The sequence below is a fragment of the Mucilaginibacter aquatilis genome, assembly GCF_009755275.1.
GTDB lineage: Bacteria > Bacteroidota > Bacteroidia > Sphingobacteriales > Sphingobacteriaceae > Mucilaginibacter > Mucilaginibacter aquatilis.
In genome coordinates this window covers 57,672-115,342 of sequence record NZ_WQLA01000005.1, presented here as the reverse complement: position 1 = coordinate 115,342, position 57,671 = coordinate 57,672, and the positions used below count along the sequence as shown (strand labels likewise).

Sequence of the window (57,671 nt, the reverse complement as noted above, 5' to 3'; positions counted from 1 at the left end):
TGCGCGCCAGTCTTAAAAAGGTGGTATAATGAGTTGCTTCGCTTATCATCAATTCATGATAAAAAACAGCGAGCTCTTCATCATTGATGTTTTCAGATAGTACTTTAAAGCGCTCGCAGCTTCTTGCTTCAATCATGGCAGCAAATAACAGCCTGTCTATTAATTGTTCTTCGCGCGTGCCGCCTTTCTTCATGAATTTAAGTAATTCATTCACGTAATCATCTTTACGCTCGCGCCCTAAAATATAGCCGCGGGCCAAAATAATATCGTGTACGCGTTTAAAATGATCCATTTCCTCCTGCACCAATAACGCCATCTCCTGCACCAAATCACTTAAGTTTGGATTTTGTACAATAAGGGTAATAGCATTGCTGGCTGCTTTTTGCTCACAAAAAGCGTGATCAGTTAAAATTTCTTCAATGTTGCTTTCAACCACGTTGGTAACCCAGCGCGGATCAGTAGGCAATTGCAGTTTTAAAATGGTTTTTTCGCTCACCTTGCAAAGATAGTGGGTTTAATGCCAAGAGGCAATAGCATCAGCCTGTGGACCGTCTACTAACGCTTGGTTAGTGCAATTTTAATACCCATAAGTACAAATAACCCACCCGAAACCTTGTTTACCCATTTGATTACTAATGGGTTTGATTGAATTTTATAAGAAAATGTACCCGCAAACAGTGCAAGTATAGTATACCAAAATAAACCAACCACAGCATAAACGCTGCCTAAAACAATAAATGGGAGTGCACTGTGTAAATGTGCTGCCTCAATAAACTGCGGAAAAAAGGCCAGGAAAAATATTGCCACCTTTGGATTAAGAGTATTGGTTAAAACGGCTGAAAAGTAAGTTTTCCCGCTGGAGGCTTCTTTTAATGACAATTCATTTGCGGCAATCAAATCATCGTTACTAAAAACCTTTACCAAGCCAAGGTATATCAGGTACGCAGCGCCTAAGTACTTTACAATGTTAAAAGCCATGGCCGATTGTGCCAATAGTAACGATAAACCCAGCGCGGCAAATGTGGTATGCACCAATACGCCGGTTGTAATACCTAATGTAGACAGTAAGCCTGCCTTGCGGCCCTGGGTAACACTTTTATTTAAAATAAAAATGGTATCAAGTCCGGGCGACATGATGAAAAGCAACGAAGTAACTAGAAATGCCGCAAAATTGATGATACCCATATTCAAATATAAGTGAGGCAGGCAAAAGATGCATCATAAATAAGTAAAGCTTAAAAGTATGGCATCAGCTACGGCCTATGACCTGAGCATCAGTTATAGATAGGAACTACTTAACGATATAAATTTTTGCTTTCGATAAACTTCAATACTTCTTCGGGTAAAAAGAACTGAACGTTTTTTTTCTCGGCAATAGCCTGGCGAATAAACGTAGCAGAAAGTTCCATTTGTGGCGTCATGGTTATCGTAACCGATGGGTGCGAGGCCAATTCTGCATTTTCATACCCTGGCCTCGGGTAAACAAATACCTTATAATCACGCAAAATGAGTTTATAATTTTTCCATTTATGCAAACTGGCTAAATTATCAGATCCCATAATAATGGCAAACTCATGTTGAGGATATTGTTCCTTTAAATGCGTTAAAGTATCAATGGTGTACGAGGGTTGTGGTAGTTTGAGCTCAACGTCGCTAACCTCCAATTTATCGGCATAATCGGTAGCTAAACGAGCCATTTCCAAACGGTCGTAAGTATTTATTAGCCCTCCGTACTTTTTAAAAGGATTTTGAGGCGTTACAACTAACCAAACCTTATCCAGATCAGTGTAGTGAGCCATGTAGTTGGCAATAATTAAATGCCCGATATGAATGGGGTTAAATGACCCAAACAGTAATCCTATTTTCATATCAGTTTAGCTTTAAATTTATGTCAAATTAGTAATAATTTGCATGAATTTGCTTAGATAACATAAAAATTACGCCTTGTCGTTCAAAAAATCACTAACTAGCTGCTCAGCCTCATTACATGCAGTAGCTAAATCGAAATTTTTAAGAATAATATCAAATTTCGGTGCGTAGTTCAACTCTTTTTCAGCTTTTGCAAAGCGTTCTTTGAGTTTTTCTTCACTATCTGTACCTCGGCCGGTTAAACGTTGCTTCAAAACCTCTAGAGATGGGGGTTGAACGAAGATAGCAAGAGCTTGTTCTTGATATTTTCGTTTTAAGTGTAAGCCGCCTTCTACGTCAATATCAAAAATTACGGTTTTGCCGGTTTCCCATATACGCTCTATTTCCTGCCTAAGCGTGCCGTAAAATGTTCCCGAGTACACCTCCTCAAATTCAACAAATTGCTTTTTTGCAATACGGTGCAAAAACTCTTCTTTGCTTATAAAATAATAATCCTGCGCATCAACCTCATCGCCACGGCGCTCACGCGTGGTAGCTGAAATTGAGAACTCGAGTTCGGGAAATTTTGTTAGCAGGTGGTGTACAATTGTAGTTTTACCGGCTCCGGACGGTGCTGAGAAAATAAGCAGTTTACCCATGGCTTAGCAAGTGTTGGAAAGGCGGGTTATAAATTATGCTTGTTGGTTTTTTTAACCAATGTCATTATTTACAATTTGCCATTCAACTATAATACGTTCAATAATTGTTCTTTAATTTTTTCAAGTTCTTCCTTCATGCCTACTACAAGTTTTTGCATGTTGGCATCATTGGCTTTTGAGCCAAGGGTATTTATTTCGCGGCCTATTTCCTGTGATATAAAGCCAAGCTTTTTACCATTTGCATCAGGGCTTTCAAGTGTTTCTAAAAAATACTGGCAGTGAGTTTTAAGGCGTACTTTTTCTTCGGTAACGTCAAGCTTATCAATATAATAAATCAGCTCTTGTTCAAAACGGTTATGGTCAACGTTTTCACCGCCTACAGCTTCGGCCAAAAACTGGTTCAAGCGTTCGCGTATAGCAGGTATGCGTTTAGGGTCTTCTAATTCAACCTGCTCAAGGTTGTTTAATATGACGCCAATACGGTTGGTAACCTCCTGTTGTAAAACGTTGCCTTCATCAAGCCTGAATTGTTGAAAATTAGCAAGAGCCTGCTTAAAGGCACCTTCAACCATTTTCCATTCTTCATCGGTTATGGTGTCTTCAGTGTACTTTACAACTTCGGGCAGTCCTAAAGCCAACTGCATCAGGTTGCCGCTATCTTCACCTAACTCTGCACTAACGGCTTTAAGTTGCTGGTAATAGTGTTTCAGTAAATTAGCGTCAATGCCGGCAGCCTTAACTGTCGAGCCGCTTTGTTCAACGTTAATGCTAAGGTTAACTTTGCCACGCTCAATTTGCTTATTGCACTCTGTGCGAAGCTGAAACTCTTTTTCAGAAAAAGCTTTTGGTATACGCAGCGAAAGCTCGAGAAACTTGCTGTTAAGGGATTTGATCTCAACGGTGTACTTGGTGCTCCCAGAGTCGTGAGAGGCAATTCCGTACCCTGTCATTGATTTTATCATGTGCAAAGATAGGGTTTTTATGTGAATTGCTAAGGGATGATTGGCGGTAGATGCGTGAATGTGCTATTAGTCAGGTGCTTTTGGTAAACCCTTGTGAACTTCATAAGCTTAAGGCCTGCCGGTATCAGACATTAAATTGGTGTGAAATATACTCGCTGATAATACAAAACGGTATTGTATTTCACCGCGTTATTTTGCAAATTTGTACCGCTTATAGAGAAAGATGGAGGGACTGGACCCTGCGAAGTCTTAGCAACCTGTGCTTACAAGGTGCTACATTCTACTTAAAACCGCTAGCCATAAGGTTTTAAGACGGATAAGCGAAAGTCTAAATCCAATACACCGACTTTTCGATATAAGCTGTTTTAGTTAGTACTTAGTAGTAAGTACAAAGTATCAAGACTTTTAACTGTTTTTACTTGACTTGTGCAATTAGCATTGCTTACTACTTTTTACCTACTACTTTTTACTAAGCAATGGACATTAGAGAACAACTACAAAAACGCATATTGATTATTGACGGCGCCATGGGTACCATGATTCAGCGCTATCAGTTAACGGAAGAGGATTTTCGCGGCGAGCGTTTTAAAAATCACCCGAGTGATTTGAAAGGCAATAATGACCTTTTAAATCTTACCCGCCCTGATGTGATTAAAGCTATACATGCCGAATACCTTGACGCCGGTGCCGACATCATTGAAACTAATACTTTCAGCACCCAGCGTATATCACTGGCCGATTACCATATGGAAGAGCTTGGTTATGAACTAAGCTTTGAGGGTGCGCGTTTAGCCCGTGAAGTTGCTGATGTTTATACCAAAAATAACCCCGATAAACCCCGTTACGTAGCCGGTGCTGTTGGTCCAACTAATCGTACGGCTTCACTATCGCCTGATGTAAATGACCCGGGTTACCGAGCCGTTACTTTTGACGACCTGGCCGATGCTTATTATGAGCAAATACGCGGTTTGGTTGACGGCGGCTCGCACTTGTTGCTCATCGAAACCATATTTGATACGCTTAACGCCAAAGCCGCCCTGTTTGCTGCACAACGTTACGCCGAAGAAAGCGGCAAAAATCTGCCTATCATGATTTCGGGTACCATTACCGATGCATCGGGCCGTACCCTTTCCGGGCAAACGGTTGAGGCATTCTGGAATTCGGTACGCCATGCCAACCTGTTATCGGTAGGTTTAAACTGCGCCTTGGGAGCCCGCGAAATGCGCCCTTATTTAGAAGAGCTTTCTGAAAAGGCTAACGTGTTTATATCGGCTTACCCCAATGCCGGTTTGCCCAATGAGTTTGGTGCTTATGATGAAACTCCGCATGAAACGGCACACCAGGTTGATGATTTTATGCAGGCCGGGCTGGTGAACATTGTTGGTGGCTGCTGCGGTACCACACCCGATCATATTAAATGCATTGCCGAACGTGCAGCCAAATATCAGCCACGCAAAAAAGCCGAGGTTGAAACCTACATGCGCCTTAGCGGCCTGGAAGCTGTTACCGTTACACCGCTTACCAACTTTGTAAACGTAGGCGAGCGTACCAACATCACCGGATCGCCCAAGTTTTCGAAACTGATACTGGCCGAAAACTATGAAGAAGCACTTACCGTTGCCCGCCAGCAAGTTGAAGGCGGCGCCCAGGTTATTGATATTAACATGGACGAGGGCATGATTGACTCGGAAGCGGTAATGGTGAAGTTTTTGAACCTTGTAGCTTCCGAACCTGATATTGCCAAGCTACCCATCATGATCGACTCTTCTAAATGGTCGGTTATTGAGGCCGGTTTAAAATGCTTGCAGGGTAAAGGCATTGTCAATTCAATATCACTTAAAGAGGGTGAAGAAAAGTTTAAAGAGCAGGCGCGTAAAATATTAAGTTATGGTGCAGCCACTGTAGTAATGGCTTTTGATGAGCAAGGCCAGGCTGATAATTATGAACGCCGGGTAGAAATCTGCTCACGCTCATACAACATACTGGTTAACGAAATTGGCTTTCCGCCTGAAGACATTATTTTTGATCCTAACATCCTTACCGTGGCAACCGGTTTGGAAGAACATAACAATTACGCGGTAGACTTTATTGAGGCTACCCGTTGGATAAAACAAAACCTGCCTCATGCTAAAGTGAGCGGAGGCGTGAGTAACATATCCTTTTCTTTCCGCGGCAATAACGTGGTGCGCGAGGCTATGCACTCGGCATTTTTGTACCACGCCATTAAAGCTGGTATGGATATGGGCATTGTAAATGCAGGCATGCTGGAGGTTTACGAGGAAATACCTAAAGAACTGCTGGAACTGGTAGAAGATGTGCTGCTTAACCGCCGGCCGGATGCTACCGAGCGTTTGGTTGAATATGCCGATACTGTAAAAAGTAAAGGCAAAGCATTGGTAAAAGATGAAGCCTGGCGTAATGAGCCGGTACAAAAGCGCTTATCGCACGCATTGGTAAAAGGTATTGTAGAATATATTGACGCCGATGTGGAAGAGGCAAGGCAACAGTACGCCCGCCCGTTGGAAGTAATTGAAGGCCCGCTAATGGATGGGATGAACATTGTGGGTGATTTGTTTGGTGCCGGAAAAATGTTTTTGCCGCAGGTAGTAAAATCGGCGCGGGTAATGAAAAAGGCTGTAGCTTATTTATTGCCTTACATTGAGGCCGAAAAAGCCAAAAACGCCAATGGTAATGAACGTTCGAGCGCCGGCAAAATTTTAATGGCCACTGTAAAAGGCGATGTGCACGACATTGGTAAAAATATAGTTGGTGTAGTACTGGCCTGTAACAACTTCGAGATTATAGATCTCGGGGTAATGGTTCCGGCGCAAAAGATAATTGAGGAAGCTAAAAAACAAGACGTTGATATAATTGGCTTGAGCGGACTAATTACTCCATCATTAGATGAGATGGTACATTTTGCAAAGGAAATGGAGCGCGAGGGTTTCACTATTCCGTTAATTGTGGGTGGTGCCACTACCTCTCGTATACATGCGGCAGTAAAAATTGCGCCTAACTATTCAGGGCCTGCCATACATGTGCTTGATGCATCGCGCAGTGTAACGGTTTGCAGCACCCTAATGAATAAGGATAACCGCAATGATTACATCAACGGTATTAAAGCAGAATACGAAAAAGCACGCGAAGCACACTTAAACAAACGTTCAGATAAGCGTTTCCTGTCTTTACAAGATGCCCGCGCTAATAAATTTCAGCTAAATTTAAATGGAGCCGTAGCCTGTAAACCAGCATTTACCGGTACCAAGGTTTTCGAGGCATTCCCATTAGAAGAGCTGGTGCCTTATATTGACTGGACACCGTTTTTTCATACCTGGGAACTGCGCGGTAGCTATCCAAAAATATTAACTGATAAAAACGTTGGTGTAGAAGCTACCAAATTATTTGATGATGCGCAGGCCATGCTAAACAAGGTTATTAGCGAAAACCTTTTGCAAGCTAACGGCGTAATTGGCTTTTGGCCTGCTAATAGCGTGGGCGACGATATTGAGCTGTATGCTGATGAAAGCCGTACACAACTGCTTACCCGTATACATACACTTCGTCAGCAAGCCGAAAAAGCCAAAGGTGAGCCTTACTATGCCCTGTCTGACTTTATTGCCCCTAAAGAAAGCGGCGTCCCCGACTACTTTGGCGGCTTTGCCGTAACTACCGGTATTGGCTGCGATGAACTGGTTGCTCAATACGAAGCCGACCATGACGATTATAACAGCATCATGATTAAGGCTATTGCCGACCGCCTTGCCGAGGCTTTTGCCGAAAAAATGCACGAGCTGGTGCGCCGTGAATATTGGGGATACGCTAAAGATGAACAATTGAGCAATGAAGATTTGATTAAGGAACAATATCAGGGTATCCGCCCGGCACCCGGTTATCCGGCTTGTCCTGAGCATACAGAGAAAGTTACCTTATTTGATTTACTTAAAGCTGAAGACAACACGCATATACATTTAACCGAGAGTATGGCCATGCTACCAACGGCATCTGTAAGCGGCTTTTATTTTTCGCACCCCGACAGCCGTTATTTTGGCTTAGGTAAAATAAGCAAAGACCAGATAGAAGATTATGCACAGCGCAAAAGTATGTCGGTTGAAACAGCTGAAAGATGGTTAGGGCCTAATTTGAATTATTGATTTTAGTAGCGAGTATTTAGTATCAGGTATCAAGATAAGAGATGCACAACTTTAAAGAATTAAAAGTTTGGAAAGCGGGAATGGAAGTTTGTAAATTAATATTTGCAACTACCCGCAGCTTCCCAGCATCAGAAAGGTATGGATTGACCTCTCAGATTACTCGTGCTGCTGTATCAATACCGTCAAACATTGCCGAAGGCTGCGGTAGAAGATCTAGTAAAGAACTTTATCAGTTTTTAAGTATCGCATTAGGCTCTTCATTTGAATAGAAACACTAGTTATTATAGCCAAAGAATTCGATTATATTTCAGAAGAAAAATTTCAAATACTAAGTACTCAAATAACAGAGTTACAAAGAATGGTAAGCGGATTAAGGAATAGTCTTACTACTTTTTACTAAAACAATGAAAATTACAGACCACATAGCCAACGCAAACGGCAAAACGCTTTTCTCCTTTGAACTACTGCCTCCCATTAAAGGGCAGAGCATGGATGGTATTTACAAAGCCATCGACCCTTTGATGGAGTTTAAGCCGCCATTTATTGACGTGACGTCATCGCGTGAGGATTTGTTTTATAAAGAAACTGCCGACGGTAGTATACAAAAGGCCACTTACCGCAAACGCCCGGGTACGGTTGCGGTTTGTGCGGCAATACAGCATAAGTACAAGGTTGATACCGTTCCGCATTTAATTTGTGGTGGGTTTACCAAAGAGGAGACTGAATACGCACTGATTGATTTACAGTTTTTGGGTATTGATAACGTACTGGTGCTGCGCGGCGATGCCCGTAAAACCGATTCGGGCTTTATACCAACCCCCGGCGGACACTGCTATGCAACCGAATTGCTTGAACAGGTAACTAATATGAATAATGGTGTTTACCTGCACGAGTATCAGGATACATCATACAAAACTGATTTTTGTATAGGTGTAGCTGCCTACCCCGAGAAGCACTTTGAAGCTCCAAACCTTAAAACAGACTTTAAATATTTAAGGCAAAAGGTTGATGGTGGTGCAAATTTCATTGTTACCCAAATGTTTTTTGATAACAGTAAGTTTAAGGCGTTTGTTAATCAGTGCCGTGAAAATGGGATTAATGTGCCTATCATTCCCGGATTGAAGCCAATTACCACCGCGAAGCAACTTATTAACCTTCCAAAAATATTTCATATTGATATACCGGAAGATTTATGTGATGCCATACATGATTGTAAAAATGACAAGGAAGTAAAAGAAGTTGGCATTGAGTGGATGATTAACCAGTGTAAAGAACTTGTTGATTTTGGGGTGCCGGTATTACATTTTTACACTATGGGTAACCCTGAGCCAACCAAACGCATAGCACAGGCTATTTTTTAGATATTGCCTTACAAGTTTGCAAAAAGGTTATCTTTGATATTTTAAAGATAACCTTTTCCTTTTATCATGAAATTCTTACGCCTGCTGCTTATTGCGGCTCTTTGTCCTTTGAGCTTACTTGCTCAATCTAATTTTAAGCCTGCTTATATTGTTAAACTTAGTGGCGATACGCTTAAAGGCTACATCAACTACCGCGAATGGGAAATTTTGCCTGAGGTAATTGAGTTCAAAAATAATGTTGCCGAAAAACAGGCAACTAAATATGAACCTGCTCAAATAAGTTCCTTTGGTATAACAAACATGGATAAGTATGTAAGTTATACGGGAAACATCAGTGCTGACGATAACGTGTTTCCAAACCTGCCAAACCAACTAGATACTACTACGGTTAGAGATACTATTTTCCTTCAATTGCTTTATCAGGGAAGTCCGTTGAGCCTGTATTCGCACCGGGATAGTAGAAAAATAAGATACTTCATACAAGAGAACGCACAGCAGCCTGTGGAGCTTAAGTATCATCAATATTATGCTCAAACGCAACAGATATCAACCTTTGCGCCTTATGGCCAACAGCTCTTTAATTTAGCAGGTAAGTACAACCCCGAGTTCAAAAATGCGCAAATACAAATTGAACGTTCAAAATTCAACGAATCGGATATATTACGGGTTATTAAAAGTATTAATAACGACAAGAGCAAAGAGCAAACCGGTACCATCGGGTCTGACTTTTATGTTGGCTTGATGCTAAACCGAACTGTTACAAGTTTTGAAGGCCAAAATGTGTTTGATGGTAAACAATCTGTAAGCTATGTGCCACGTATTGCTGCAGGGTTTGACTTTTACACTAATAAGTACACGCAAAAGCTTATTTTACGTATGGAGCTTACGCTGTCATACCTTAACGCTTCATTTAGTAGTGCAAACAGGTACAATGACTTCTATACTTATAAGTTTAACCAGTATGCAGTCAACATAGGTCCGCAAGTACTTTACAATATCTACAACTCAGATAAATTTAAATTTTACTTGGGCGTAGGGGCGAGTGTTAACCTTGCTGCTTACGCAAATGATGAGCTAAGAACATCTGCAACCAACATTCAGCTTGCTGAAGAAAGTTACTATTCGCTGATGAATTATTATGTAACCACGCCATTAAAAGCGGGTGTTATTCTTAACAAAAAGTTGGATATAAGCGCAACATACATCAGACGTGCTCCCTTTACCAATTACATTGCGTTTGACCTGGGAAGTACCCTTTATGGCTTGAGTGTTAATTACCGTTTGGGCAAGTAACTTAAAGTATATTCCGCATCCTCAGCTCTTGTTCTAATTCTGTAGCTGTTGTAAAATGTATGCTGTCAATGCCCATGTTTTTGGCGGCAATAATATTACGCATATTATCATCAATAAAAAGTGCCTGCCCGGGTTCAACATTGTATCGGTTTAATAACAACTGGTAAAATGCTGGCTCGGGCTTGCGCATTTTTTCAATACCCGAAACTACCATGCCGTCAAACCAGTCAAGAAACTCAAACTGACTGAAAGCAATCTCCATGGTTTCAGCCGACCAGTTACTTAGCGCATATATTTTGTAGTTCCCGCTGTCTTTTAAAGCTTTGAAAATTTCTACTGTGCCTGTAATTGGTCCGTTAAGCATTTCGGCCCAACGGCCATAGTAAGCGCGTATGTTAACCTCATGCTCAGGGTGTTGTTTTACCAGTAATTCAGTACCCTCGGCCAGGGTGCGGCCGCCATCTTGTTCCTCGTTCCAGTCGTTAGTGCAAATATTTTCTAAAAACCAATCGCGCTGCGCGCTATCAGTAAAAATTTTATTGTAAAGGTGGTGTGGGTGCCAATCAATTAATACTGCTCCCAAATCAAATATAATTGTATTTATAGCCATAGGTAAAAAAATGCCGCGCCACTTAATGTTGTGGCGCGGCCAATATTAGTAATTATTAACTTGCTACAAGTAAATAGTAGCAAATTTTATTGGTATGTGTATTTAAAGTTGCTAACAGTTGAGTTAGCCTTGCCCGCAGCAGTAATTTTTCTTTGGGCAGTAACCGGATATGCATTGCTGTTATAGGTGTAAGTGTAGGTAGTGGTAAAGCTTAGTTCGTTGTTTTCGTCATACTCAGTTTCTTTAACCGGGTTGTGTTGTGATACTGCCTTAAATGATATGGTATAAGCATCGCCCAGTGCAAGTAAAGGGTTAACCTTATCATCGTATTCATAAACAGTTGATGCGCTTAATTTGAATTGACCATTTAAAGGATTCCAAACGTAATCAACCTGCTTTTTAACATCACCGTTTGCGTAATATTCATATAGCGATTTTACAATTGGCGTTGGTTCCTGAGCACCTTCCAGCAGGTGAGAAATTACCATATTATCTATTCGTTCGTTCAGGTAGTTAAGTTTAATGTGCCCTACCAGTTGTGTTTGAGCGTCGTCTGCAAATAGTTTGGTAGCATCAAGTTTGTTGTTTACGTAAGTGAACTTCATTGAACCTTCGCCTGACTTAATCAGGCTTGGTTTGTTGTTTTCATATGATACATTAAAGGTTTGGGCAATTGTGCCCTCATTTGAAGTCATTTTAACCACCTGGTTTTTTGAGTTGTAATCAAATGTAGTGTAGCTCGTGGCCGACTCTTCCAGCTTTATAAGCCTCATCTCTTTGATGCGCTTATCATCTTTATCCTTTTTACATGAGGTTGTAAACAGGGCGGTAGTTAGTAGTGCTAGGCTTAATAAGCGGTTAAAAATTGTGATTGGTTTCATTGTTTAATTTTTGAGTGTTGATGAAATGTAAGTACTAACGGATATTTGCTTTTCAAGCCAAGCTGTTCCCGGGTTATGCATCAGCATAGCCTTATCAAGTAAAATATGTTAGTAAAAATGTTTGATTAGTGAAGAGTAGCTATAGCTTGCTCATTAGTGTTGTTAGGGCGCCGGTACAAGCCGGCGCTGTAACTGTTGATATAGGTGTTAGATTTAATAACATTGTGAACTGTGATTTGGTTGAATAACTTTTAATAACATAGCCAAGACGAACTATTTAACTTATTTGTTACAAAGCCTGTGATTTTTTTTCAGGCTTAACTTGTTCGCTTTGCTTTATCATCAAAAGCACATTATAGAGCCCATAAGCGCTAAATGGTTTAACGAAACTTGTTATTTTTTTATTATTATATGAAATACGTGAATATCAAGGTGTTGTGATGTGGCTGTTGTTTTAAAATTACAGCTTTGTACTAACGGAAAACTGTAAACGAAAAAAGCCGCTCAAATTAGAGCGGCTTTTTTTGTTTGATTTATCAGGAGTTGAAATTTTATTCTTCAACAACCTCGCTATGCGGACTGCTTGGTACTTCTTCTTCCTTTTTGAAATACTTATTTTGAAAAATAAGGATGAGGATAACGCCTATAGATATTGCCGAATCGGCCAGGTTAAATATAGGTTGAAAGAATATGAACGGATCGCCGCCTACCGATGGAACCCACGTAGGGTAATGACCTCTTATTATCGGGAAATAGAACATATCCACTACGCGTCCTTGAAAAATGGGAGCGTATCCGTATATCATTCCGTAAAAGGTAGAATCAATGATATTACCCAAGGCACCTGCAAAAATTAAAGCCACGCAAAGTATTAGTCCGCGGTGGTGCTTGTGTTTTATAAGGTAATACAAACCGTAGCCAATACCACCTACTGCAAAAATGCGGAACAAGGTAAGTGCCAGTTTACCGGCTACGCCACCAAGTTCCCAGCCAAAGGCCATACCATTGTTTTCGGTATAAAGTAACATGCCCCTATCACCCAGGAAATGAATTTCCTGGCCCATATACATGTTGTTGCGCACCCATATTTTAATAAGCTGATCGGCTAGTACAACTACGAAAGCTAAAAGGAAAGGTTTTAAGTACGATGCCTTCATGTAAAATTACTGCTTCAATTTAGCTTCCATGCTCAGGGTTGTGTGCGGTACAGCACGCAGGCGTTCCTTTTGTATCAGTTTACCGGTTTCGCGGCAAATACCATATGATTTGGTTTCAATGCGTACCAGGGCAGCCTCTAATTGCTCAATAAATTTCTTTTGACGGGCAGCCAGTTGGTTAATCTGCTCTTTTTCCAATGTAGCTGAACCGTCTTCTAATGTTTTATAAGTGCCTGCAGTATCATCAGTGCCATTAAGGTTTGGGTTACTTAATGATGATGCGAGGGCATTCAGTTCTTCACGTGCAATACGTATCTTGTCTAAAATTAATTCTTTAAATTCTAGTAACTCAGCGTCTGAATATCTTGTTTTTTCAGTTTGTGGTGTGCTCATTATATTTTAGTTATAGAAATAATTACTTCGGTTTCGTCAATAACAGTTTTTTCACCCTCATTAAGTTGGCTATCAAGCTTAATGTTTTCAGCTAACGTTTCGGCACATATATATGATAAATTCTTATTTACAGCCTCGCTGATTAGCGGGTGATCACTCAGGCGTACATTTATCTTATCAGTAACTTCAAAATTATTACCCTTGCGCAGGTTTTGTATACGGTTGATGAGTTCGCGCGATATACCTTCCTGTTTAAGTTCGTTGGTTAGGGTAACATCTAAAGCCACGGTTAGTTTTCCCAAATTTGCAACCTGCCAGCCCGGAACGTCTTCGGCAGTAATTTCAACTTCGGCGGCAAGTATGGTGTATTTGTTATCTAACACAGCAATCTGTCCTTCATTTTCCAGTTTGGCAATATCCTCCTGGTTGAAACCGGTAATGGCTTCCGCAACGGCCTTCATATCCTTACCTACCTTTTGGCCCAAAGCTTTAAAGTTTGGCTTGATTTTACGGGTAATAAAGCCGGCAGTGTCAGTTATGTACTCAATAGCTTTAATGTTGGTTTCCGAAAGAATCAGTTCTTTAATGGCCTCAACCTGGTGCTCAAAGTTTTTGTTGAGTATAGGCAGTAATATTTTACTTAACGGCTGGCGTACGTTAATACCTACCTTTTTACGTAACGATAGGGTTAACGATGAAATATCCTGTGCCAGTTGCATACGCTCTTCCAGCTCTTTGTCAACCAACTCGGCCTGGTAGGCAGGGAAATTAGTTAAATGCACCGACTCGAATTGCTCTTTACCGGTAGTAGTATTTAAATCGTTGTACAGGCGTTCGGCAAAGAACGGCGCAATGGGCGACATGAGCTTAGCAATGGTTACCAAACAGGTATATAGCGTTTGGTAAGCTGATGTTTTGTCTTCGGAATTATCTGATTTCCAGAAACGGCGACGGCTCAGGCGCACGTACCAGTTGCTCAGGTGTGCATCAACGTATTCCTGTATAGCGCGGGCTGCTTTGGTTGGCTCAAAATCGGCATAAAATCCGTCAACCTCCTGGGTCAACGTGTTTAGTAACGATAGTATCCAGCGGTCAATTTCGGGGCGTTGGCTTAGTTCGATCTCGGGCGCGCTGTAATCGAATTTATCAATGTTAGCGTACAGCGAAAAGAACGAGTAGGTGTTATATAAAGTACCAAAGAATTTACGACGAACCTCGTCCAATCCTTCAATATTAAATTTAAGGTTATCCCATGGCGATGCATTGCTGATCATGTACCAGCGGGCTGCATCGGCACCGTATTGCTCAATGGTTTCAAACGGATCGACAGCGTTGCCTAAACGTTTCGACATTTTGTTGCCGTTTTTATCGAGCACCAAACCGTTTGATACCACGTTTTTAAATGCAATACCGCGGTTGCCTACTTTTTCATTTACGGCTTTTACCTCGTCGCTGGCCTCGCTTAGCATAACGGCAATGGCGTGTAGGGTAAAAAACCAGCCACGGGTTTGGTCGACACCCTCGGCAATAAAATCGGCCGGGTAGGCATCAGCAAACTGTTCTTTATTTTCGAACGGGAAGTGCCATTGTGCATACGGCATAGCACCCGAATCGAACCAAACGTCGATTAGGTCGGGCTCACGATAAAAATACTGAAGCTCTCCATCGTGGAGTTTTGATAAAACAAAATTATCTACATAGGGTCTATGTATGTCCAAAGGAATATTTTTCTCCTTGTAAAACTCATCAATTGTGCAAGAAAACTTCTTTAGAAGTACCTTCTTATTTGGACAAAAATCAATAAAATGCTTTAATGATATATTTCCTCGTTCAACCTCTATTTTGTGCTGCTGAACATGAGCCCAATCAAACGGATTATTTGGATCATCTTCATTATATTTTATTTCCAACAGCTCAGCTATTTTCTCTTCACTATTTTTCAAGAAGAAATCTTTAGCCTCCTCAAATTTGAAGTAGAATACGTCATACTTATATAAGTCATCAATACTTCCAATACATATCTCCGAATTGAAGTCCAGACCTAAATAATCAGACCGCCAAATAGGCAGCGGGGTACCCCAGTAGCGTGAACGCGATAAGTTCCAGTCAACCAAGTTTTCTAACCAGTTACCAAAACGACCGGTACCGGTCGCTTCGGGTTTCCAGTTGATAGTTTTGTTTAGTTCGATAAGCTTATCCTTAACGGCAGTGGTTTTAATAAACCAGCTATCGAGCGGATAGTACAAAATTGGCTCATCAGTACGCCACGAGTGTGGGTAGCTGTGTTCGTACTTTTGTACGTTGAACGCTTTGTTATCCTCTTTCAGCTTAATAGAAATAAGCACGTCGGTTGGTTTAAAACCAGGTTCCTCGCGTTCTTCCTTGCTGTAATATTCTTCTTTCACATAACGGCCGGCAAAATCAATTACCTCGTCAACAAAACGGCCTTGTTTGTTTACTAATGGCACTTCTTTGCCTGTTTCGTCCAACACCATTACCGATGGTACGTTGTTTTCTTTACAGGCCCTAAAGTCATCCGCACCAAAAACAGATGCCGTGTGTACAATGCCGGTACCATCGCCTGTGGTCACAAAGTCGGCCGGGATAACGCGGAATGCATTTTTCTCCAGGTCCTCATTGCTTACATACGGCATCAACTGGTGATAACGCAGGCCAATCAGGTCTAAGCCTTTAAATTCAGCCTTTACCGTCCAAGGGATAACTTTATCGCCTTCTTTGTAATCGTCGAAAGGTGCATTCTCGCCCTCAACTTTAAAGTATTTACCTACCAACGCTTTTGCTAAAACCACGCTTACTGGTTTGTAGGTATACGGGTTAAAGGTGGCTATTTTAACATAGTCAATGTCCTCGCCCACGGCCAGCGCACAGTTCGACGGCAGTGTCCATGGAGTAGTTGTCCAGGCCAGTATAACGGTATCTTCTTCCGCCTCGCTGAACAGTGTTGAGATCAGCGGGTGCTGCTGGTCATTTTTTAAATGGAACTGTGCAGTAATGGTAGTATCTTTCACCATTTTGTAGGTGCCCGGCTGATTAAGTTCGTGTGAGCTTAAACCCGTGCCCGATTTTGGCGAGTACGGCTGTACCGTATAACCTTTATACAACCATCCTTTATTGTATAGTTGTTTTAAAATCCACCAAAGGGTTTCAATATAATCGTTTTCGTAGGTGATGTAAGGTTTCTCTAAGTCAACCCAGTAGCCCATTTTAAGGGTAAGGTCGTTCCATACGTCAGTATAACGCATTACCTCCTTGCGGCAGGCCTGGTTATAATCATCTACCGAAATGGTTTTGCCAATATCATCTTTAGTAATACCTAATGATTTTTCTACAGCCAGCTCAATAGGCAGGCCGTGGGTATCCCAGCCGCCTTTACGCTTTACCTGGTACCCCTTAAGAGTTTTGTAGCGGCAAAAAATATCTTTAATTGACCGCGCCATAGCATGGTGAATGCCGGGCATACCATTGGCCGATGGCGGACCTTCGTAGAAAGTATATGGATTACTGGCTGGACGACTGCTGATGCTTTTTTCGAAAATGCTGTTTTGTTTCCAAAACTCGAGTACATCCTTGCCTATCTGTGATAAATTTAACTGTTTATATTCCTTGTACATCAGTGGTTTCCACAAAAATTAAGAGGTGCAAAAATACGGATTTTTAAAGTAATAATTTAGTTTGATTATGGTAAAAGATTTGGTATAAAAAGCTTTTAATAAAGTTTTCAGGCGGGCTGCTGTATATTGACCAAGGCATATAAAACAGAGTGGCTGCTATTGAGTTGTAGCGATTTATAACAGTATTGCATTTACAGGTTACACACTCTCATCAAATTTTCATAAATGCTGTTAATATTTTATAGCAACTAGAAAATATACTATAAAGTGTGGGTTAAATTGCCGGTATCTTTGATGCATAAACCATTTATAATCTTTAACTTATTATGAGAAAAACAAAATTGCTGCTTGCGCTTGCAATGGTATTTGCTGCGCTTTCATTTAGCCTGAGTGCTAAGGCACAAAACATGGTGCCAATCTATTTAACTTATCAAGGAACTAGTTCGCATTTTGCGCAATGGGAGGTGTACTGCCACAATAACGATATTGATGAAGACTACTTTTTATTTGCTTATGATTTTACCAAAGTTGATCAAACTTACAGATGCGGCACGGTACCCGCCGGTAATTATACCGTTTACATAAGAAGATTTCATTATACTACAGATTGGCGCTATGACTGGTACGCCAGAGGCCAATCGGCTTATAACCAATTATGGGATAACTTAAATTATTTCGAATTGCTGAATGATGTTTACATTGGTGACCTATCAGATAGCCCTGAAGAAGGGTTGAATATTACTATTCAAAATTCTTACTAACGGAACTTATCCTATAACAAAAACGGGCAGCTATTTAGCTGCCCGTTTTTGTTATAAAGTGCCTTATTATAAATTAAAATATATAATTAGTACTCAAGAAGTTGCTATCGTGTTCATTTATGATGTCGTTCAACAATTGCTTGTTCGAATCGTTCATTTTGGTAGCCACCAACGAACGGATAGAGAACGAACGTAGTGCATCATGCACCGATAGGGTACCCTCGGCACTGTCTTTACGGCCGGTGAAAGGGAATACATCTGGTCCGCGCTGGCATTGTGCGTTGATGTTAACGCGGCTTACCAGGTTTACAAACGGATCAATCAAATCGGCAGTTTCCTGCGCATCGGTACTAAATATACTCACCTGCATACCGTGCGGCGAATCTATTTGGTACTGAATAGGCTCCTCAATGCTGTCGAAAGGCATAACAGGTATAACCGGACCAAACTGCTCCTCGCGGTACAGTTTCATATTTTCGTTAACAGGGTAAACTACTGCCGGGTATACAAATGATGCAACAGTAGCGCCACCGTTTTCGTTAACTACCTTGGCTCCGTTAGCAATGGCATCGTCAATACACTCTTTAAGGTAGGCAGGCTTACCAGGTTCAGCTACAGGAGTAAGGTTTACACCTTTTTCCCATGGCATACCGTATTTCAATTTGGCAATACCTTCGCTAAGCAATTTCAAAAATTCATCGGCAACGTCTTTGTGCACATGAATAATTTTAATAGCTGTACAACGCTGACCGTTGTAAGATAATGAACCTAAAATACATTCATTAACCGCAATTTGCAGGTCGGCGCTTTTAGTTACGATGGCTGCATTTTTAGCATCCAAACTTAGCACGGCACGTAAGCGGTTAATTTTAGGGTGACGTTTCTTTAAATCATTAGCCACCTTGCTTGAGCCAATGAAAGCCAATACGTTTATTTTACCGGTAGCCATTAAGCCTGGGGTAACGTTGGCACCACGACCGTAAACTGTGTTTACCACACCTTTAGGGAAAGATTCCTGGAAGGCACGCAATAATGGGTAGTGAACTAAAGTACCATGTTTCGGTGGTTTGAAAAGTATGGTGTTGCCCATGATAATGGCCGGGATCAATGTAGTAAAGGTTTCGTTCAACGGGTAGTTAAACGGACCCATACATAATACCACACCAAGTGGCGAGCGGCGGGTTTGTGCAACCACACCTTCGGCAATTTCAAAGCGCGATGACTGACGGTCGATGTCTTTAAGAGCATCAATAGTCAGATTTATATAGTCAACTGTACGGTCAAACTCTTTGGTTGAGTCGGCCAGTGATTTACCAATTTCCCATACAATAAGCTTGATAACCAGATCGCGCTGCTCCACCATCTTGTACACAAACTTCTCAAGGCACTTAATACGGTCGGCTACGCTCATGGTTGGCCATTCGCCGCGGCCGTTGTTGTAGGCTGCTTCTGCGGCTTCAAGTGCTTCCATGGCTTCCTTCTCGGTGCCCAGCGGATAGCTGCCAATAAGCTTGCGTTGTAAACCATCAGGACCGGGTATGCAAATAGGTGAATACACCTCGCTAACCTCGCCATCCCACTGTTTCATTTCCCCGTTTACCAGGTACTCCCGTTGATGAAGCTCTTCGATCCGGTACTCGGCCGGTATCTGGCTCTCCTCAACAAATAAGCTGTTAAGCTCGTCGTTGAAACTCATGATAATTGATTTTAATTAATCTTTATGTTTGGTTGTTTGTTTTGTAAAAATACGTGCGCAGCGTTAATGGTTTCATGCGCATTCGTCATAAAACCATTAATGACATTGCGATAACTTTAGAGCTCGATTGGCTTCATCTTCGGCACCAGTGCCTTCATTACCACCCAGGCAATAATGTAAGCTAAAGCACAAAGGATGAACATTATTGAATAGCCGGTTTGAATATGACCCTCGGCGCTGTAGTGGTCAAACAACATACCGGCACCCTTGCTTAGTAAAAAGGAGCCAATGCCGCCTGCCATACCGCCAATACCCGTAATGGTTGCAATAGCTTTTTTAGGGAACATATCGCCAACGGTAGTAAATATGTTGGCGCTCCATGCCTGGTGAGCTGATGCCCCAACTGCAATAAGACCTACCGCCCACCAGTAGCTAAACTGGCTTAGGTAAGGTGTAAGTAAAACTACTAAAGGGAAAAGAGCAATTACAAACATGGCTTTCATACGGCCGGTGTACGCATCATACCCTTTATTAATAAAATAGGTAGGAAAAGCGCCGCCACCAATTGAGCCAACCATGGTTATGGTATATAAAACTGCAATTGGTAAGGAGATTGCTGTGCCTTCCATATTGTACTGAGCTTTGAAGTAAGCCGGCAGCCAAAACAAGAAAAACCACCATACACCATCAGTCATGAATTTGCCAAAGGCAAAAGCCCAGGTTTGCTTAAATTGAAAACATTCAAGATAAGTGAACTTACGTCCTTCTTCTACTCTTTCTACTTCAATAGGTTCGTGCTGCTGTATTTCGTCACTATGAATGTACTCATACTCTGACTGGCTTAGTTTTCTGTTTTTTGAAGGAATTTCGTACAAAAGCAGCCAAAAAATCAACCATATAAAACCAATGGCGCCAATGCCGATAAATGCCCATTGCCAGCCCCATTGTTCGGCAATCCATGGCACTACAATAGGAGCTAAGATTGCACCTACGTTAGCACCTGAATTAAAAATACCTGTAGCCAATGCACGGTCTTTTTTAGGAAAATATTCGGCAGTGGTTTTAATGGCCGCCGGAAAATTGCCCGATTCGCCAACGGCCAAAACGGTACGGCCTAAAGAGAACCCTAATATACTGCTTGGAACCATGTGCGCAAAGGCATGTACAATGGCACCAACCGACCATAAGATGATTGACCAGGCATAACCTGCCTTGGTTCCCAAATAATCAATTACACGACCGGCAAACAGCATTGAAAATGCGTAAGCCAGTGAAAATACGCCTACAATGGTACCGTAGTCGCTATCACTCCAGCCAAATTCTTTTGATAGTAATGGCTTAAGTAAGCTAAGTACCTGGCGGTCGAGGTAATTAATAGTGGTGGCAAAAAACAGCAAGGCACAAATGGTCCAGCGGTAATTGCTCATCTTAATATTGTTCATAATTGGGTTTATGTTGATGTTTATCGGCTGGTTTGTACCAGCTCAATAGCTTTTTGGGTATTGGTAAATAATTCGTCGTATAGTTTCTCTTCCAGTACTTTTTTGCTGATAAGCTTGCTGCCCATACCCACTGCACATACACCTGCTTTAAACCATGTTGATATATTTCCTGCATCTAACTCAACACCACCGGTTGGCATAAACAACTGGTCGCGGAAAAGCTCTTTAATAGATGTTAAAAACTCAGGACCTAAAATATTAGCCGGGAAAAGTTTAATTAAGGCCGCGTTTGATGATTGCGCAGTGTAAATTTCAGTTGGCGTCATACAACCCGGAATCCACAACATGTTTAAATCATTAGCCATTTTAGCCACTTCGGGGTTCACAATAGGCGATACCAGGAAGTCGGCACCGGCATTAATGAAGGCATCAGCCTCATGCACCGATTTTATTGTGCCTATACCCAGGTTAAGGTCAGGCATTTCGGCCTGTTGCAGTTCCTTTAATTTTTTAAAGTTTTCGAGCGCGGCGGCACCGCGGTTGGTATATTCAAAAACGCGTACGCCTGCTTTATACAGGGTGCGGGTAATTTCAACGCTTACATCGGCATCAGCATAAAAAAACAACGGCAACATGCCCTGCGTAATAATGCTGTCTAATACTTGCTGTTTGATTTTCATTTAATAATAGCTTGCTGTATAAAATCAACGCTGCGGTTAGTAGCATCGCTGTTTACAAACAGTTTGGTAAATGCGGCAGCGGTTGCAAAATCAACCGTTTCCTGTGGTTCATAGTTGTTATAAAAACCGTAGATAAGACCGGCCATGTAGCAATCGCCACTACCTACTTTATCAACAATGGTTTCGGCAAAGTACTCGCCTGATACATGCGGCTTGCCATCGGTATATAACACGGTATAGTAATCAATATTGGTGTTGTCCTCAGTGGTAAACCTGAATGTATTGGCTACCGCCTTGCATTTTGGAAATTGCTTGATAATTTCCTCTGAGCTTTTTTGAGCTTCCTTAACGTAAAGGCTTTTTTGCCCCGATTCGGTAACCAGTTCATCAACCGCTACACCTAACATACGCTCGGCAGCCCAAATGTTACCCATGATTAAGTCGCAATACTGCGCCAGTTCGGGCATTACATCAATAGGTTGCTTACCGTATTGCCATAACTTGGCGCGGTAATTCAAATCAACCGAAATGGTGATGCCTTTGCGCGAGGCAGCTTCTAAAGCTTCTTTACATACGTCGGCCACGTTTTGGCTTATGGCCGGGCAAATAGCGCTAAAGTGAAACCAGGTAACGCCGTCTAATACCTTGTCCCAGTCAATTAATCCGGTGGTTAAATCGGCAAAAGCCGAATGCGCACGATCGTAAATCAAAGCATCGTGTTTCAAGTCCTGCCCTTTGGTTAAAAAGTACAGACCTACACGTTTACCATGATAAACAATGGTTGATGTGTCAATGCTCTTTTCATTTAAAAAAGAGATTAGCTGATCGGACATGCCATTTTTAGGCAATGCCGTAAAATAGCGCGATGGTACATTCCAAAGGGCCAGCGCTGTAGCCACGTTAAGTTCGGCACCACCCACAAAAACGGGCAGACTGTTTTCCTGCAGCCATTCGCCGGTAGCATCGGGGGTTATGCGAAGCAGCAGTTCGCCAAAGTTTAATACCGAACCGCTGCTGTAATCTTTATTCAAAATTTCGCTCATTATCTTACCTTAAAAAGGAAAATAGTTTTTAGCGTTATAGTAACAAATGTCCTGTACCACTTTACCGGTCCACTCAATATCGTTTGGCAATTCACCATTTTCAATATCGTCACCCAGTAAGTTACACAGTATACGACGGAAATACTCATGACGCGGGAACGATAGGAAGCTGCGCGAATCGGTAAGCATACCAATAAAGCGGCTTAACAAGCCCATGTTTGAAAGTGCGTTCATTTGTTTAATCATACCATCTTTTTGGTCAAGGAACCACCAGCCTGAGCCAAACTGAACTTTGCCTGCAACCGTACCATCATTAAAATTACCAATCATGGTAGCAAATAATTCGTTTTGGGTTGGGTTAAGGTTGTAGATGATGGTTTTGGCCAGTTTATCTTCAGTATCCAACTTGTTTAAGAAAGTTGAAAGGGCACGGCCCTGGCTAAAATCGCCAATGGAATCAAAACCTGTATCAGGACCTAGTTTAGTTAATAAGCGAGTATTGTTATTGCGCAATGCACCAAGGTGATATTGCTGAACCCAACCTTTTTCGTGATCCCAAATGGCAAACTGAAATAACAAGGCCGATTTTATTTTCAGGATTTCGCCCGGCATTAAAGCTACGCCTGTGCGAATTTTAATGAATATGCTGCGAATTTCGTCTTCGGTATACTCCTCGGCATAGATTTGCTCTAAACCATGGTCAGACACTTTACAGCCATGCTCGGCAAAGTAATCATGACGTTTTTTTAATGCAGTTAGGTAAGTATCATAATCACCTATGCTTAAATCGGTCAAGGCTTCCAGCTTGTCAATATAGGCGTTCAAGGCAACGGCATCATCAGCATTCATAGCCTTATCGGGGCGGAACGATGGCAATACTTTAGTTACGTTGTTGCCGGCCAGTTGCTTGTGGAATTCCAGGTTATCCAATGGGTCATCGGTGGTACCAATTGCCTCAACCTTCATTTTTTTAATAAGGCTTTGAGTTGAAAACTCCGGACCTTGCAGCATTTCGGTACACTTGTCATAAATTTCCTTTGCCGTTTTTGGCGACAGGATATCGTGAATACCAAAGTAACGCTGTAACTCTAAATGAGTCCAGTGGTATAAAGGGTTACGCAGGGTGTAAGGCACGGTAGCCGCCCATTGCTCAAACTTTTCAAAATCGCTTTTATTACCGGTTACATAGCTTTCGTCAATGCCGTTGGTGCGCATTGCACGCCATTTGTAATGATCACCGTGAAGCCATATATGAGATAGGTTGCTGAAATTTAAGTCGGCAGCAATCTGATCAGGAGGCAGGTGGCAATGATAGTCAATAATTGGAAGATCTTTGGCGTACTCATGGTACAGGCGCTGCGCAGTTTCGGTTTGCAGCAAAAAATTCTCGTCTAAAAACTTTTTCATAACAAATGTTGGCAACTCGTTAAAGCAACCGGTTTTTCAAAAGGTAACTGGTGTTAGCAGTTGGTTTATATGCGTTTATTGCCGGGCTTTAAAGTTGAATGTGTACACTAAGCCCTCGCAGCACAAACTAAACAATAATTATTGAGTATCTGAAAGATTTTGCCGTTTAATGCGCATTATGCTTGCAAAAAATTACGCAAACGATTGCTAAACTCATATTAACCGTAGGGCGATGATAAGAAGTTAGAAAAGGCTGATAAGAAATGCGAGTAATTTATAACTCAGGTATACAAACGCTGCAAAGGCTATGAGCAAAACAACGGCAATGGTAATTAAAATGCCGGTGCCGCTACCCTGATGCTTGCCTTCTTCGTAATGCTCTTTAAGTAGTTTAATGTTGCGCGTATTGGCTTTGTAATAAAAATCAAAAACCTGCCCAACAAACGGTATAACCCCAATCAGCCCGTCTATTAACACATTAAGCACCATTAGTATGAGTACCTTGCGGCTTACACCGTGTTTAGCCATAGTTAAAACCAGTGCAGCACTTAAAACAAATCCCGCAGCATCACCTGCTATGGGTAGCAAGTTTATAATAGGATCAAGCCCGAAACGGAATTTTGTGCCCGGCACGCGAAACTGGTCATCAAGCAAATGTGATATACGCTCCACCCATTTAAGGCGACCGGTAAGGTTAACAGGTGGCGTGTGTTTTTGCGGCTTGCTGGGCATGTTCATGTATAACCCAGGAGATATCGCAATAGTTTTACTTGTAAGTTATTTGCCGCTCTGTAATTGATTTTATTTTATTATCATAGTAGGTGTATTTAACTATCCAATTATTTTTATCATCAAACTTTGGATATTCCATTTTAACCGTAAAAGCTAGCTTTTTATCACTATACACTTTGTAACCGGTTAACAATTTACCTTGATAAGAATAGACAGCGTGGTTTTTATAAACCCCATCCGGAGAAAGCACCCTCGATTCCAAAATGGACTCGTCGTCGTTAAGTTTATATTTTGTGACGGTTTCTAAACTTCCATCAGCTTTGTACTTTTTGCTTTCACTTAAATGTCCGTCCGTAAAGCTGAATTTGGTTTTATCTGATAGTTTTCCTTCATCATAGTCATTAGACTCGATTACTTTTCCATCCTCATTATAAACAAAACTTGCTTCTACATTATTATCTTTAGTATCAATTACAGATATTCTTTGATTTTTATTATTGAATTTTGATAATGTAACAAATACATCATTGTTTTTTTTTATACCGGGTATGCTATCATCTGCATGATCATAAAAAGAAGTGTAAATGCTTTTTGATATGTTTCCATTCTCATTTATGTCCTGTTCATCAGAGTTGCTTAAACGGCCTTTGCTTACTTCTCCAAATTTTTCAACCGCGTCATAATTACGATAAGTAACCTTAATAATATTGCCTTCCAGGTTTTGCCGCTCCAAATCATCTTTTTCCTTTGGAGCAGAACATGATACAAAAAGGGTGGTGATAAGAGCAGGTAAAATAAATTTCATATAAGGTTAGTTTTCCAAGTGCTGAATATACAGCATCTGCTTTAATTTTTAAGAGCTTGAATCAACTCTGTAAATTTCTTTTTCAAACCCTTTCACCTTGTGGTTGTATAAAAACAAGCATACTATCCATAAGCTTGTACGCATGACATCAAAAAAAATACTTCTTCTGAATATAAAAATTGCCCTTTTCATAGCCTTGAACAGTTTGTTTTTGGCGATGCCGGCAATAGCGCAAGATAGTGCCGCTGTGAAAACAGATTCGGCATTAACCATACCTGATACGCTGCTATTTAAAATTCAGAAAGCGCAGGCTGCCATTACCGAAATTAATGCCACCAACAAACGCGGCTTTGGCATAGAAAATATTCAAAATGGTTTAAAAGAGGTACGTGCCGATGTTGCACCAGTGAAAAAGGATATTGATGCGGCCCGAAAGGTGTTAGATACCAAAAGCCTGTTAAGCTACAACCTTATTTTAAAAGATGCACTTACCCGCCTTACCGGCTGGCGTAATACGTTAAGCAAGTATAATGCAAATTTGCAAGGCCTGTCTGACCAGGTGATTGAGCTGGGCAACGATTCGGTACTGATGGTAACGGCAAAGGATACTACCGAAAAAAGGCTGTATACTGCACAACTCAATGAAATAAAAGTGCGGCTGCAAACTGCAGGTAAAGTAACAACGGCAAGGCTTGATACGGTGAGCCGCTTACTGGCAGATGTATCTGCAACCTACCTCACCGTTACCGATTTGCAAACAGCTATAGCCGAGCGGTTGCAGCAATCGGGCAAAAGTGCATTAGGGCGCGAATCGCCTTATATATGGGCTGCACCTGTAAGTAGCGAGCCCGGGAGCAGTATAAGTGATTTAATTGGATCGGCTATTGATGGACAAGGCAAAATACTAGGTTATTTCATAAGCAGTACCTGGGATAACCGCATTCTTTTACTGCTTATTGGTATAGGGTTTTACGTTTGGGTTTACCGCAATTTTAAAAAAGCTCAAAAGCCCGATTTGCGGCAGGTGTTAGGACAACTTACTTTTAATTATATACGGCCGTACCCGGTTTTGGCAACCATTATTATAATGCTGAACCTTACGCCGCTTTTTGAGCCCGATTCGCCATCAATGTACATTGAGCTTACACAGCTAATGTTGCTGTTTGCCGTAACCGTGCACTTTTGGAAAACGCTTTCTAAAAGCGACATTAATTACTGGCTGATGATTGTTGGCCTGTACATTACCGTAATTATTACCAACGCGGTTGTACATGACGCCATTTGGATGCGTTTATGGCTTATTCTCTTAAATGCGGCATCATTATACATAGGTTATTATTTTTATAAAAAGCTGCTTAAGGCAAATGTTGCCAAACGTTTGGCAAAACCTATTTTGCTTATATTCTTAACGCTAAATGTATTCTCAATTCTCTTTAATGTTTTTGGGCGTATAAGCCTGGCCAAGGTGTTTAGTGCCACAGCAATTATTGGCCTTACACAGGTGATAGGGCTGGCAGCCTTTATACAGGTAATAAGTGATGCGCTTGAACTGCAAATTAAAGTAAGTTCATGCTCAAACGGATTGTTTGCACGACTAAACATTGCTTCTACACGGGCTTCGTTCAGGCGCATATTGTCTGTAGTGGCGGTAATTTTATGGTTGCTTGTATTTATGATAAACCTGAGCATTGCCGGTGGCGTATTTGCTTTGGTTCAACAAGTACTGTCAAAAGAACGCACGTTTGGTAGTGTGCACTTTTCGCTCAACAACGTATTGTTTTTTGCCGTAATTATATACCTGGCTAATATGCTTCAAAAGCATGTAGGCATACTATTTGGCGAAAGTGCAGTAAAGTTTGAAGATAAAACGGAGCATAAAGGCTCAAAGCTGGCTCTTATTAGGCTTATTATAGTTGTAGTAGGTGTTTTACTGGCCGTTACGGCATCGGGCATACCGCTTGATAAGCTTACCGTAGTTTTAGGTGCGCTAAGTGTGGGTATAGGTTTAGGTATGCAAAACATCGTTAATAACTTTGTATCTGGTATCATTCTCATTTTTGAAAAGCCTTTCCGCATTGGCGATTATGTTGAACTTGCCGATAAAAAGGGTAAAGTGCAGGATATAGGCATACGTTCAAGTAAGATGCTTACGCCACAAGGTTCGGAGGTGATTATACCAAACGGTGATTTACTGTCGGGCCGGTTAGTGAACTGGACCCTTAGCAACGATTTTTTAAAGACCGAAGTTTTGTTTAAAGTACCCGCCGACACTGATTTGGATGCCTTGAACAAGGTTATTGAGGACGAAGTGAGGAAGTCAGCAAATATTTTAAAGAATTTACCGCCCGAAATACTTATAAATACCATAGCCGCCGATAGCGTTGAACTAAAGGTAATTGTATGGATTACAGATATTTATAGTGAAGCAGGTTTTAAGAATGAATTTTTAAGACGCTTGCTGCCTAAGTTAAAAGAAATGCAGGTGAAAATATTGTAGTAACCTGCTGGCACAGCGGCAACAATTAACCTAAAATTTCCCTAATATCATCGGCCGATAGCGACTTAATGAAGCTTTCTTCGGTAGTGATTAACGAGCGGGCAACGGTGAGTTTGCGTTGCTGCAAGGCAAGTATCTTTTCTTCAACAGTATCTTTAGTAATGAATTTGTAAATGAATACGTTTTTAGTTTGGCCGATGCGGTGTGTTCGGTCAATAGCCTGTTGCTCAACGGCCGGGTTCCACCATGGGTCGAGGATAAATACATAATCGGCCTCGGTAAGATTGAGGCCCACGCCGCCCGCTTTTATAGATATTAAAAATACCTGCGTTTTTGCATCCTGCTGAAACTTCTTAACTACTTCGCCACGGTTTTGGGTGCTTCCGTCAAGATAGGTATACTTAATGTTCTTCTGGTCGAAGTACTGGCGGTAAATATTAAGTTGCTTTACAAACTGCGAAAATATAAGCACCTTATGTCCACCGTCCAGCACATTTGATAAGGTATGTACCACATCCTCAAACTTGCCCGAATCGCCCTCGTAACTTTCATCTATCATTGATGGATGGTTAGCTATCTGGCGCAGCTTAATTAGGCCTTGTAAAACCTGTATTTGCGTTTGGGCAAAGGTGCCATCTTCAAGGCTTTGCAGTAACTCGTTTCGATATTCTGATTTTATTTTTTCGTAAACCGTGCTTTGCTCATCGGTCATTTTGCAATAAAACAACTGCTCGGTTTTAGGTGGAAGCTCGGTTGCTACCTGTTCCTTGGTACGTCGAAGCACAAATGGCTTAATCAATGCTTGTAAGCGGTGCGCTTTATCTTCATCCTTTTTCTTTTCAATGGGTGTTACAAACTCATTTAAAAAGAACTGCTGGCTGCCCAGTAATCCGGGATTGATAAATGACATTTGCGTCCACAAATCATTCACAGTATTTTCAACAGGTGTACCACTCAATATTAATTTATGGCGCGATTTAAGCTGTTTAACCGCCTGATATGATTTGGACGATGGATTTTTGATATTCTGACTTTCATCCAAAATGATGTAATCAAAAAAGAAAGCCTTAAATAACTCTACATCAATACGGCTTATGCCATACGTAGTAACAACCACATCATACTTGCCAAATACATCGGGCGATTTATAGCGGAACGCACCTGTATGCACCATCATGCGTAAGGTGGGCGTAAACCTGGCAGCCTCATTTATCCAGTTGTATATGAGTGATGTAGGCATAATTAGCAACGAAGTGCATGTTGCGCCAATAGCTGCTGCATCCTCCTTGTTTTTTTGCAGCAGGGCCAGGGTTTGTATGGTTTTCCCCAAACCCATGTCATCAGCCAGGCATCCGCCAAAATGATAATCTTTTAAAAAGTGGAACCAGTTGTAACCCGCCTGTTGGTAAGGGCGTAAGCTGCCCGCAAAATTCATGGGTGGAGCTACGTCTTCTAACTCCTCGAAATCGGTTAGCTTTTGCAGTTTACGGTTAATGGTTATGCTGGCTAAGTCGCCCTCGGCCAAATCATTAATGAGGCCAATGTGGTGCTTACGCAATTTGAGTTCTTTATTACCTTCAGTGAAGTTGAGCAGGTTGCCATATTGTGCAAACCATTCTTCGGGTATAACGGCAATTTCGCCGCTGGGCAGGGTAAACTCTTTTTTACGGTTGAGGATGTGGTTACGCAAATCCATAAACGGAATTTGGTAGGGGCCAAAGTGCACAATGGCATGTATGTCAAACCAGTCGTTGTTCTCGTTTACCTGCAAATCAATTTTGCTGCTGCCAAAAAGATAGCGCTTTTGCCCTTCGGGCTGTTCAATTTCAAAGCCTGCAGCAATCAACTTGTCGTGGTTTTGATTAAGCCAGTCAAATACCGAAAAGGAGCGGTCGGCATCGTCACCATCATGCTTTACTTCCAGGTTTTGGAAAAGGGAAGATGAGGTGGTTAGCCCCATATTCTCCAGCAGTTGCAGCTTGTTTTTTTCCCAGGTTACCGAGCGTTTAATACGGTGGAAGGTGTAGTTGTCACCATCGCGATCAATCTTGACTGAAATATGCCTGCCATCTCCATAAGGAAAAACGTAGCCTGCATATTTAAAATACAACTGTATTTGTGATATGCCGCCCGCCACATATATAGGTTTAACCACAGGCCGGGCGTCATACTTTTCGGTATTAATGGTAAAGCCTTCGGCATGTACATGGTGCTTTTCAATGAGCGGTGCTACAAACTTTTCAAAATAAGATTGCTCGGCACTCCGCGGAATGGCTATGAAACGTTTTTGTAAAAATGGTTGCAGTTTGCGGCCCTCAACATCTTTGTCAAAATAATACAGGGTATCATCAAGCATGAGCCAGCCGGGATGGTTACATACAATTTCGGCGTTTTTAAACATGAACTCAATTTTCATGCCCTGGTACTTGATGGTAGGGTAGTAGCGTATCTCGATATCGTCGCGCTTGAAGTGGAACAGTACGGTAGCAGGTTCGGTGGCAATATGCAGTTGTCTTTCGGCCGGGTAGCCTTCCTTGCTCATGGCAAACAGCTTTTTATTGCCAAGCATGGCGAATGCTTCGGCCATCTTCTTTTCAATTTTTGGACGGATTACATCATACAACTGATCATTAAATACCTTGCTGAAAAACTCGTAAGGGCGGATGGGCTTTTTGTAATACTTTTTAATGAGATGGCCCTGTTCCATTTCTTCTAAAACCTTGATGAGCTTATGGTCGGTTTCGTCTATACAGGAGCTGAATTCTTGCGCAGTATTAGAAAAAAGGCGCTGATGGGTAAGCGAAAACTCGCCGTTAGGATTCAGTTGAACAATATGCGGTTCTATCAACCACCCAAGATACTCATGGCGGGCAATGGAATAGATTAGCTGGCAAGGTTTACTGCTGTCAACACGTAGCATATCGTCCGTTCAAAAAATTTTTGGAAGCTACATCAACAAAAATTTCAAACGTATAAAGAATTTTGAGCATTTAAAAGGAAATGGCTATAAATATTTGGCGCCATTTGCGCCACCCCTGCCCTCCCCGGGAGGTAGGGGGGAAAGAAGTCCTTTTGTTTAATATAGTGAAATACAAAATGAAAAAAGTCCTCCCTCCCGGGGAGGATTTAGTTGGGGCTGTTTACCTTTGCCTCAACTATGAATACATCATCTCAAGCCAGGTACGATGCCTTGGTAAAATTAAGCCAAAATGACTTCGACGCCTTTTTATATGATTGTGATGGTACCCTGGCCGACAATATGCCCGCCCATACCGAAACCTACATTAAGGTAGCTGCCGAGCAAGGCGTGGTAATTGACGGTACCATTATAGATGAATTTGCCGGGCTGCCCATCATCAATGTAGTTGAAAAAATTAACGAGCGCTATCAAAGCACTTTTATACCTGAGGAGTTCAAGGCAGCCAAATACAAGCTTTTTTTAGAAGAATACATTGAGCAAACACAGCCTATTGATTACGTGGCAAACCATTTAAAGAACCACGCCGGGCAGGTGCGTATTGCCGTAGTAAGCGGCAGCAGCCGTATTGCAGTCGAAAAAACACTGCAGATTTTAGGCATTGATCATTTAGTTGAAGTGTTGGTTTGCGCGGGTGAAACCCCTAACGGCAAACCCTTTCCTGATCCATTTTTGAAAGCGGCCGAGCTGCTGGGCGTAGCTCCCGAACGCTGCCTGGTATTTGAAGATGGCAATGCCGGTACGCAAGCAGCCGATGCTGCCGGCATGCCCTGGGTGAGGATTGATAAGTTGTAAAGGAGCAAGATATTCCGAGCGGATAAGTCAACTCTTCCCGTTATGCCTTATTTATTTTGGCACCACACGGATAGGTTACGAATATGGCAGGTTAATTCGGGTTGCAAGATGCTGAGACACGTTCAGCATGACAGATGATATTCTATTCTGTTAATTCCATCAATTCTCAAATTCCGGTTCAGGATATATTTAAACTATTTGCCTGCTTTGTTGTCCATAGCTTTAAATAGCAGGGGCTGTTACATTTTACAACATGGCTTCGTCTATTTATCAAACACTATACAAATGTTCACCATGAAAAAATTATTTTTATTAGCCGCTCTTATAACTGTTACCATTGCCGGCTTTGCACAAACTACTGATCAGCGCCGCAAAATTGAAGTTACCGGCAGCGCCGAGCAGGAGGTTACGCCCGATGTTATTTATGTAGCCATATCATTAAAAGAATACATGAACGGCAAAAACAAAGTAGACATCAGCACCTTGGAGCGCCAGTTGCAAAAAGCTGTTACCGAGGCCGGCGTAGCTAAAGAAGACTTTATGATTAACAACATATCGTCGTACAACTACATTATCGATAAAAAGAAAAAGGATCCCGAGTTTATGGCCAGCAAGCAATACCGCATTAAAGTGCGCGACCTGAACGCCATCAATGTCATCTTGAGTAAGGTTGACGATAAAGGCATCCAATCAACCGGTGTTGAAAGCTATGAGTACTCCAAACAAGCTGAATTACGCAAAGATTTAAAAATTAAAGCCCTGCAAGCTGCCCGTGAAAAAGCCGGTTACCTGCTTACCAGCATTGGCGAAAAATTAGGCGGCGCCATCGAAATTCAGGAAATTGACAATGAGCCTATGGGACGCCCGGTTTACAGCAACATGATGTTTAAATCGGCAATGGCTGATGCTGCTCCTCAAGAAAGTAACGTTGATTTTAAAAAGATAAAACTGAACTACCAGGTACGTGCCGTATTTGAGATAGCCAAGTAATCTTAATAAATGATTTATAGAAGCAGGCTTGATATTTTAAGCCTGCTTTTTTATTATCTGGGCGTTGCCTGCGGCCCGGGCTATACGATGCAAGTCCTCACTTCGCTATGCTACGTTCCGGGCTTTACGCTGCTATCCCTAACGCAAATTGTAATCAATACTTCTTTGCCACATTAAACAACACATTCAAATCTAATTGAGTAAGCTGCGAGCTTACATCATTTTGAATAAAATGCAGTTTGAATGCTTTGATAGCGGCAGGCAAGTTAGAGGTATCATACCCTATAATGCGCAGGGCGGCCACATAATCAAAAGTTTCGGGAGCCAGTTCTAAAACATCATCACTCCAGTACCCAAAGCCGCTTTTGGCTAAAGTTTTCCATGGAAAATATGCGCTGGGATCGGTTTTACGGCCGGGGGCAATATCACTATGGCCTATAAAATTTGCTGTAGGAATGTTGTAGGCCTTTTTCAGTTTTGCCAATAACAATATCAAACTTTTCACCTGTGCATCCTGAAAGGGTTGTACACCATTATTATCAAGCTCAATACCTATTGAACAACTGTTCATATCAGTAACGCTGCCCCATTTACTAACCCCAGCATGCCACGAGCGCAGGTAATCATTAAGCATATGGTAAACTTTTCCGTCGCGGCTTACTACGTAGTGAGCGCTCACCTGCGTGCGGGCGAGGGTAAACGTATTAAGCGTTTGCTTTGCGGAATCTTGCGCCGTATGATGAATAATTACATAATTGGGCTTACGTAAATTGAAGTTCACAGTAGCCACAAACTCTGAAGGAATAGCCGTACCTGCGCTATCAGCCAGCCTTACGGTATCTTTAATCTTTACAATATCCAGCAAGCTATCAATTTGCGTTTTATAAACCTTTGGACTGTTATTTACAATGGTAGCCGGCTTTTTAGTTTTGCAGGAAGAAATTATAGTAAGTGCAAGAAAAAAGTATACGTAGAGTTTTAAGTTCATTAGTAACTAAGTGAAACGCTAATGTAAGCAAAGTATAAGCGATAGGGGAACGGTAATTACAACTCCCCGCTTCCAAAAGTATCCCCCTGCTTTACATCGCCCGTTTCATAACCCTTTTTGAACCAGTGCATGCGTTGTGCGCTGGTGCCGTGGGTAAATGAATCGGGGGATACACGGCCTTGGGTGAGGCGGTCATCGCCTATGGCGTTGGCGGCATTCAGGGCTTCTTCAATATCACCAGTCTCTAAGAAACCGCGTTTTTGCTGATAATGTGCCCAAACTCCTGCGTAAAAATCGGCCTGGAGTTCAAGTTTGACCGATAGTTTGTTGTATTCTTCTTCGCTCAGCTGCTCGCGCGCCTGCTGCATTTTGTCAGACACGCCTAAAAGCTTTTGTACGTGATGGCCTACCTCATGTGCAATTACATAAGCGCGGGCAAAATCACCTGCGGCGCCAAAGCGTTGCTCCAGTTCATTAAAAAAGGTTAAGTCAATGTATACCTTACGGTCGGCCGGGCAATAGAATGGGCCCGATGCTTCACCGGCAAAACCACAGCCACTGGTTTCTACCTGTCCTTCAAAAAAGTGGATAGTAGGTTCCTGGTAAGTTCCGCCCATTTGCTTAAACAACTGGTGCCAGGTGTCTTCGGTGTCGGCCAACACAACACGGGCAAAACTTTGCTCTTTGCTCTTTGATTCGGTTAACTTAGTGTTTTGCTGGCTGCCACCGGTTTGTCCATCGCCACCCTGTAAAATTTGCGACGGATTTACACCGGTAAACATGTATATAATAACCCCAATAATTCCTAATACGCCGCCGCCTAAAGCCATACGGCCACCGCCGCTGCTGCTACCTTCTTCGGCGTTACTGCTTTCGCGTCTGCCCATCCATTGCATAGTGTGAGTGTTTTAAGTGTTTCGGAAGTAACATCAAACAGGTAAATATTGTTCGCAGCTTCATTTGGTATTATTGTAAGGTCGGGCTGTTGTCATTTTAAATAAGCTTAACCCTCGTACAGCACCGGCTATGTATCTTTGCGCCCTTAAATTGTACTCAACAATACATGGCTACTAAGCAAAATCATTTTTTCCTCATACTTATACTAGGTTCATTAACGGCATTAGGTCCGTTCTCTATTGATATGTACTTGCCCAGTTTTCCGGCCATAGCCAAAGACCTGGACACCACCATTGAACGTGTAGCATTATCATTATCAAGTTATTTTGTGGGCATATCATTAGGACAGTTACTATACGGGCCGCTATTGGACAAGTTTGGCCGTAAAAAGCCATTGTACATTGGCCTGGCCGTATACCTGCTGGCCTCATTTGGCTGTATGATGGTAAGCACGGTTGACGGACTAATTGGCCTGCGCTTTATTCAAGCTATTGGCAGTTGTGCCGCCGCTGTTGCTGCTGTAGCCATGGTGCGCGATTTATTTCCGGTAGAGGAGAACGCCAAGGTATTTGCCTTACTTATGCTGGTAGTAGGTGTATCGCCTATGGTTGCACCTGCCGTTGGCGGATACGTAACCAAGCATTTGGGCTGGCATGCCATATTTTTAATACTGGCTGGCATTGCAGTGGTAATACTGTTGGCTGTAATATTTGCCCTGCCTGATAAATATGTACCTAACCGTAAGCTGTCGCTCAAGCCAGCACCTATGCTTAGCAATTTTGGCCAGGTTTTGAAAAATCCGCAGTTTTTCACTTATGTACTTACCGGGGCATTGTCATTTGCAGGCCTATTCACTTATGTGGCCGGTTCGCCGTTAGTATTTATGCAAATGTATAAAGTGAGCGAAGAGGTTTACGGTTGGATATTCGCCGGTCTTTCGGTTGGATTTATTGGCTCGAGCCAGGTGAACAGTTGGATGCTTAAACGCGGACTCACCAGTCAGCAAATAGTTCCGGTAGCGTTAACAGTGCAAATTGTGGCTGGTTTAGTATTTATATTGGTTGCCATGAGCGGCTGGATGGGTTTAACCGGCATTATTGTGATGCTATTCATTATCCTGTCGTGCATTGGTATAATTAGCCCTAATGCCTCTGCACTTTCGCTAGCGCCATTTTCGCACAATGCCGGCACCGCTTCGGCCTTAATGGGTGCCTTGCAATTGGGTTTAGGCGCTGTAGCCTCAATGGGTATTGGTTTTTTCCATGCGTTAACAGCTATTCCGTTGGCAAGTATCATGGCCGCAACTGCGGTATTAGCTGGCGTAGCCTATATGATAGGCAAACGCGCAATAAAACAACCTGTAGCTGCAGGCGAAGCCGGTATAACGGTACACTAAACTTATGCTAAAGAAACCAGTCCTTTTGGCGTAATACAATTATGTATTTTGCGGTCAAATTCATTTATGTCGTCTATACGTTCTACAGCATCAAAAAATGAAAGACCAGTGAATTTCGTATTCGGACGGCATTGAGACATAAAGCGGTCGTAGAAACCTTTACCGTATCCTACCCTGTAGCCCTTGATATCAAAAGCAAGCAAAGGTACGAGCATCAGGTCAATTTGGCTGACATCAATTAAGTTGCCGGTTACAGGCTCGGGTATACCAAAAGCATTTGTAGCTAGCTCCAAATCTGCATCGTCGGCATAGTTTAGCATGGTGTTATTGGCGAAGTTTGCTTTAGGGATTACCCTTAAAACATGCGGATGCGTTTCTTCCAACCAATTACGTATCAAAAAAGTATTCGGCTCTTTGCGTTGATGTATTGGCAAGAATAAGTGTATGCAGCCAACGCCTGATAGGTCGAGCTGTTGAAACTGTACAAGCAGCGCCCGGTTAAAATCGTTGTACTCGGCTTGCGAAAGTTGGTTGCGCCTTTGGATATATACCTTGCGCAGTTGAGCTTTAGTCATATTTTACCAATTAGAGTAATAAATTAATGCCAACAAAAAAGGCCTCCAAAATGGAAGCCTTTAATATTTCTAAGTAAATATTAACTCTTAACACGCTCCATGTAAGCGCCGGTAGCAGTATCAACTTTTACTTTATCGCCTTCGTTAATAAATAGTGGTACACGTATTTCGGCACCGGTTTCAACAGTGGCAGCTTTAAGTGCGTTAGTTGAAGTATCGCCTTTAACGGCTGGCTCTGAGTAAGTAATTTCCAATTCAACCGAAGCAGGCGCCTGTGCCATAATAGGCTCATCGCTTTCAAAAGCAATAATTACGTTAACACCTTCTTTTAAAAACTTAACGGCATTGCCGAATAAAAATTTTGGAATATTGAATTGCTCATAAGTAGCATTGTCCATTACTACAAGGTCGTTGCCGTCTTCGTACAAGTACTGATAGTCACTGGTTTCAACACGGGCAATAGTTACCTCTTCGTCGGTACGGAAACGGTACTCAACCAGTTTGCCTGTTTTAACATTACGCATGCGGGCCTGGTAAAAGGCACGCAGGTTTCCCGGAGTACGGTGAATAAATTCTTCTACCTGCACTAAATCTCCGTTGAAGCGGAGGATATTTCCGTTTTTTACTTCTGATGCTTTAGACATAATAAATTTTCGTGGTGCAAAACTACCCGTTTAAGGGCAAACTATCAAGCAGTTAATTATTTGCCGGCCGTTTGTAATCGGTAATGTGCAGCTGGTTAGTGCAAAAGCTATATTCCTGCAGCTGGTTTGAGCCTACAATTATAAGCCGGTTACCGGCATATTGCATTACAAGTTGCAAGTACCAATCAATGCCTTGCACATCAAGGTTTGATGTCGGCTCGTCAAGCATTAACATAGCTGTATCTGAGCAAAAGGCCAGGGCAAGTTTAAGCCGCTGTTTCATGCCCGATGAAAAGTAGCGTACCAGTTTATGCTTGCTTTGCTTCATACCCAGCAAATCAATTATCCCGGCCCGGTTCATGCCGTTATTATAGGGTTTAAATTTGAAGTGGAAATCAATAACCTCCGTAAGTGTAAAGTCTTCAATAAGCTCAAGATAAGGCGCTGCCATGCTTATGTGTTGATACACATCTTCGGCATGTAAATCACTACCATTGAAGCTGAACTTTACGTTACCGGTTGACGGTGTAAGGCTGCCGTTTAAAAGTTGAAGCAGTGTTGATTTTCCGGAACCATTTGGCCCTAAAACTGCGTAACTGTTACCTTCTAAAAAAGTATAATCAATACCATTAAAAATCCAGTCGCGGTTGAAGCGCCGGCCGGTTTGGGTAAGGATTATATTAAGTCCCATGGTGCATAGGTAATGGATGATGGTTCATAGTGATAGTTTCTGGAGACTGCGTTGCCCTGAACCATCGACTATGAACCATTAACTAATTATGAGTTTCCAAAGCCTTTCATAATACCGCGCTGCGAACTTTGAATGAAGTTGAGTATCTCATCACGTTCGGCCGTTGGGCGAAAATCAGCTTCGATGATTTCCATGGCTTTGGTAACGTTGCTATTGCGTACAAAAAGCGTACGGTAAATATCCTGTATCTCGTTTATCTTATCTTCGCTGAAACCGCGGCGGCGCATACCTACTGAGTTAATACCTGCGTATGATAACGGTTCGCGAGCGGCTTTTACATATGGAGGAACATCCTTACGTACCAATGAACCACCAGTTACAAACGAGTGTGAGCCAATATTGCAAAACTGGTGTATGGCTACCATGCCTGCCAACACTACGTAGTTGCCAACTGTTACGTGGCCTGCAATGGTAGTATTGTTTGAGAAAATACAGTTATCGCCAATAACGCAATCATGTGCTACGTGGCAGTAGGCCATAATTAAACAGTTGCTGCCAACCTCGGTACGCCAGTGATCTTTAGTACCCCGGTTAATGGTAACGCACTCGCGTATAGTGGTGTTATCGCCAATAACAGCCTGGGTGTTTTCACCCTTAAATTTAAGGTCTTGCGGAATAGCTGATATAACAGCACCCGGAAAAATACGACAGTTTTTGCCAATACGTGCGCCATCCATAATGGTAACGTTTGAGCCAATCCACGATCCTTCTCCTATTTCCACATCCTTATGGATGGTAACAAACGGCTCAATCACAACGTTATCCGCAATTTTAGCCTGCGGATGTATATATGCTAATGGCTGAATCATGTTTACTTATATTTAACAATTTGTGCCATTAGTTCGGCTTCTACAACAATTTTTTCGCCTACCATGCCAATGCCCTTCATTTGAGCTATACCACGACGGATAGGAGCAACAAGGTCACATCTGAAAATAAGCGTATCCCCAGGTAACACTTTATCTTTAAAGCGCGCGTTTTCTATCTTTAAGAACAAAGTCAGCCAGTTTTCAGGATCGGGTACGGTATTAAGCACCAATATACCACCAGTTTGAGCCATAGCTTCAATTTGCAGTACACCAGGCATTACCGGTGCACCAGGGAAATGGCCCTGAAAGAAAGGCTCATTCATGGTAACACCTTTTAAACCTACAACATGGGTTTTGGTAAGCTCCAAGATTTTATCAACCAATAACATTGGCGGACGATGCGGCAGGATATTCATAATCTGCACCGTATCATAAACCGGTTTCATGTTAGGGTTGTATACCTTAATATGCTTGCGGCTGCGTTCTTTTTTAATTAACGATTTAATTTTTTTGGCAAAAGCTACGTTAGCGGCATGACCCGGACGTGCAGCCATAATGTGGCCACGTAAAGGCACGCCCACTAAAGCCAAATCGCCAATCATGTCAAGCAACTTATGGCGGGCAGGCTCGTTTTGATGACGTAGCTCAATGTTATTCAAAATGCCTTGCGGCGCTACATCAATGTCTTCGCGGTTAAAAAGTGTAGCCAAGTGAGCTAATTCTTCCTTATCAACGTGTTTATCAACCACTACAATGGCATTGTTGATATCTCCACCTTTAATAAGGTTATGCTTTAACAGCATTTCCAGTTCATGTAAAAAACAGAACGTACGGCTGCTGGCAACTTCTTTTTTAAACTCTGATAAAGAAGATATAGTGGCATGCTGTGTACCTAGTACAGGTGAGTTGTAATCAACCATACAGGTAAAGCGGTAGTCATCATCTAATGGCATTGCTACCATTTCAACCTTGCGGTCGGTTTCAGAGTAGTGAATGTTGTATGGTATATGGTAATACTCCCTATCGGCATCCTGCTCTACATAGCCGGCCTCAACCAGTGCTGATACAAACGGCATTGAGCTGCCATCCATAATCGGTGTTTCTGGACCATCAAGGTCAATAAGCATGTTATCAAACTCAAGGCCAACCAAAGCGGCCAAAACGTGTTCAACAGTGCTTACGCTGGCGCCGTTTTGCGTAATGGTTGTACCGCGTGAAGTATCGGTTACGTTATCAACATCGGCATCTATAACAGGGCTTCCGGGCAAATCAACACGGCGAAATTTAAAACCGTGATTTTCGGGGGCCGGGTTGAAGGTCATGGTAACACTCTCGCCGGTGTGCAGCCCTGTGCCCGATACGGCAACAGCGGCTTTAATGGTTCTTTGCTTTACGTTCATATAGTTGTTCAGCTGCTCAGGGTGTTGTTACCGTATTATTGCGCAGCTCAGCAATTGTTTTTTCTAACTCTTCTATTCGTTTTTTTAGTTCTGGCAGTTGTTGTACTACCAGTTGTGAGCGTAAAAAGCTTTGGTAAGGTTGTACAAGTATTCCTGCCCATTTCTTACCCTCTTCGTCCACACTTTTATTGATGCCCGTTTGCGCCTGTATTTGTGAGCCCTTAGCAATGCTAATATGGCCCACCACGCCTACCTGGCCACCCATTATAACGTTCTCGCCAATTTTGGTACTGCCTGATATGCCGCTTTGTGCCGCAATAACCGTATTGCTGCCAATTTCAACATTATGAGCAATTTGTATAAGGTTGTCAAGCTTTACGCCTTTGCGTATAACTGTTGACCCCATAGTAGCGCAATCTATTGTTGTATTAGCTCCAATTTCAACGTTGTCTTCAATAACTACGTTGCCTATCTGGTTCACTTTATTGTATGAACCATCGGCCGTTGGCGCAAACCCAAAACCATCACTGCCTATAACCGCTCCTGAATGTATAATAACGTTATTGCCAATAACACAATCGGCATATATTTTAACGCCCGAAAACAGGGTGACGTTATCGCCCAAAGTTACATTATCGCCAACATATGTATTGGGGTATATTTTGCAATTATTTCCAAGCCTGGCACCATCACCTATATAAGCAAATGCGCCTACATAAATATTGCTTCCTGTAACTGCACCGGGGCTTATAAAACTGGGCTGTTCAATGCCCGACTTGTTAAGTTTTAACGTATTGTATTTTTCGAGTAACACCGAAAATGCGTTGTAAGCATCGTTTACTCTGATGAGTGTTGCATTAACAGGCCCATTTAACACAAGGCTGTTATTTACAATTACTACCGAAGCGTTGGTGCTGTACAAAAACTGCTCATACCGGGGGTTTGCCAAAAATGACAAAGCGCCTGCCGAAGCCTCCTCAATCTTAGCCAGTTTACTGATGGCTACCTGAGGGTTACCTTCAATAGTTCCGTTCAGCATCAAGCTTATTTCCTGCGCGGTAAATTGCATCGGGCAAATTTAAATGTTAAAAGTTAAGCAACAAATTATAAACATACTGTTAACAGCTAAATAAGGTCTTTCGTATAACAAAAAATATATTTTTCAACTGTTTTAGCTAAAGCTTCGAGGTTAGCATTATCACTTGCAGTTGTAATATCTTTTATTGCACCGCCTTTCATCAGTATTTTTATGTTAGCGTTGCCAACCTGGTACGCATTGTTGCTTATCATATCTGTAAATACGAAGTATTTGGCGTCATCGTAACATACCCCGTATTTTTTCATTGCTTTATGACGCAGGTTTTCTACTTGTGTTACATCGGGCAAATAATTTGTTATATCAACATGGTATAACTTGCGCTGTATAAAGTTTTCGCAAAGGAGTGCTAAAACCGTGTCATCACAGCGTGTCCAGACCTTAACTGCCGCCATAATATCTGCATCATCAAGGCAGGTAAATGTTTCTATATGAAGGTCGTTGCTTACAAATTCCTCTTTGGTAATGGTGCTTTGCAAAAAATGGTTTAAGGCAGGGGTTGAAAATAATTGTCGTCCTTTAAGTGACAACTCGCGGGCGCGCTGTAGAATTTTACCCAGCATTTGCTCGCCCGAGGTTACAGTTTTGTGTAAATAAACCTGCCAGTACATCAGGCGGCGGGCTACCAAAAACTTTTCAATGGAATAAATGCCCTTTTCTTCAACCACAATGGAGTCATCAACCACGTTCAGCATTTTGATGATCCTTTCTGAACTTATAACACCCTCTGATACTCCGGTATAAAAACTATCGCGATTGAGATAGTCCATCCTGTCCATATCTAGCTGGCTCGATACCAGTTGATGCAGGAAGCGTTTAGGGTAGGTATCATTAAATATTTCAATAGCCATGCTTAGCCGTCCGTTAAAAACTACGTTAAGCTTGCTCATTAAAAGCGTTGAAATATCTTCGTGATGGATGCCTTTTACGATGTGCTCTTCCAGCGCGTGTGAAAACGGGCCGTGCCCTATATCATGAAGCAAAATGGCAATTACAACAGATTCTTCTTCCTGCGGAGTAATAACCTGGCCTTTATCGCACAAAGTTTTTACGGCAAGTTGCATAAGGTGCATAGCACCCAGCGCATGATGAAAACGAGTGTGTAAAGCGCCCGGATAAACCAGGTGAGTCATGCCAACTTGTTTAATATAACGCAGCCGCTGAAAGTACGGATGTTCGATCAGGTCAAAAACCAAATCGGTGGGTATGGTAATAAATCCGTATACCGGATCATTAATTATTTTTTTCTTATTCAAGCTAATGCCTTATAGTTTTGCAAAAGTGTTAAATTAACCCCATCTACAAACAATCAATTTGTTATTTTTTGTTAAGATTTTTATTGTCTTGACAACAAAAGCAAACCTTGAAAGTTATAATTCAACATTTACTAAACATACCATGCAGGAAACTACCATACTTTGGGCCGACGACGAGATTGATTTGCTTAAACCCCACGTGTTGTTCTTAAACGAAAAAGGCTACAAAGTTAAAACTGTAACCAATGGGTCTGATGCTCTTGAGGAGTTCAGAAATGATTATTATGACTTGGTTTTTTTAGATGAAAATATGCCGGGCTTAACAGGGCTTGAAACTTTTATGCAAATAAAAGCTATTAACGCCGATGTGCCTATTGTGCTCATTACCAAAAATGAGGAAGAGCCAATGATGGAAGATGCCATTGGTTCGAAAATAGATGATTACCTTATTAAGCCTGTAAACCCTAAGCAAATATTGCTTACCATAAAAAAGCTTACTGAAAACAAGCGCCTGGTTACCGAAAAAACAACCATGGCCTACCAAATGGATTTTCGTACGCTGGGCATGACGCTGAATGATAATCTTAATTTTCAGGAGTGGGTTGATGTTTACAAGAAGTTAATTTACTGGGAATTAGAACTGGAGCAGTTGAGTGACGCCGGTATGCACGAGATTTTAACCATGCAAAAGGCTGAAGCCAATGTACAGTTTAGTAAGTTTATTGAAAAGAACTATCTAGACTGGGTGAAAAATCAGGACACAGCTCCAACTATGTCCCATCAGTTGTTTAAGAAAAAGGTATTTCCAAAGCTTGACAACGTTCCGGTGTTTTTCATACTAATTGATAACCTGCGTTTTGACCAGTTTAAAATTATAAATCCAATTATATCTGAGTTTTTCCGCCTTGAGGAAGAAGATACTTATTACAGTATTTTACCTACAGCAACCCAATATGCACGTAATGCCATATTTGCCGGTTTAATGCCGCTTGATATGGAGAAGCGTTTCCCTGGAATGTGGCAAAATGATGAAGACGAAGGTGGTAAAAACTTACATGAGGAAGCATTTTTAGCCGACCATATTAAGCGTGTATTGCGTAAAGATTGCAAATTTTCGTACCATAAAATATTAAATATTGACGAAGGCCGCTCGTTGAATGATTCGGTGAATAACCTGATGAACAATGACTTGAACGTAGTGGTGTATAACTTTGTTGATATGCTGTCGCACGCACGTACCGATATGCAAATGATACGTGAACTAGCCAGTGACGATGCCGCTTACCGTTCTTTAACCTTATCATGGTTTGAGCACTCGCCACTATTAGATTTGTTGAAGTTTTTATCAACTAAACAGGTTAAAGTTATTATTACTACCGACCACGGCACCATACGTGTTAAAAACCCTAGCAAGATAATAGGCGATAAAAACACCAATACTAACCTGCGTTATAAACAAGGTAAAAACCTCAATTTTAACGCAAAAGAAGTATTTCATATTCGTAACCCGCATGATGCAATGTTACCAAAGCTGCACGTAAGCAGCAGCTTTGCCTTTGCCAAAGAAGATAGCTACTTTGTATACCCTAATAACTATAATCACTTTGTTAATTTCTACAATGAAACGTTCCAACATGGAGGTATTTCGCTTGAAGAGATGATTATACCTGTGGTTACTTATGGGGTAAAGTAAATTTGTATATTTGAATATGGTAGTGGAGATTTCGAGTTAAAGCCTGCATTACCATATTCAATTCATATTACTTGCATATACCTGATTTTGCATGACCCGGTCACAAACGAACTTAACCATTGAATCAATAACCCAGCTTGATTTTGCAGCCCGGTCTTTATTAAATTTTGCGGGCGAACAAAAAATATTTTTGTTTTATGGAAATATGGGGGCAGGTAAAACTACTTTCATAAAAGAACTGTGCGCTCAATTAGGTGTAAAAGAATCGGTTACCAGTCCAACCTTTTCAATAGTAAATGAATACGAGGCAGGCAACTCACGGGTTTTTCATTTTGATTTTTACCGGTTGAAAAATCAGGAAGAAGCATTGGATATGGGCTATGAAGAATACTTTTATTCGGGTGATTACTGCCTTATAGAATGGCCTGAAAAAATATCGGATCTGCTTCCGCTCAATTACACTAAAGTAACCATACAGGCCGATGCAAGTCAGAAAAGGTATTTTAACTTTGAAAGTATTTAATGCCGTTATTCTTAATTTTATTTATCTTCAACACTGCGAATATAAAATGCCTACGCAGCAACAGTATCTATGAGTTCAGGTTTATATAGCGGATTTTCGGACGTAGCTAAACAAGCTATGATGCAGCCGCAGGAGTCAATGCTTGAAGTGCGAAACCGTAAGAACAAGCTTTACATCGGTATTCCGCGCGAAACCTCATTTCAGGAAAACCGTATTGCCTTAACTCCGTTTTCGGTTGCGTTACTGGTAAATAACGGTCATGATGTGTTGTTTGAAAGCAATGCCGGTAAAGCCGCCAACTTTTTAGATAACCATTACAGTGAGCAAGGTGCTCAAATTGTTTACGATCATAAAAAGGTTTACGAGGCCGATATTATACTCAAGGTAGCGCCCCCCACTATGGCCGAAATTGAATTAATGAAGCCGGGACAGATACTCATATCTACGCTGCAAACCCCTACTTTAAAAGCTGAATGCCTGCAAGCCATGCTGGCTAAAAGAATAACTGCTCTATCATTTGAACAACTGCGCGATGAAGGCAACGTGCTTAGCGTAGTACGTGCAATGAGTGAAATTGTGGGCGCAACATCAATCTCTATAGCTGCCGAGTACCTGAGTAATGTTTTTGGAGGTAAAGGTTTAATGCTGGGCGGCATTACCGGCGTGCCACCTACCGAAATTGTGATACTGGGTGCAGGTACAGTAGGAGAGTATGCAGCACGTACCGCCATTTCATTAGGAGCAGAGGTAAAAGTATTTGATCCGTCAATTTATAAGCTCCGCAGGTTGCAAAATAATATTGGCAGCAGGGTATTTACCTCCGTAATACAGCCTATTGTACTCGAAAAGGCAATTACTACCTGCGATGTGGTGATTGGAGCCATGCGTACCGAAGATGGCCGCAGCCCTTGTATAGTTACCGAAAGTACAGTGAGCCGCATGAAGCCGCATTCGGTTATAATTGATGTAAGCATTGACCAGGGTGGTTGCTTTGAAACATCAGAGGTTACCAATCATACCCATCCGGTGTTTCGCAAGTATGATGTAATTCACTATTGCGTGCCAAACATTGCCTCAAGGGTTGCACGTACTGCCACCTACGCCCTAACCAATATTTTTACACCCATACTGTTAGATATTGGCGAAAACGGCGGAATTAACAATGTAATATGGCAAAAAGCCGGTGTACGCAATGCTGTTTATATTTACCAGGGGCAGCTAACCAATAAGTACTTGGGCGAGCATTTCAACATTCCGTGCAAAGACCTTGATTTGCTTATAGTATCAAACCGTTAAAGCTTACCAGCAAATTGAGGTGGTATCTGCGTTGTGTGATGCGGTTCGCCATAATAGCTAATGCTTAGTTGAGGTATTCCCTTTTCAGGCACTGTTACTTTAAACAACATGTCGTAATCATCGTCGGTAAGTTCAGTGAATGAAGATTCGGCGCCTAGTGCTTTTATCACCGGTAGCAAGGTGTTTGAATGGCCAACAATAAGCACTTCTTGCCCCTTATGGTTTGCCAATACCTTTTTTGCTATTTCCTCTAAATTTTTACCGCTGTAGGTAATTGGTTCAAGTTTGCGTTTAGCAGCCAAAGGGTTAGCGGTTGCCAAAGTACGTTTATATGCGGTACTGTATATTGCCGTAATTTTGCGGTTGTTTAAAGTAGCAGATAAATCTTCAGCACGCTTCAATCCCTCGGGCGTAAGTTCAGGGTTGGCCGTCATCGTTTCGGCTGTTTGTTTTTCGGCATGCCTTACAAGCCACACTACAGTCTCTTGCGAAAAACAATTAACAGCAACAGTAAAATTCAAGAATAATATAAGTAACCCTTTATACATTTTTATAAGCTTTACTGGCTAAGGTAGCTACTTTGGCAAACAATTTATGCGTAAATGCGGTATTTATGAATCATCATCATAACTATGAAAGTATTTAGCAAAGAATATTTAAAGAGTTTATGGAAGGTGCTAATGGCTACCTTTTCTGGCTTCTCAAACGATAACGGCTTAAAGTTGAGTGCCTCACTGGCCTACTATACCATATTCTCTATAGCACCTTTGCTAATTCTCATCCTGTCGCTAGCCGGCATTTTTTTAGGGCCTGATGCAGCATCCTCCAAACTATATGCACAAATAAACCAATATGTGGGTGGCGATGCAGCTAAGCAAATTCAGGATATTGTTAAGAACCTGCAGTTTTCAGGCAAATCGGGCGTAGCTTTAATATCGGGTATTGCAACCTTACTATTAGGTGCCAGCAGTATCTTTCTTGAAATACAGGATTCAATAAACACCATTTGGCGTGTAAAGGCCAAACCTAAAAAAGGTTGGTTAAAAATGCTTCAAAACAGGTTCTTGTCGTTTTCTCTCATTATAAGTTTGGGATTCCTTTTATTGGCTTCGCTTATAGTAAACTTAATTGTGAGCGCTATTGGCAGCCAGCTTACACGCTTTTTGCCTGCTATTACCGAACGCTTAATTGAAGTGATTAACCTTGGCGTATCATTCATCGTAATCTCTATTTTATTCGGCATCATATTTAAGTTCTTGCCCGATGTTAAAATCAAATTTAAAGATGTACGCTCTGGAGCTTTTTTTACGGCCATATTGTTTATGATAGGGCAGTTTGCCATTAGCCTTTATTTAAAATACTCGGCACAAGGTTCGGCTTACGGTGCTGCAGGGTCGGTTATTATTATCCTGGTATGGATTTACTACACCGCTGCAATTTTGTATATAGGTGCTGAATTTACGCAGGTTTATGCCGAGGCTAATTGCAGCCATATTGAACCGGCTGATTATGCTGTACACATTGAGCAAACAGAGGTGGAGCGTGAAGTAAGCAAACTGCCTCCTCAAAACCCCGAGCTAAAAGGTCAGTTAACTGACGATGGCAAGCAGCAAAGTTAATACCCGCTAACAACATTGCGGCAGCTTGTGGCGTTTGTTGCATTTGCTTAACTTTATATTGGCTTTAACAATTAAAGCAGCCAATATAAAGTTAAATGTACCCTTTTCCCCATATTAAGAGGTACTTGTTATTATGCCTTGCTGTACTATGCTTTGCGCCTGTTGTAAAGGCCCAGTTATTTTATATCAACAAGCATAAAAAGCAGGTACACCTCCGGTTTAAGCTGGTAAGGGATATGATTGTTGTACCTGTTTACATCAATCAAAAAGGACCGTTTAATTTTATTGTTGACTCTGGCGTAGGGCTTATAATCATTACCGATCCTAAATTGCTCGACTCGGCTAAAATTTACAATAAACGCATAATTAAAATATACGGGGCTGCCGGTAACACCGAAAGTTTTGAAGCTTACGCTACATCAACCATAGATTTGGCCTTGCCCGGTGGCGTAAGCAGTTCGCTCGTATCGGCGGCGGTGTTTAAAGAAGATAATTTTGGGTTGTCAAACTATGCCGGCATTCCTATTCATGGCATTTTAGGTTACGAATTTTTTTCGCACCTAAGTGTGAAAATTAACTTTACTGATACAATATTAAGCATTGCACGGTCGGGTTATTATAGACCTTTTAAAAAGAAGAGGGGAGTCACCATACCCTTGAGTGTTGAAGAACGTAAACCTTATATCAAAGCTACTGTAGCTTTGCCTAACAAACAAATAACTGAAAATAAGTTTTTAGTTGATTTAGGGGCGGGGCACCCCTTATCTATTGAGCAGCCGGATATTCATCAAGCCCACTTCAATAATTCAGTAAAAGCCAATTTGGGTGTTGGTTTAACGGGCCAGCCAATAAGCGGGTTTATTAGCAGGGTCAACGAATTTAATTTAGACAGGTATAGGTTTACTAATGTCATCGCGTCATTTCCTGAGGTTAAGGGAACGCGTTACCTTGTACCACGCGACGGTAACCTTGGCCTAGGCATTTTAAAACGGTTTATGGTAATTATGGACTATGCTAATAGCGTAATGTATTTGAAGCCTAATTATAAATACAATGAGCCTTTTGAGCACGATATGAGCGGAATGGAGTATTATGCTGCGGGTGCCGAACTAAACAGAATTGTAATAAGCAGGGTTGAGCCGGGTTCGGCGGCTGATGAAGCAGGTATAATGGCCAACGATGAAATAACGACGGTAAATTTTAAACGGGTTGACAAAATGAGTATGGTTGATATAGACAACCTGTTTAAGTCAAAAGACAAGAGAAACATACTTGTTGAAATACGTCGGGGCAAAAAGTATGAAACATTTGTGTTAACCCTTAAACGCCGTATTTAAGTTGGTGGTGCGTGCCTGTGCTTTATAACAGGCACGCAGCAGTATTACTTAAGCTGACTTATGTTTTCGTAGAAAGCCGTTTGTAAATCAAGCAACGAGCGTACTTTTAACTTTTCTCCGTAGGTGTCAAAACAAACGAAACTTGTTTTCTCGGGCTCGCCTGCACGGGTCTTTTCTAAGAAATTAAATGTTTCAAAAAAATAGTGTTTGATAGTGGTTTTTGATTTCGGACTTGTTTTAGCCGAATTAAGCCTAAAGCCCATTCTGTCCATCCAATTGTGCACCTTAGAGTGCAGGTTTGCGCGCATTGAGTTCATAAGTGTGGTTATTAAGGTTAATTTTGTGAACATCACATATGTGATGTTTTGTTTAATCTTAAATTAACCAACCCTCGCGGCCGGTATTAATTCTTAGCTTCAAAGTTGCCCGCTTTTCCAACATATTTCGTGCCACAAAATTCAATATTTGTTTGATAATCAATATGCTATGGTTTTGTTAACGGCGATTATAAATCTCTTTATAAAAATCTTCATTTTTATAAAAGTGTATGCAAAACGCAACCGTTAAAACTATTAAGCCATTGAAAAACAATATTTAAGTTATTGCCTTACATCTAATCTTATACACGATTCCAAAGATCAAGTATCGTTTTACTAATAATTAATTGCCAGCAAATGAGGAGCTTATTTAATAGCCGGTAGCATTTATTATTTGTAACGTTTATAGCACAATCATGTAACAATAGTATGATTATTAAATATTTAACATAAAGAAATTGAACTTTTGCACTCCTCTTCTGTAGAAGATTAGAAACTATTAAACATCATCAGTCTGGACAAAATTTTATGAAACGCTTTTTAGCCTTTTTTGCCCTCTTTTTAGCCGCGGCATCATTTACAAAAGCACAAACCGGCCGCGAGGTGCACGGTATGGTGATTGACTCAACAAAACAAGCTTTACCTGGCACAACCGTAAAACTTATTACCGACGCTAAAGACAGCGTTACAACCATTGTTAGCGGAGAGGGTAAATTCTCGTTCAATAATGTAAAAGGTAGCAAGGTTACGCTTACCTTAACATCAATTGGTTACGAAGGACTCATTAAGCACTTTACTTTAGACAAGAGCAACCAGCCAGCCGATTTTGGTACCATTGTGCTAAAAGCCGAATCGCGCCAGCTGGGTGTAGTAACCGTTGTGGGTACCAACCCTGTAACGTTAAAAGAAGATACTGTTGAGTACAAAGCCAGCGCTTACAAGGTGCGTGCAAACTCGCCAGTTGAAGATCAATTGAAACGCATACCGGGAGTTGATGTAGATGCGCAGGGTAATGTTAGCGCCCAGGGCAAGCAGGTTACGCGTGTACGTATTAACGGTAAAGACTTTTTTGGCGGAGATGTGCAAACAGCCACCAAAAACTTACCAGCTGACCTGGTTGACAGCTACCAGATTGTTGACGATTATGGCGATCAGGCAAACATAACAGGCATTAAAACCGGCGAAGCCAATAAAATATTAAACATTACCATACGTAAGGATAAAAACTACGGCTATTTTGGCCAAATAACAGGCGGCGAAGGGTCAGATGCCTTACCAAAAGGCGAGGGAAGTAATGATAACCGTTATGTAGGTTTGGTAAATATTTTTAAGTTCAATAATGAACAGCAAATTGCTGTATTAGGCAACTTAAATAATACCAATGTTAACACCTTTTCGTTTGGCAGTCCCACTGGAGGTGGTGGTGGTGGCGGCTTTGGCGGCGGCGGTCGGGGCTTTGGCGGTGGCGGCGGTGGCCGTGGTAACGCAGGCCGCGGTGGCGGTAGCAGCCAAACCAGTAACGCAAATGGTATTAACACTACAAAAACCATAGGCACTAACTTTCGCGATCAGTGGGGTAACATGTCTGTTTATGGTAGCTATAGCTTTGAGGATAAAGGAATATATACCCAAAGCAAAAACTATCAGGAAAACATAGGTACGGTACCAACCGTAAGTGACCAAAACACCACACAAAACGATAATAATACGAACCACCGTTTAACCTGGAATATGGAATGGAGGCCTGATACGTTAAATTATTTAAAATTAAATCCAACTTTCTCTTACTCAAGCACCGGTACTATTGCTGATGAGTTTTTAAATTCAACACGTAACGGCAATCCTAACCTTGTTTACAATACCCAAACCAACAGTACCAGTGCTGCACCAAATTACGGAGCTACATTGCTGTATAATCATCGCTTTAATGGCGTAGGCCGTAACTTAAGTATCAATGGTAACTTTAACTCAACACGTAATTTTAGTTTTGATAACCCTGTTTACACTTATGATGAAGCTACGGTAAACAGGTTAAATGTGCCGGTAAATCAGTTGGTAAACACTTATTACCGTTCGCTTACATCCGGAATAAGCCTGTCGTATATAGAGCCACTAAGCAAGGTTTCATTCCTGGAACTTAATTATGCATATAACCGTACCACTAACCGCAACGACAACCGTACTGATACCGTTGCTGCCGGAAATCAAATAAACAATTATCCCCTAGGTACCAGCGATTATAATTATACTTTCACCACGCACCGTGTAGGCTTAAACTACAGGTTTATCAAACCTAAATATAACCTTACCCTTGGTGCAGGAGTATTGCCAAGCAAACTGGAAGGCTCAGGAAATTCTTTTGATGCCATTGCACAATCCGTAGTTAGGCCAGTTACAGACAAGCGCACGTTTAACTTTGTTCCAACAGCGCGTTTCAGCTATAACTTCTCACGCAGCCAATCGCTTAACTTCAACTACAATGGTTCAAACAACCAGCCAACATACAATCAGTTGGTTCCGGTAATTAATTTCTCAAACGCTTTATACCCTGTTCAAGGTAACCCGGCTTTAAATCCGGAGTTTACCAATAACTTTAACTTGCGTTACAATAAGTTCAGTTTTGAAACCGGTAACATATTTTTCAGCAGTTTGAGTTTCAATCAAACCAATAATAAAATTGTGACTACGTCAACTGTTTACCCGGTAAGATTCACTCCTGCAGCGTTGGCGGCAAATCCCGGCCTCAATTCATTCAAAAATACGGTGTTTTCAAATTACATGAATGTTGACGGCTATTACCAGGGGCAGGCAAATGTTACTTATGCTAAGCCGTGGCAAAATCGCAAGTTCACACTGGTGTTGAATGGTAGCATTACTTATACTAACAACCTTTCGTTTACCAACAGTGTTGACTCAAACAACGTTGCTACACCTTTTGTAAAAAACGTATCTAAAAACTTAGCCTTTGCGCCATACCCAAGGTTTAGGGTGAATATATTAGATAAGATTGACCTGGAAACAGGTGCGCGTTACACCATTAACAGAACTACCAATACTATTGATGCTCCGCGTGCAATAGGTAACGCCAACATCCGTACATTAGACCTAACATTAAGCGGTAAAAACTATATTTTAAAGGACTGGACGTTAGGCTATGATTTTACCCGTACCGTTAACTACGGCTATAGCTTTGATGTTCCAAATCCTAACATCTTAAACCTATTTGTTGAGCGCCGCTTCCTGAAACAGAATGCTGCAACCGTTCGTGTACAAGGGTTTGATTTATTCAACCAAAATACAGGCTTTTCAATTGTAAATGCTAATAACGTACGTACCCAAACTCAAACCAATCGTTTAGGACGTTATTTACTGCTAACGTTTACTTACAGGCTACAGAAATTTGCAGGCCGTTCGCCAATGCAGGGTGGTGATGGTGAGCGTCGTGGCCGCGGCTTTGGCGGCGGCGGGCAAGGTGGTGGCTTTGGAGGTAATCGCGGTGGCGGTGCCGGACCAACCATTGACTAACTGTTAGTCGCTCTCTATAGTAAAAAGAAAACGCCCGTTATTGCTAACGGGCGTTTTCTTTTTATAGTTATTAAGTGCAAATATAATTAAGAAGCCTTTTGTAAAACGTTGCTTATAGTTTTTTCTAGTTCATCTAAATCAAAAGGTTTAGCAAGATAGGTTTCTGCACCGGCATGGCTGGCAAGTAACTGTATATCGCTATTGGCCGAAAAATATACAACAGGGATATTTTTCAGCTCATCGTTGGTTTTAAGCGTTTGTGTTGCTACAATACCACCGGCTTCAGGTATCCAGTTATCCATCAAAATTACATCGGGCATAACTGCCGTAACTTTTTCAGTGATGTTATTACAATCAGTGTAGGTGTGAACTTCCCAGCCTTGCTCTTCTAAAATGTAAGCGCAAATAGAAAGAATATCTTCATCGTCATCAAAAATGACAATTTTACGGTTAGTACTGTTATTCATAGATGAAGTAGTGAGTATACAAACTTACGATATATTTTTATTTTACTATTTATAAATAAGTTAGCCTGCCGGCTACGTGTTTATTTTAGGACAGTTGCGCTTGATTATGGTCAAACCACTGTTTAAACTTTAAGAAAGTTTCATTAGCCGAATCGATAACAGTTTGCTCCTCAACGCTGCTTTTGGGCTGTAAATTCAATGATTCTTTGAATTTGTCCCACATTTCATTTGACTTGTCAGCATATCCGGTAAAGAAAGACAAGCCTTTGTTGTTCTCTAATGCCAATTGTTGTGCCATCATTTTGCTTATAATTTTTCCGCCAAGCGTTGAGCCTTCAATTACGTAAAGAGCACCATAAGCTTCAAGTTGATTGTTGATGGGTGGAAGTGCGGTTTCAGGAGCCAGTGATGATGGTTCGGCACCTAAATCACTGATGTCTTTCGCCAGGGCCTCTGTTTTTCTGCGGTCGGCATAGTCGGCTAAAATTGCTGGAGTAATGTATTGATCAATGCGTTTTTCAAGTGCACCAAAATAGGTATAAAATAGTTGTAGCAGTGCGGCGTAATCAGACTCTGATCGAATGGCTTTCATTTGTGCCACTAATTTTTTTTCGAGCTGCTGATGATTAGATAGCGTTTCTGTTTTAAGTTTTTCTGATAGCATTAGCGCAAGGTAGATGTTTCAACACGTTTAATCAAGCGTATCAGGATAATACACTTTAAGGTCGTCAATTGTTTTTTCACGGTTGGGTTTAACGGCCAGCATCAACAAAATAATTGCTACAGCCATCATAGCGTTTATTAAACAACCTGACAATAGGAATACAACCACGTTAAATAAGCCCATGCCCTCCGTTAATGCAAAACGCACTATATAAGCCGTAACATAGTGCGGAAGCTTTTTACTTATCGGTAAACTTGTATCTATCTTTGATAGCAGGCTTTGAAACAAAACATTGCTTAGTAAAACCGACGCAACTGCCATAACCAAAGCAATGATGTTTAACAAGGTATCCTGACCTTTAACAGGCCATAATACCAATTCCTCGTGTTTAAGCATGAAAGCTACCCCTAAAAACATAACGACACCAATGCATAACGCATATGTTATAATTTGCAGTGCCTTAAATGATGTTGGTGTGTTTGTATTGCGCATAAAATTGTGGTTATTGTATTATCCGGCCCAACCTTCGCGGTCAAGACTACGGAAGTGAATGGCCTCGGCCAGGTGTTCCATATTAATGTTTTCGCTTCCGGCTAAATCGGCAATGGTACGGGCAACTTTAAGTATACGGTCGTAGGCACGGGCCGATAGGCCTAGCTTTTCCATGGCCTTTTTAAGCAGGTTTTGCCCCGCCTCATTTACCTTGCATATGTCGCGTACCATTTGTGGTGTCATTTGAGCATTGCAATGCAAATCGGGTTTGTTACCAAAGCGCTCAATCTGTATATCGCGTGCTTTAATTACCCGCTCGCGAATGATTTCGCTTTTTTCGGCGAGCCTGTCAGACGCTAATTCATTAAAGTTTACAGGAGTAACCTCCACATGCAAATCAATACGATCTAACAGCGGACCTGATACTTTGCTCAGGTATTTTTGAACCACTCCCGGCGGGCATACGCATTCCTTTTCGGGATGGTTGTAGTAACCGCAGGGGCAAGGATTCATACTGGCAACCAACATAAAGCTGGCCGGGTAATCAACCGTAAATTTTGCGCGGGATATGGTTACACGGCGTTCTTCTAACGGCTGGCGCATCACCTCTAGCACCGTGCGTTTAAACTCCGGCAACTCATCTAAAAACAGCACACCATTATGCGCAAGCGATATTTCGCCGGGTTGCGGATGCCCGCCCCCGCCAACCAAGGCCACATCGCTTACCCTATCAAACATGGGGGGCATTTTGTTTCACATTGAGTGTATACATTGTTGCAAGAAGAAATACACATATAAAACAGTTTCGATTGCTATAATTATAAGGTTTAAAGCAAAACTCCTTAAACTTTAAATAACTTCTCCTCCTGAGATAATGCGATAATTTTAAATGTTTCGATGTTCATTTCAGGAGGAAGCTTATCTCTTAAAACAGGAACTACAAATTGAACATTAACATTATTCACAACGTTTGAAATTAATGATAATTGATTATCATGTATAGTTTCAATTTGGTCGTGTAATATAAAATGTAAGCATGGTATATCATTTTCGTCACAAAACTGAACATAAGCAATATCGAATGCTGCGATTTGCCCTTTCTTCTTACCAGTACCCACACCGCCAATAGCTCCAATCTTTAAAACATACGCTCTTTCCGTCTTATCATGACTTAAAATGAATTGCTCGCCGTATAACTTTTGTGATATTTTTGAGAAGAATTTGTTAAAGCCTTCAATTTTATTCTCTAAATCTTTATCCTGAGATGTTATCCCGTCATTAATCTCTTTTAGCTCCTTTTCAATGGATTCTAATTTTTCAGTAGAAGCAGACCATTGTCGAAGTTGTTCTTCATATTTGCCCTTTTGCTCGTATTTTTTGTTTAGTTGACCTATTATTGTTTCTAACTCTTTTAAGGCGTTAGACTTGTTCAATTTGTCAGCTAAAAAAGTTTCATTTTTTATTTCGCTTTGCATTAATGAATTGGAGTTTTCAATCTCTAATTCAAGTGATGGAATTTCGGTGCTAACAAATTTGATTTTTTCTTTCAGCATTTGATTGTGAAATGAAAGCATCTCTTCAAACTTTTTGTGCATCTCCGGTAAAAACCCGGAAGCCGAATTATAAATTTCTTTTAACTGATTAATGTCAATGTTTGCGTATTCCTTTTCCAATTCAGACTTGGCTTCAAGAATTATGTTCTTACGAAGATTTAATCTGCTTATTTGACTTGATAACCTGTTGATATTTGACTTAGCTATATTTAACTTATCTAAATCAACTTCATAATCATCATTAATATTAAACCGTTTTTTCAGCTTATCTAAGTCTTCAATATCTCTATCAATAACAGATAGGGCTTGCTTAATTTCAGAAAGTGATGTATCCCGTCTTAAACGTTTTATTATAGTCTCCTCTGTGGATTTTTGTAAGTGTAGCTTTTGTTTTTTACTTGCGGTATCTGTATCAATACCTAACCAAAAAAAATACAAGGCTTCATATTCTTCAAACGTAGTTGTGTGAAAGAGTACCTTTAATGTGTTGTCTAACCGATTCTTCTCATATCTTATATTTTTGGCAATAATTTGCCGAAAAGTAGGCTTGTGCCCTGTAGAATGAAAAATTAACTGCTTTAACCTAATATCAAAGGCTTTATCATTAAAATATTCACCATTAATTTCTTGAATTTTTTGACTGCGATTTAAAAAGTTTTTCCTTATTACAATTTCAGGACTTCCTTCAACATCTAAATCTTGCTTTAGAACAAGAGTTATTATTATGTTATTATGCTTTAAAAAATTTTCAACGTCGACATAGGATTTATCTTTAAACTCCATGTCTTTTTTGTAAACATTGACCCCATTACCACCCAGACAAAAATCTATGAGTTTCAATACTGTTGTTTTACCTACATTATTGCCAGAACTTTGTGGAGTATCTGTATCGGTTTCATCAATTATTAAATTTAAACCTTTATGGAATCTAATGTCACGAACAGTGACGGATTCATTCTGAATTGTTAACGACTTTAAAAACATTTAACTATTTTTCCGTTATCATCAAGCTTAATCGACCCTAACAGATAAAGCCAATCCAAGGTTAAGATATAGGTTTGTAAGGAAATCTCATTAGATGACTTTACTTTCTCGTACAATTTAAAGAAGTCAATCCTCTTCCCTCTTATTGAAATGAGTGTGTTTAAAATGTTTCCCCCATTAAAATATATACTATTAATAGGATTTGTGTCTTTAGGAAGCAACATGTTTGATTGGTTCTTCAAGTATTTTACAGCGCATAAAGGCATCAATCATAATTACTTGCAAAGATATGTTAATCACGTCCCGGCTTGCTGTAATATTTGAACTATTTTTTATTTCATTAAAAAGCTGGTTTTCAACTTCTAAAAATATGCCATCAGCATTTTCTCTAATAACATCTATTGCGTTCTTAGAAGGATTCTCCTTCAATAATTTTGACTTGATTTTTAGATACGTCAATTTAATATTCAGAAGGGTATTGGCCGTCGTATTTAAACCTTGCTTATCATATTCATTATAAATCATTGATAGCTTTCCCACAAATACTTTAAACTCATCTATAATTTCCTTATAAGTGGTTACGTTGTTATAGGAAATTTTATCTTCCGGTGAAAAAG

At 41.2% G+C, this 57,671-nt stretch carries 50 protein-coding genes, 1 pseudogene and 1 riboswitch (2 of these 52 cut by a window edge); of the genes and pseudogenes, 15 read left to right on the top strand and 36 right to left on the bottom strand.

Annotation, left to right across the window (positions count from 1 at the left end):
- The 5 genes from miaE to GO816_RS13170 form a co-directional block, all read right to left on the bottom strand.
- Window positions 1–496, bottom strand: partial view of a tRNA-(ms[2]io[6]A)-hydroxylase gene (miaE, locus tag GO816_RS13190; RefSeq protein ID WP_317163634.1) — the 5' portion only. It extends 104 nt beyond the left edge of the window; only the first 496 of its 600 coding nucleotides appear in the window; its start codon is at window positions 494–496; the stop codon falls past the left edge of the window.
- Between the two features lie 59 nt (window positions 497–555).
- Window positions 556–1,185 (bottom strand): LysE family translocator, encoded by a 630-nt coding sequence (locus tag GO816_RS13185; protein WP_157542409.1) that lies wholly within the window; start codon window positions 1,183–1,185, stop codon window positions 556–558.
- Between the two features lie 110 nt (window positions 1,186–1,295).
- Complete coding sequence (nadD, locus tag GO816_RS13180; protein ID WP_157542408.1) at window positions 1,296–1,868, bottom strand: nicotinate (nicotinamide) nucleotide adenylyltransferase; 573 nt, start codon at window positions 1,866–1,868, stop codon at window positions 1,296–1,298.
- Window positions 1,869–1,937: 69 nt separating this feature from the next.
- On the bottom strand, window positions 1,938–2,507 hold the full coding sequence (gene gmk, locus GO816_RS13175; protein WP_157542407.1) for a guanylate kinase: 570 nt from the start codon (window positions 2,505–2,507) through the stop codon (window positions 1,938–1,940).
- 86 nt (window positions 2,508–2,593) lie between these two features.
- Window positions 2,594–3,469 (bottom strand): YicC/YloC family endoribonuclease, encoded by an 876-nt coding sequence (locus GO816_RS13170; RefSeq protein ID WP_232336570.1) that lies wholly within the window; start codon window positions 3,467–3,469, stop codon window positions 2,594–2,596.
- Between the two features lie 208 nt (window positions 3,470–3,677).
- A riboswitch (SAM riboswitch) is annotated at window positions 3,678–3,792 on the top strand.
- A gap of 153 nt (window positions 3,793–3,945) precedes the next feature.
- Between GO816_RS13170 and metH the strand changes: the two genes are divergently transcribed.
- The 4 genes from metH to GO816_RS13150 all read left to right on the top strand — a co-directional run bounded on the left by metH (window position 3,946) and on the right by GO816_RS13150 (window position 10,274).
- Window positions 3,946–7,620: a methionine synthase gene (gene metH / locus GO816_RS13165; RefSeq protein WP_157542406.1), complete on the top strand. Its 3,675-nt coding sequence runs from the start codon at window positions 3,946–3,948 to the stop codon at window positions 7,618–7,620.
- Window positions 7,621–7,661: 41 nt separating this feature from the next.
- Complete coding sequence (locus GO816_RS18835; RefSeq protein WP_232336569.1) at window positions 7,662–7,889, top strand: four helix bundle protein; 228 nt, start codon at window positions 7,662–7,664, stop codon at window positions 7,887–7,889.
- Window positions 7,890–8,024: 135 nt separating this feature from the next.
- Entirely contained in the window at window positions 8,025–8,981 is a 957-nt protein-coding gene (gene metF, locus GO816_RS13155) for a methylenetetrahydrofolate reductase [NAD(P)H] (RefSeq protein WP_157542405.1), read from the top strand.
- A gap of 66 nt (window positions 8,982–9,047) precedes the next feature.
- Entirely contained in the window at window positions 9,048–10,274 is a 1,227-nt protein-coding gene (locus GO816_RS13150) for a hypothetical protein (protein WP_157542404.1), read from the top strand.
- Between the two features lies 1 nt (window position 10,275).
- Here the strand turns inward: GO816_RS13150 and GO816_RS13145 are convergent, their stop codons facing one another.
- From GO816_RS13145 to ileS, 5 genes are all read right to left on the bottom strand, one after another.
- On the bottom strand, window positions 10,276–10,884 hold the full coding sequence (locus tag GO816_RS13145) for an HAD family hydrolase (protein ID WP_157542403.1): 609 nt from the start codon (window positions 10,882–10,884) through the stop codon (window positions 10,276–10,278).
- An 86-nt stretch (window positions 10,885–10,970) separates the two neighbouring features.
- On the bottom strand, window positions 10,971–11,765 hold the full coding sequence (locus tag GO816_RS13140) for a hypothetical protein (RefSeq protein ID WP_157542402.1): 795 nt from the start codon (window positions 11,763–11,765) through the stop codon (window positions 10,971–10,973).
- 551 nt (window positions 11,766–12,316) lie between these two features.
- Entirely contained in the window at window positions 12,317–12,922 is a 606-nt protein-coding gene (locus GO816_RS13135) for a lipoprotein signal peptidase (protein ID WP_157542401.1), read from the bottom strand.
- A gap of 6 nt (window positions 12,923–12,928) precedes the next feature.
- Window positions 12,929–13,315, bottom strand: coding sequence for a TraR/DksA family transcriptional regulator (locus GO816_RS13130; RefSeq protein ID WP_157542400.1), 387 nt, complete (start codon window positions 13,313–13,315; stop codon window positions 12,929–12,931).
- Complete coding sequence (ileS, locus tag GO816_RS13125) at window positions 13,315–16,947, bottom strand: isoleucine--tRNA ligase (protein WP_157542399.1); 3,633 nt, start codon at window positions 16,945–16,947, stop codon at window positions 13,315–13,317. Before ileS ends, GO816_RS13130 begins: the two co-directional genes overlap by 1 nt.
- A 326-nt stretch (window positions 16,948–17,273) precedes the next feature.
- Between ileS and GO816_RS13120 the strand changes: the two genes are divergently transcribed.
- On the top strand, window positions 17,274–17,708 hold the full coding sequence (locus GO816_RS13120; protein ID WP_157542398.1) for a hypothetical protein: 435 nt from the start codon (window positions 17,274–17,276) through the stop codon (window positions 17,706–17,708).
- 73 nt (window positions 17,709–17,781) lie between these two features.
- On the opposite strand, the gene GO816_RS13115 is transcribed toward GO816_RS13120, so the two are convergent.
- From GO816_RS13115 to GO816_RS13085, 7 genes are all read right to left on the bottom strand, one after another.
- Window positions 17,782–19,404, bottom strand: a complete 1,623-nt coding sequence (locus GO816_RS13115; protein ID WP_157542397.1) for an NADP-dependent glyceraldehyde-3-phosphate dehydrogenase — start codon at window positions 19,402–19,404, stop codon at window positions 17,782–17,784.
- Between the two features lie 116 nt (window positions 19,405–19,520).
- A complete protein-coding gene (locus GO816_RS13110) occupies window positions 19,521–20,846 on the bottom strand; it encodes an MFS transporter (protein WP_157542396.1) in 1,326 nt (441 codons plus the stop codon).
- A 20-nt stretch (window positions 20,847–20,866) separates the two neighbouring features.
- On the bottom strand, window positions 20,867–21,526 hold the full coding sequence (locus tag GO816_RS13105) for a bifunctional 4-hydroxy-2-oxoglutarate aldolase/2-dehydro-3-deoxy-phosphogluconate aldolase (protein ID WP_157542395.1): 660 nt from the start codon (window positions 21,524–21,526) through the stop codon (window positions 20,867–20,869).
- Window positions 21,523–22,569: a sugar kinase gene (locus GO816_RS13100; RefSeq protein ID WP_157542394.1), complete on the bottom strand. Its 1,047-nt coding sequence runs from the start codon at window positions 22,567–22,569 to the stop codon at window positions 21,523–21,525. Before GO816_RS13100 ends, GO816_RS13105 begins: the two co-directional genes overlap by 4 nt.
- A 9-nt stretch (window positions 22,570–22,578) precedes the next feature.
- On the bottom strand, window positions 22,579–23,976 hold the full coding sequence (uxaC, locus tag GO816_RS13095; RefSeq protein ID WP_157542393.1) for a glucuronate isomerase: 1,398 nt from the start codon (window positions 23,974–23,976) through the stop codon (window positions 22,579–22,581).
- Between the two features lie 243 nt (window positions 23,977–24,219).
- Entirely contained in the window at window positions 24,220–24,714 is a 495-nt protein-coding gene (locus tag GO816_RS13090; RefSeq protein WP_232336568.1) for a DUF4112 domain-containing protein, read from the bottom strand.
- Between the two features lie 28 nt (window positions 24,715–24,742).
- On the bottom strand, window positions 24,743–25,513 hold the full coding sequence (locus tag GO816_RS13085; protein ID WP_157542392.1) for a hypothetical protein: 771 nt from the start codon (window positions 25,511–25,513) through the stop codon (window positions 24,743–24,745).
- A 142-nt stretch (window positions 25,514–25,655) separates the two neighbouring features.
- On the opposite strand from GO816_RS13085, the gene GO816_RS13080 reads away from it, so the two are divergent.
- Window positions 25,656–28,010, top strand: a complete 2,355-nt coding sequence (locus GO816_RS13080; RefSeq protein ID WP_157542391.1) for a mechanosensitive ion channel domain-containing protein — start codon at window positions 25,656–25,658, stop codon at window positions 28,008–28,010.
- Between the two features lie 25 nt (window positions 28,011–28,035).
- On the opposite strand, the gene GO816_RS13075 is transcribed toward GO816_RS13080, so the two are convergent.
- Window positions 28,036–30,930 (bottom strand): DEAD/DEAH box helicase, encoded by a 2,895-nt coding sequence (locus GO816_RS13075; RefSeq protein ID WP_157542390.1) that lies wholly within the window; start codon window positions 30,928–30,930, stop codon window positions 28,036–28,038.
- 237 nt (window positions 30,931–31,167) lie between these two features.
- Between GO816_RS13075 and GO816_RS13070 the strand changes: the two genes are divergently transcribed.
- Both GO816_RS13070 and GO816_RS13065 read left to right on the top strand, forming a co-directional pair.
- The gene (locus tag GO816_RS13070) at window positions 31,168–31,782 is read left to right on the top strand and encodes an HAD family hydrolase (protein ID WP_157542389.1); all 615 of its coding nucleotides are present in this window, start codon (window positions 31,168–31,170) and stop codon (window positions 31,780–31,782) included.
- 294 nt (window positions 31,783–32,076) lie between these two features.
- Window positions 32,077–32,772 (top strand): SIMPL domain-containing protein, encoded by a 696-nt coding sequence (locus GO816_RS13065; protein ID WP_157542388.1) that lies wholly within the window; start codon window positions 32,077–32,079, stop codon window positions 32,770–32,772.
- A gap of 154 nt (window positions 32,773–32,926) precedes the next feature.
- Here the strand turns inward: GO816_RS13065 and GO816_RS13060 are convergent, their stop codons facing one another.
- Complete coding sequence (locus GO816_RS13060) at window positions 32,927–33,760, bottom strand: N-acetylmuramoyl-L-alanine amidase (protein ID WP_157542387.1); 834 nt, start codon at window positions 33,758–33,760, stop codon at window positions 32,927–32,929.
- Window positions 33,761–33,816: 56 nt separating this feature from the next.
- Window positions 33,817–34,656: a KPN_02809 family neutral zinc metallopeptidase gene (ypfJ, locus tag GO816_RS13055; protein ID WP_157542386.1), complete on the bottom strand. Its 840-nt coding sequence runs from the start codon at window positions 34,654–34,656 to the stop codon at window positions 33,817–33,819.
- 167 nt (window positions 34,657–34,823) lie between these two features.
- Here ypfJ and GO816_RS13050 point away from each other — a divergent pair, with 167 nt between their 5' ends.
- Entirely contained in the window at window positions 34,824–36,053 is a 1,230-nt protein-coding gene (locus tag GO816_RS13050; protein WP_157542385.1) for a Bcr/CflA family multidrug efflux MFS transporter, read from the top strand.
- 2 nt (window positions 36,054–36,055) lie between these two features.
- Here the strand turns inward: GO816_RS13050 and GO816_RS13045 are convergent, their stop codons facing one another.
- The 7 genes from GO816_RS13045 to GO816_RS13015 form a co-directional block, all read right to left on the bottom strand.
- Entirely contained in the window at window positions 36,056–36,628 is a 573-nt protein-coding gene (locus GO816_RS13045; protein ID WP_157542384.1) for a 5-formyltetrahydrofolate cyclo-ligase, read from the bottom strand.
- Window positions 36,629–36,708: 80 nt separating this feature from the next.
- Window positions 36,709–37,272 carry an elongation factor P gene (gene efp, locus GO816_RS13040; RefSeq protein ID WP_157542383.1) on the bottom strand — a complete coding sequence of 188 codons (564 nt, stop codon included), beginning with the start codon at window positions 37,270–37,272 and terminating at the stop codon, window positions 36,709–36,711.
- A gap of 52 nt (window positions 37,273–37,324) precedes the next feature.
- Window positions 37,325–37,963, bottom strand: coding sequence for an ABC transporter ATP-binding protein (locus GO816_RS13035; RefSeq protein WP_157542382.1), 639 nt, complete (start codon window positions 37,961–37,963; stop codon window positions 37,325–37,327).
- Window positions 37,964–38,049: 86 nt separating this feature from the next.
- Window positions 38,050–38,832 carry an acyl-ACP--UDP-N-acetylglucosamine O-acyltransferase gene (gene lpxA, locus GO816_RS13030; RefSeq protein ID WP_157542381.1) on the bottom strand — a complete coding sequence of 261 codons (783 nt, stop codon included), beginning with the start codon at window positions 38,830–38,832 and terminating at the stop codon, window positions 38,050–38,052.
- Between the two features lie 2 nt (window positions 38,833–38,834).
- Complete coding sequence (locus tag GO816_RS13025) at window positions 38,835–40,232, bottom strand: bifunctional UDP-3-O-[3-hydroxymyristoyl] N-acetylglucosamine deacetylase/3-hydroxyacyl-ACP dehydratase (RefSeq protein ID WP_157542380.1); 1,398 nt, start codon at window positions 40,230–40,232, stop codon at window positions 38,835–38,837.
- 16 nt (window positions 40,233–40,248) lie between these two features.
- Window positions 40,249–41,301 (bottom strand): UDP-3-O-(3-hydroxymyristoyl)glucosamine N-acyltransferase, encoded by a 1,053-nt coding sequence (lpxD, locus tag GO816_RS13020; RefSeq protein ID WP_157542379.1) that lies wholly within the window; start codon window positions 41,299–41,301, stop codon window positions 40,249–40,251.
- Window positions 41,302–41,357: 56 nt separating this feature from the next.
- Window positions 41,358–42,584: an HD domain-containing protein gene (locus tag GO816_RS13015; RefSeq protein WP_157542378.1), complete on the bottom strand. Its 1,227-nt coding sequence runs from the start codon at window positions 42,582–42,584 to the stop codon at window positions 41,358–41,360.
- 142 nt (window positions 42,585–42,726) lie between these two features.
- On the opposite strand from GO816_RS13015, the gene porX reads away from it, so the two are divergent.
- From porX to GO816_RS13000, 3 genes are all read left to right on the top strand, one after another.
- Window positions 42,727–44,277: a T9SS response regulator signal transducer PorX gene (gene porX, locus GO816_RS13010; RefSeq protein WP_157542621.1), complete on the top strand. Its 1,551-nt coding sequence runs from the start codon at window positions 42,727–42,729 to the stop codon at window positions 44,275–44,277.
- Between the two features lie 91 nt (window positions 44,278–44,368).
- On the top strand, window positions 44,369–44,800 hold the full coding sequence (gene tsaE / locus GO816_RS13005; RefSeq protein ID WP_157542377.1) for a tRNA (adenosine(37)-N6)-threonylcarbamoyltransferase complex ATPase subunit type 1 TsaE: 432 nt from the start codon (window positions 44,369–44,371) through the stop codon (window positions 44,798–44,800).
- Between the two features lie 69 nt (window positions 44,801–44,869).
- Entirely contained in the window at window positions 44,870–46,096 is a 1,227-nt protein-coding gene (locus GO816_RS13000) for an alanine dehydrogenase (RefSeq protein WP_157542376.1), read from the top strand.
- Here GO816_RS13000 and GO816_RS12995 read toward each other — a convergent pair.
- Window positions 46,093–46,644, bottom strand: a complete 552-nt coding sequence (locus GO816_RS12995) for a histidine phosphatase family protein (protein WP_157542375.1) — start codon at window positions 46,642–46,644, stop codon at window positions 46,093–46,095. The two genes, GO816_RS13000 and GO816_RS12995, sit on opposite strands and share 4 nt — an antisense overlap.
- Window positions 46,645–46,728: 84 nt before the next feature.
- On the opposite strand from GO816_RS12995, the gene GO816_RS12990 reads away from it, so the two are divergent.
- Window positions 46,729–47,715 (top strand): YihY/virulence factor BrkB family protein, encoded by a 987-nt coding sequence (locus GO816_RS12990; RefSeq protein WP_157542374.1) that lies wholly within the window; start codon window positions 46,729–46,731, stop codon window positions 47,713–47,715.
- 95 nt (window positions 47,716–47,810) lie between these two features.
- Window positions 47,811–49,052 (top strand): aspartyl protease family protein, encoded by a 1,242-nt coding sequence (locus GO816_RS12985; protein ID WP_157542373.1) that lies wholly within the window; start codon window positions 47,811–47,813, stop codon window positions 49,050–49,052.
- Between the two features lie 44 nt (window positions 49,053–49,096).
- Here the strand turns inward: GO816_RS12985 and GO816_RS12980 are convergent, their stop codons facing one another.
- The gene (locus GO816_RS12980) at window positions 49,097–49,369 is read right to left on the bottom strand and encodes a hypothetical protein (RefSeq protein WP_157542372.1); all 273 of its coding nucleotides are present in this window, start codon (window positions 49,367–49,369) and stop codon (window positions 49,097–49,099) included.
- A 528-nt stretch (window positions 49,370–49,897) separates the two neighbouring features.
- On the opposite strand from GO816_RS12980, the gene GO816_RS12975 reads away from it, so the two are divergent.
- Complete coding sequence (locus GO816_RS12975) at window positions 49,898–52,894, top strand: outer membrane beta-barrel protein (protein ID WP_157542371.1); 2,997 nt, start codon at window positions 49,898–49,900, stop codon at window positions 52,892–52,894.
- 86 nt (window positions 52,895–52,980) lie between these two features.
- On the opposite strand, the gene GO816_RS12970 is transcribed toward GO816_RS12975, so the two are convergent.
- The 7 genes and pseudogenes from GO816_RS12970 to GO816_RS12945 form a co-directional block, all read right to left on the bottom strand.
- Window positions 52,981–53,361, bottom strand: a complete 381-nt coding sequence (locus tag GO816_RS12970; protein WP_157542370.1) for a response regulator — start codon at window positions 53,359–53,361, stop codon at window positions 52,981–52,983.
- Between the two features lie 85 nt (window positions 53,362–53,446).
- Complete coding sequence (locus GO816_RS12965; RefSeq protein WP_157542369.1) at window positions 53,447–54,025, bottom strand: biliverdin-producing heme oxygenase; 579 nt, start codon at window positions 54,023–54,025, stop codon at window positions 53,447–53,449.
- Window positions 54,026–54,052: 27 nt separating this feature from the next.
- Window positions 54,053–54,517, bottom strand: a complete 465-nt coding sequence (locus tag GO816_RS12960; protein ID WP_157542368.1) for a hypothetical protein — start codon at window positions 54,515–54,517, stop codon at window positions 54,053–54,055.
- Between the two features lie 18 nt (window positions 54,518–54,535).
- Window positions 54,536–55,243: pseudogene (locus GO816_RS12955) on the bottom strand (YifB family Mg chelatase-like AAA ATPase); the annotation flags it as partial.
- Between the two features lie 116 nt (window positions 55,244–55,359).
- A complete protein-coding gene (locus GO816_RS12950; RefSeq protein ID WP_157542367.1) occupies window positions 55,360–57,054 on the bottom strand; it encodes a DUF2326 domain-containing protein in 1,695 nt (564 codons plus the stop codon).
- Complete coding sequence (locus GO816_RS19010; protein ID WP_394350663.1) at window positions 57,045–57,278, bottom strand: ABC-three component system middle component 6; 234 nt, start codon at window positions 57,276–57,278, stop codon at window positions 57,045–57,047. Before GO816_RS19010 ends, GO816_RS12950 begins: the two co-directional genes overlap by 10 nt.
- Window positions 57,265–57,671, bottom strand: partial view of an ABC-three component system protein gene (locus tag GO816_RS12945; RefSeq protein WP_157542366.1) — the 3' portion only. It continues 166 nt past the right edge of the window; only the last 407 of its 573 coding nucleotides appear in the window; its start codon lies beyond the right edge, outside the window; its stop codon occupies window positions 57,265–57,267. Before GO816_RS12945 ends, GO816_RS19010 begins: the two co-directional genes overlap by 14 nt.

Coding starts and splice junctions, on each gene's coding strand:
- GO816_RS13170 (WP_232336570.1), bottom strand. CDS start 3,469: ATGATAAAATCAATGACAGGGTACGGAATTGCCTCTCACGACTCTGGG.
- GO816_RS13100 (WP_157542394.1), bottom strand. CDS start 22,569: ATGAGCGAAATTTTGAATAAAGATTACAGCAGCGGTTCGGTATTAAAC.
- GO816_RS19010 (WP_394350663.1), bottom strand. CDS start 57,278: ATGTTGCTTCCTAAAGACACAAATCCTATTAATAGTATATATTTTAAT.
- tsaE (WP_157542377.1), top strand. CDS start 44,369: ATGACCCGGTCACAAACGAACTTAACCATTGAATCAATAACCCAGCTT.
- GO816_RS13070 (WP_157542389.1), top strand. CDS start 31,168: ATGAATACATCATCTCAAGCCAGGTACGATGCCTTGGTAAAATTAAGC.
- GO816_RS13075 (WP_157542390.1), bottom strand. CDS start 30,930: ATGCTACGTGTTGACAGCAGTAAACCTTGCCAGCTAATCTATTCCATT.
- GO816_RS13145 (WP_157542403.1), bottom strand. CDS start 10,884: ATGGCTATAAATACAATTATATTTGATTTGGGAGCAGTATTAATTGAT.
- GO816_RS13025 (WP_157542380.1), bottom strand. CDS start 40,232: ATGAACGTAAAGCAAAGAACCATTAAAGCCGCTGTTGCCGTATCGGGC.
- GO816_RS12950 (WP_157542367.1), bottom strand. CDS start 57,054: ATGTTTTTAAAGTCGTTAACAATTCAGAATGAATCCGTCACTGTTCGT.
- GO816_RS12960 (WP_157542368.1), bottom strand. CDS start 54,517: ATGCGCAATACAAACACACCAACATCATTTAAGGCACTGCAAATTATA.
- GO816_RS13135 (WP_157542401.1), bottom strand. CDS start 12,922: ATGAAGGCATCGTACTTAAAACCTTTCCTTTTAGCTTTCGTAGTTGTA.
- GO816_RS13085 (WP_157542392.1), bottom strand. CDS start 25,513: ATGAAATTTATTTTACCTGCTCTTATCACCACCCTTTTTGTATCATGT.
- GO816_RS12965 (WP_157542369.1), bottom strand. CDS start 54,025: ATGCTATCAGAAAAACTTAAAACAGAAACGCTATCTAATCATCAGCAG.
- GO816_RS13120 (WP_157542398.1), top strand. CDS start 17,274: ATGAGAAAAACAAAATTGCTGCTTGCGCTTGCAATGGTATTTGCTGCG.
- GO816_RS13115 (WP_157542397.1), bottom strand. CDS start 19,404: ATGAGTTTCAACGACGAGCTTAACAGCTTATTTGTTGAGGAGAGCCAG.
- lpxD (WP_157542379.1), bottom strand. CDS start 41,301: ATGCAATTTACCGCGCAGGAAATAAGCTTGATGCTGAACGGAACTATT.
- GO816_RS13130 (WP_157542400.1), bottom strand. CDS start 13,315: ATGAGCACACCACAAACTGAAAAAACAAGATATTCAGACGCTGAGTTA.
- GO816_RS13060 (WP_157542387.1), bottom strand. CDS start 33,760: ATGAACTTAAAACTCTACGTATACTTTTTTCTTGCACTTACTATAATT.
- efp (WP_157542383.1), bottom strand. CDS start 37,272: ATGTCTAAAGCATCAGAAGTAAAAAACGGAAATATCCTCCGCTTCAAC.
- lpxA (WP_157542381.1), bottom strand. CDS start 38,832: ATGATTCAGCCATTAGCATATATACATCCGCAGGCTAAAATTGCGGAT.
- GO816_RS12975 (WP_157542371.1), top strand. CDS start 49,898: ATGAAACGCTTTTTAGCCTTTTTTGCCCTCTTTTTAGCCGCGGCATCA.
- GO816_RS12970 (WP_157542370.1), bottom strand. CDS start 53,361: ATGAATAACAGTACTAACCGTAAAATTGTCATTTTTGATGACGATGAA.
- GO816_RS13110 (WP_157542396.1), bottom strand. CDS start 20,846: ATGAACAATATTAAGATGAGCAATTACCGCTGGACCATTTGTGCCTTG.
- GO816_RS13050 (WP_157542385.1), top strand. CDS start 34,824: ATGGCTACTAAGCAAAATCATTTTTTCCTCATACTTATACTAGGTTCA.
- GO816_RS13140 (WP_157542402.1), bottom strand. CDS start 11,765: ATGAAACCAATCACAATTTTTAACCGCTTATTAAGCCTAGCACTACTA.
- metH (WP_157542406.1), top strand. CDS start 3,946: ATGGACATTAGAGAACAACTACAAAAACGCATATTGATTATTGACGGC.
- porX (WP_157542621.1), top strand. CDS start 42,727: ATGCAGGAAACTACCATACTTTGGGCCGACGACGAGATTGATTTGCTT.
- gmk (WP_157542407.1), bottom strand. CDS start 2,507: ATGGGTAAACTGCTTATTTTCTCAGCACCGTCCGGAGCCGGTAAAACT.
- GO816_RS13035 (WP_157542382.1), bottom strand. CDS start 37,963: ATGGGACTTAATATAATCCTTACCCAAACCGGCCGGCGCTTCAACCGC.
- GO816_RS13105 (WP_157542395.1), bottom strand. CDS start 21,526: ATGAAAATCAAACAGCAAGTATTAGACAGCATTATTACGCAGGGCATG.
- GO816_RS13080 (WP_157542391.1), top strand. CDS start 25,656: ATGACATCAAAAAAAATACTTCTTCTGAATATAAAAATTGCCCTTTTC.
- GO816_RS13150 (WP_157542404.1), top strand. CDS start 9,048: ATGAAATTCTTACGCCTGCTGCTTATTGCGGCTCTTTGTCCTTTGAGC.
- ileS (WP_157542399.1), bottom strand. CDS start 16,947: ATGTACAAGGAATATAAACAGTTAAATTTATCACAGATAGGCAAGGAT.
- GO816_RS12990 (WP_157542374.1), top strand. CDS start 46,729: ATGAAAGTATTTAGCAAAGAATATTTAAAGAGTTTATGGAAGGTGCTA.
- GO816_RS13185 (WP_157542409.1), bottom strand. CDS start 1,185: ATGGGTATCATCAATTTTGCGGCATTTCTAGTTACTTCGTTGCTTTTC.
- ypfJ (WP_157542386.1), bottom strand. CDS start 34,656: ATGCAATGGATGGGCAGACGCGAAAGCAGTAACGCCGAAGAAGGTAGC.
- GO816_RS12980 (WP_157542372.1), bottom strand. CDS start 49,369: ATGAACTCAATGCGCGCAAACCTGCACTCTAAGGTGCACAATTGGATG.
- GO816_RS13090 (WP_232336568.1), bottom strand. CDS start 24,714: ATGAACATGCCCAGCAAGCCGCAAAAACACACGCCACCTGTTAACCTT.
- nadD (WP_157542408.1), bottom strand. CDS start 1,868: ATGAAAATAGGATTACTGTTTGGGTCATTTAACCCCATTCATATCGGG.
- GO816_RS13045 (WP_157542384.1), bottom strand. CDS start 36,628: ATGACTAAAGCTCAACTGCGCAAGGTATATATCCAAAGGCGCAACCAA.
- GO816_RS12985 (WP_157542373.1), top strand. CDS start 47,811: ATGTACCCTTTTCCCCATATTAAGAGGTACTTGTTATTATGCCTTGCT.
- GO816_RS12995 (WP_157542375.1), bottom strand. CDS start 46,644: ATGTATAAAGGGTTACTTATATTATTCTTGAATTTTACTGTTGCTGTT.
- GO816_RS13000 (WP_157542376.1), top strand. CDS start 44,870: ATGAGTTCAGGTTTATATAGCGGATTTTCGGACGTAGCTAAACAAGCT.
- GO816_RS13065 (WP_157542388.1), top strand. CDS start 32,077: ATGAAAAAATTATTTTTATTAGCCGCTCTTATAACTGTTACCATTGCC.
- metF (WP_157542405.1), top strand. CDS start 8,025: ATGAAAATTACAGACCACATAGCCAACGCAAACGGCAAAACGCTTTTC.
- uxaC (WP_157542393.1), bottom strand. CDS start 23,976: ATGAAAAAGTTTTTAGACGAGAATTTTTTGCTGCAAACCGAAACTGCG.
- GO816_RS18835 (WP_232336569.1), top strand. CDS start 7,662: ATGCACAACTTTAAAGAATTAAAAGTTTGGAAAGCGGGAATGGAAGTT.